Genomic DNA, 57,671 nt, shown 5'->3' on the forward strand with positions numbered 1-57,671 from the left:
AACATGCACGTCGGTGGAGGGTGGCGCAGGATTGTGATATACCTTCGGTGACACAGATATTTTAATCTGTGGGAAAAATAAAATATTGCCCGTAAATATTCGGGTTGGTTCTGTAAATATATCAACTTTCGGGCTTCATTTCAAAGCTGGCATTTTTAAATGTACCGATGGGCTCAGTGTGCCGACGGGGTCAGGCTTTTGTTATTGATGTTATCGACCAAGGCCTTTGCCAACGAAAAAAGCCTCGAGATAATTTTGTGGTGAGCCACATGAACCTTGATCCGCGCCAGGTGCCGTTTCATAGCTTCCAGGCGGTTTACAGGGCTGTGATGGCGGGCATGGCATTTCCTGGAGGGGAAAAATCCATTGCAACGGTGTGGAAAAAACGTGTGGAACAATGGCTTTCTTTGCCGGAAAACAGCCATAACACCTGCCTGGATCTCATACCCCGGCAGATGCCCCATCGCTTTAAAGCCATCCTTGCGGCCCTGTCATCTCCCAATGTGGCCCTTTCTGCCCGGGAGAGAAAGTTTAAAAAGCATGCCCGCCTTAAACCCCGGGAATTTCCCTGGATATTGAAAAATGCGCTTTTGGGCAAAGATATCCCTGCCTGGCGATTGTCTGCCATGTTCCAGTATCGTCAGGTTTCCTTTTATAAGGAACACTCCCTGGTGTGCAAAGAATCTTTTCAGTACCTTGACACGGTAAAGGCCCTGGCAGCCCTGTTTCGCAATCTGGGATTCAAGGGATGGGTGATTCTGTTTGATGAGGGGGAATCCATCTGCCAGACCCGGATCACCAGCCGCAGCAAAAGCTATGAACTGCTCCACAACATCTTTTGCCCGGAAAACGCCCTGGGTGGATTTTATCCGGTGTTTGCCTTTACCCATGAACTCAACGGGGAGTCAGGGCTTTTCACCCGGACAAAAAAATTGTTCCAGGATCAGATCAAACAAGGTGAAAAGCGGGTACTGCTGAAAAACGGTGTGGATGTGATACCGGGTAAAAAGCTCGATATCATTATCGCACTTTTCTGGGATCTGCCGGAAATCTGGTGCTGGAATGGACCATCCGGGAGCAGATGTCCCAAAAGGATCTGCAGATCACCTCCCACGAGACCGGGGTGGAATGTTCCCAGCAGTCTGATATGGAAGCAAATCTCATGGTGGATCTGGCCCATAGATTAATGCATATTTACGGGGTGTCTCCCCATGACATGGCCTTGATTTCACCCCACCGGGCCCAGAACAATGCCATTTTAAAACAACTGGGTGCAAGGGTGACCGCCCACCGGGAAGGCAGCGGTGCCATGCCCGGAAATGCCGTCCCTTGCCTTCCCTTGGTGGATACCGTGGAGCGGGTCCAGGGGGCAGAGCGGGATGTTATTCTTTTTGGTATGACCGCATCTGATCCCGACCATCTGGCCGGTGAATTTTTAAACAGCCCCCATCGACTCAACGTGGCCATGACCCGGGCCAGAACCAAATTGATTGTCATGGGCAGCCATGCCTTTTTTTCCATGATCCCTGATTCGGAAAGCCTGCTGATAAAAAACAGTTGTTTTAAAAATCTGAAGGCCCATTGTGAAGCCCGGGGGTGTGTTTTTCATTTTACCCGACAAATGGATGTGAATAATTGAGTTTTTTGAAATTTTATTACATGAAACATGGTGTATATCGCAATGACAGAGGGTGTTGAATGTTGCCTTTAAAGCCGTTGTAATTGTAAAAAGAAGTGGTAAGATTTCAGCATACATATGGGGCTGATGTTCATATCACAAAACATTTGAAAAAAGAGCGATCAGGACTTGACTTTTATTTTACTTTCTTTATAATAAATAAAATTGCGCTATTACATGGATGCGCATAGGTTTTCACAAAAAGTTATAATATATGACATAAAGTGTGTCATGACTGATACGTTGGAAACCGGTATTACTTTATATTTTTTTTCAGGAGATTGCCAATATGGCTAATGGTATTGTAAAATGGTTTAACGACTCTAAGGGTTTTGGTTTTATTGAACAAGAAAACGGAAAAGATGTATTTGTACATCACACCGGAATTAATGCAACGGGCTTCAAGTCTCTGAATGAAGGAGATCGAGTTTCCTTTGACATTGAAGAGGGACAGAAAGGTCCTGCTGCAACTAACGTAACAGTGTTGTAGTCAGCCGTTTTACTCAGTCTTTAAGTCATCTTGGTGGCTTGCTGAAATAAAATCCCCGGGTAGATTTCTGCCCGGGGATTTTTTGTTTTCAGAAAGATTCAAACATTAAATTCCATGGCCTGGGCGCTTATTTTACACATGCCCACGGCTTTGTTAGACTCTAACCGCTCCCATGATGTGACGGCTGGTGGAACATTCCTGGTTCAAGGGCATCACTTAAACTCCCGGGTCAGTTCTTCGGACAACATAATGGCTTCTGCCACAAATCGCATGGATTTTCGTGTGTCCATACTGCGTTTTCGTATCCATTTGTAAGCCTCTTCCCCGGTTTTTTTCTGTCGCATCATCAACACTTCCTTGGCGCGTTCCACCATTTTTCTGGTTTCAAGTTCTTCCTGGATCACCTGGGTCTTCACCATCAGTTCGGTATTTAAAATGGCAATGGCCGCCTGGTTGGCAACGGTGCGGATTAGATTGACCTCTGTGTCAGAAAACAGATGGGGGGTGGAGGTAAAGCAGTTCAAAGCCCCTATGATGCGATCATCCAGAACCTGCAGGGGAACCCCCACCATGGAAATCAGTCCCAGTTTGTCGGCCATCTCTTTTTCTTTAAACCGGGGGTCTTGAAGCACATTTTCAATGATAATGGGTGCCTTTCCGGTGAGTACAGCTCCCACCACCCCTTCATCCATGTCCAAAGAACGATCTTTAATGTAATCCCGGTCAAAGGCCTGGGTGGCCTTGAGGCGAATTTGCGGAGGGTGGCAGGTGTCATCCACCAGCCACAGGGAACAGATTTCAACACCGGTGACTTTGGCTGTGACCATTACAGTGAGTTTCAGGATATCTTCAAGATAAAGATCAGAGGTAATGGCACCGCTGATATCCATCAATGCTTTAATGTATTTGTCATAGGGTTGCGGTATGTCTTTTTCCATATGAAATCACCTGTGAAAATTAAGTTTAAACTCTGATTCCAATTGGTTGGAGTCAAATTCAGCTGGAAAGGGCAACCGGCATCCTTGATTCAACTTCAATGGTGGAATCACGGCCTGTCTGCCCATAACCCGACATTATGGCATTGTTTGGCATAAAAGTCAGTATTGATTTTTATGATCAACGCAATGTCATCCATAACCCCACCAGCATCACCACAATGCCGGAGCCCCGGATAAGCGTCAATGGGCGGATATCAGCCCCCAGCATGCCAAAATGGTCAATAAGGGCCGCTGCTGCAAACTGGGCCAATACAAGAATGGTCATGGCAGGAACCAGTCCCAGCCGTGGGGCGGTGTAGCCGATGCTTCCCACAATAATGAGTCCCATGAGGCCTGATAACATGCTGTACCATGGCACCGATGCACAGGCCGCAAGGTTGCCGCCACGGTAAAACAGCATGGCAGCACCAATGATAAGGCCTCCCAGTCCATAGGTGATAAAAACACTTTCCAATGTGCCCATTTGCCTGTCCATGATTCCCATGAGCTGGGCCTGCAGTGATACCATGATGCCGCCCAGGGCAGCGATGAGTAACAATGGAACATGATTTAACATCAGAGACTCCTGTGGATTTTAAAAAGACGATTCTATTTTTATTTTTTCATTGTGCTTCATGTGATTATTTTATTTCCCCGCAATAATCAAGACATTAAGGTAAAATTAGTTAGTGTTTTGAATCCTTTTACACTTTTTAGAACAATGTTGCCATTGGGCAGTGTGTTTTCAAATGGGGGTAAAGCAGTGTGCGGTCCAAGCTTAATTTCACCATTTTCGATTTTCAAAGATGCCGTACTGTAATTTATCAATGTGGATTTCAATTTTGACCATGCGCTGCCTGTAAGGTCATGGAATGGATGTGGAATATTTCAAGAGAAAATATTTTTTCCTTGACTTGGTGAATTGGAATTATTAAAGAAAAAAATAATTTGTTTTTATGAACTATGTTTATTGTGAATTTTTTTGTTTTTTATGCTGTCAGGGGGGATGCGCAATTTAAGATTGGCAGGCCACGGCATGGTCAAGGTATATGGTGGGAAACCGGGTAACCCGCATTTCGGTGTCCGCAGGGTTCCCGTTCTATTTTAAATGTCATATCAGTCGCAGGAGGTGTTATGCAGTTCAGGGATTATCAGGGGGTCCATCAGATGCTTTTAGAAACAGTGAATGAGCACGCTAACAAGGAGGCATATCGCTGGTTTGATGACAATGCGGTTCCTGACTCTGTCACCTGGAGCGAATTTTACCGACAGGTCAAGCAGGTGGCTAAAAGTCTCATGGCCCTGGGGGTAAAAAAGGACGACAAGGTTAATATTCTCAGTTACACAAGCTATCGCTGGGTATTGACCGATATGGCCAATATGAGTATCGGTGGTGTCACCGTGGGTATTTATCAATCCAACCTTCCCAAGGATTGTCAGTATATCATTGATCATAGTGATGCGGTTGTGGTGTTTGCAGAAGATGAGAAACAGGTGGCAAAACTTCTGGAAATCAAGGCAGAAATTCCAGAGATTCGGCAGGTGATCATGCTCAAGGGCGATATGCCCGGACACGACTGGATTATTTCCTATGAGACCTTTCTCGGGCTTGGGAAGAATATTTCCGATGAGGATTTTAATGATCGTACAGCCCGGGTGGATTCCGGTGATCTTGCAGGGATTGTTTATACTTCGGGAACCACCGGCCTTCCCAAGGGTGTGATGCTCACCCATGATAACATTACTTCAACGGCCCAGTCAGTATTTCACAGTGGCAATTTCCGTGGAGCGAGAGATAACTTTCTTTTTCTTCCCCTGGCCCATGTGTTTGCCAGGACCTGTAGTTATGGGGCTGTATTGGTTGGAAATCGCACCACATTTGCCCGGAGTATCAATACCTTGCTTGATGATTTTCAACTGGCATCTCCCCATTGGTTTGTCAGTGTTCCCCGGATATTTGAGAAAATTCACACCCGGGTGGTTTCGGATGTGGAAGCCAAGGGCGGCATCACGGAAAAAATATTCAACTGGTCCCTGGCCGTGGGAGAGGCGGTGGGTAAGTACAAACTGGCGCAACAGCCCATTCCCTCCATGCTTCAGTTTAAATATCGCATTGCCACAAAGCTTGTTTTTTCCAAAATTCATAACGCTCTGGGGGGGGAAATTCAATGGTGCATCAGCGGGGGGGCTCCCCTGAGTCCGGACATTGCACGTTTTTTCCATGCCACCGGGCTTTTGATCCTGGAGGGGCTTGGCATGACAGAAAACACAAGTTTTAGTAATTTGAATCGGTTTGATAAATATGATTTTGGTGTGGTGGGCCCTCCGGGTGAAGGGTTGTTTCATAAAATTGCCGATGACGGTGAAGTCCTTTTCAAGGGGAGAAATGTGATGAAGGGCTATTATAAAATGCCCGATGAGACCCGGGCAAACTTCACCGAAGACGGATGGCTCAGAAGTGGAGACATTGGAAAAATCCTGGAAGGCAATGTTCTGAAAATCACCGGCAGAAAAAAAGAGATTATCATCACCTCCGGTGGAAAGAATGTGGCGCCTTCTGCCATCGAAGGTCTCATGAGCACCTCTAAATACATTAATCAGGTTTGTGTTGTGGGGGATCAGCGCAAATTTCTCAGCGCCATTGTTACCCTGGATGAGGAGAATGTCACCGCCTATGCCCGGGAAAAGGGATTTTTCAATGAGTGCGCCACCACCAAAGACCTGCTTGCCCATGATGCAGTGATTCAACTCATTGATGGGGAAGTCGCCCGCAAAAACAAGGAACTCCCCTCCTTTGAAACATTAAAGAAAGTCACCATTGTGCCGGAATTCACCATTGAGAACAAGATGATGACCCCCACATTTAAGGTGAAAAAAAATGTGATCATGGATAATTATCAGGATCACATTGAAAATATGTATCACTAATTCCTGATTTTCGCCTTGCTCTCCATATTTCCTCACATCGCCAGGGATGAATATTCCCTGGCGCGTTATTATTTTTTCGGTCATAAATTTTCCAATTTGTCGCCACATAATGCTTTTTTTGGGGATTGAAATCTTCACATGCGGTATGTGAAATGAGAAGTTCGGCCCCATGGTCTATTACGTTTTATGAAAAGAATTCTTGATTTCTCCTGTTCATTGTTTTTTTGATTAAAACAACCGGTTTTCTGTTTTATTTTTCGTGAATGAAAATATATTTTCTTAAAAATTGAGGTATGCATAACTATTTCTAAATAATACCTTATCCATATATCCAGGGAGTCATTGCTGCTGCAGGTGTTAGATATCCCTTTAAAAAGAAGGTTGACAAACATAGATCATTGCATTAATCAGTTATGGCCATAATGAGTTCCGAACTGTTGCGCTTCTAACCACATGGAAGGGCAGAACCGTTCTCTTTTTGCTTTCCAAGGTTTCGATCAAATTGATCGTTGGAGGCGTTGTTGTGGGTAGAACCGGATTAAAATAAGGGCTGCCCATGACAGTTTTATGATATAATTCAGATTACAGGAGTATTTAATGACGACACAATCCAACACCATTGACAAGGGCATCACCATCACATCGGTGCTCTGTTGTGCTGCGTTTATCGTGGCCACCATGATTTCGCCGGAAGGCGTAAAAGGACTGTTTGACACCCTGTTTAAATTTTTCATTAATAACTTTGGATGGACCTACCTGTTATGCGTGGCAGCTTTTGTGCTGTTTTGTTTTGTCATGGCATTCAGTCGGTATGGTAATATTAAACTTGGAAAGGACGATGAAACACCAGAGTTTACCCTTATGGCCTGGTTTTCCATGCTGTTTGCCGCCGGCATGGGCATCGGCCTTGTGTTCTGGGGCGTTGCCGAACCCATTTATCATTTTGCAGGCCCTCCCTTTGCGGAACCTAAAACCCCCCAGGCCGCTGCCGATGCCATGAGAACGGTGTTTTTCCATTGGGGGCTTCATCCCTGGGCCTGTTATGCGGTGGTTGCCATGCTGCTGGCTTATTCCCATTTTCGTAAAGGAAACCCGGCATTGCTGAGTTACATTTTAAAACCCCTCATAGGCATTGACGGGGTTAAGGGAATTATTGGTAAATCCATTGATACCCTGGCCGTGGTGGTGACGCTTTTTGGTGTGGCCACCTCCCTTGGTCTGGGTGCCATGCAGGTGTCCACCGGTCTTAATAAACTTTACGGGATTCCCAACAGCACAACGGTTTCCATCATTATTATTGTGGTTGTGACGGTGCTTTATATTATTTCCGCTGTAACCGGTGTCAGCAAAGGCATTAAGATTCTTTCCAACATCAACATGGTTCTGGCCTTTGGATTAATGCTCCTTATGCTGTTCATCGGTCCCACCATTTATATTCTTCAAACCCTTTTGGAGTCCCTGGGAAATTATTTTCAAAACATTGTGTGGCTAAGTTTTTTCATGGATACCACCGGAGGTGTGGAAAAACATGCCGGATATGACTGGGTGGGTGCCTGGACAGTTTTTTATTGGGCCTGGTGGTTGACCTGGGCACCTTTTGTGGGGGCTTTTATTGCCCGTATTTCAAGGGGACGGACCATCCGTGAATTTGTATTGGGGGCACTTCTGGCACCCACACTGTTGTGTGCCATCTGGTTCAGTATTCTGGGGGGCTCGGCCATCAGTCTGGAACTTGCCAATGGTGCCGTGGGCATTGCCGATGCCACATTCAAGGATGTTACCACAGCCATTTTTGTGTTGTTTGATAACGTTCCCATGGGTGGTCTTATGTCATTGCTTTCCATGATTATTGTTTCCATCTTTTTTGTCACCTCTGCTGATTCCGCCACCTATGTGGTGGGAATGATGAGTTCCGGTGGCAGCCTTGATCCCAAGAACGGACTCAAAATTTTCTGGGGGCTTTTGTGTTCCACCATTGCAGCCATGCTGCTGGTTGCCGGGGGCTTAAAGGCCATTCAAACGGTTTCCTTTGTGGTTTCATTTCCTTTTATGATTCTCATGGTCGTGATGATCATCGCCTTTTTGCGAAATATCAGAGAAGAGCCGGGAATTTAAGCATTTTTAATGGGTCCGGTGTGCTGTGATGCCGCCGGGCTGACCGGCCTTGAACAGAAAAGATTTTTTTCACCCTGAGGGGTGGGAAAAATCTTTTTTTGTTTTTGGGACAGTTGATGCTGATGCACCAACGGTTTTTTTTGTGGCTTTACAAAATTACAGGGGACTGTTAGTGATGGATGGCGTTTTATTCTAATTTGGCAAAACACGGAGAAACATAATGGGTTTTTTCAGTTTCTTATCGGGAAAAACACCCGAAGCATTGATGGAAAATGGGGATCTTTTGTTTGACCGGGGGCAATTTGGTCTTGCAAAAATTGATTATGAAAAGGCCAGGGACCGTCATGGGAAAAAACCGGCCCGGGCCCGGGATTTTCTGGAAAATCTGGATTCAAAGGTTGCTCGCTGCTGTGACGCCCTGGCCCGACAGCATCTTAACAAGGGGCATGAACTCATGGAATCCGGGTGTCACCGGGAGGCCGGTGAGATTCTCTCCCTGGCCCTTGAACTCACCGCATCCCCGGGATTGGTTCAGGACATTGAGACAGCTTTAAATGTCTGCCGTTCCTCATCCCGGGAACCGGAGCATGGGGCTGTTGATGAAAAAAGAGCAGATCCTGACACTCAACCGGGTGTGGCGCAGTTGCCGGATGAAGAATTGGACAGCCAGGAAGCCCTTGAAACCTTTGAGGTGATACTCAGTACGCTTTCCCAGGATGAACAGGCTGCCTATGGAGAATATGGGGATGCTTTTGTTCAGGGGGTTGTTGCCTTGAATGCCGGGGATTTTCAAGGGGCGCTCACTGCATTGGAGCAGGCCGTTGAAGAGAACGCATCCACTGAAAATTACATAGCCCTGGAGCTTGGCACGGCTTTACTTAATTTGGGGGATCTTCACCGGGCCGAGGCGTTATTGATGGGATTTCTGGCGTGGTGCCCCGGTTCGGTGAGGGGGTACTATGTATTGTGTGAGGTGTTGTGGATGCAAAAGGCCTTTGACCGGGCCCACCGTGTTTTGGATGCCTGCCCGGACTCCATGACTCACTGGGTGCCCATGGTATTGCTCAAAGGAGAAACCTGGTGTCTGGAAGGGGAGTTAAAAAAAGCAGAAACCTTGTACCGGGAAGCCCTGGATCAAAATGGGATGGATGATTCAATTCTCAGGGCACTGGCGGCTGTTTATGAAACCCGGGGCTATCCGGACAAGGCCTTTCAGCTTTACTCCGGGCTCATGGCCTCCTGTAGCGGATGTGGCCGGGCACCGGACACAGAGCTGAAACAAAAATTTGCCCATGCAGGGGTTGCTTCCGGGATCATGACCCTTCAGATCATTGATATTTATCTTGATCTGGTGATGGAAGATCCAGATAACCGGGCATTGTATTATGAAAACGTAAGCGCTGTTTATGAACACCTTGGCAACAGTGAAGAGGCCCGGCGTTTCAAAGCTTTTGCCCTGGAATTGCAGGAAAAATAATAAATCGTATATCAACACCTTGGCCAAATTTAAAAGAGTCCATTGTCATCGCTTGATTTCAGGATAGCCGATATTTCCCATATGCTGTGGTGTTATACGCCACCGCATGTTTAATCCTGAATTGTGGCCTTGGCTGTTCAATAGGTTGCAAATCAGGTAAAATAAAAGCCATATGTTACCTTGACAGGGTGTTTAAATATATCTATGTGTGGATTTTAAAATGGGTTAAAAAAATTGGCAAAGGTTATTGTATATGCCAATATGAAAAATGATGATAATATTATAGATTAAGATCCGGGAGGAAATAAAATGACGGAAATGAAGATTTTTGCCGGTATTTGTGGGTTTACCACCGTGGTAAAGGCAGAAGATCAGGGAGGATATCAGGCCATGATTCACATTGAGAGTGAATGCCCCAATTGGAGAAAGGTGAACGGGGTGCTGGAAGGACAGAAGATTAATGTAATGACTGAACTGTTCAAGGATAAGAAAACCGGTACTTTAAATTCCCAGGTGCTGGATGTATCCTTAAAAACCATTCCCCATGTCTCCTGTCCGGTGATTTCCGGCGTGTTGAAAACATTGGAGGTGGGTGTGGGGCTTGCCCTGCCAAAGGATGCAACCCTTACGTTTAAAGAGTAAAACCTGAAAATTGCATTCAATTGAACCCTCCGGGAGCGCCCTATGGCCGGATCTGAAGCGTTCCCGGATATTTGTGACAGACTACTGTCGCTGCATGTCCGGCGCCCTGTATATCCGGGAAAATGACACTTGCAATTTTCAGGCAAAACGCGATGCTCAATTTTTTCCACATTTGAAAAGTAAAAGGAGACGACCATGAAAAATTTGACAAAAAGATTTTCGGTTGGTTTTGCAGTGCTCATCATTGCAGGTTTTCTGTTTCTTATCATTGGTTCAAATCCGGTGTCTGCCGGTAACACCTGGTTGAAAACCGGGACAGATCTTTTGAATTCGGTTTCAGGGGGCAGTGGGGAAAATGCCGGCGTTTCAAGCACTGGGGGACCCGGCGTGTCCCAGATCACCGATGCCTTTAAAGAGGCGTTGTCCATGGCATCCCAGGCAGTGGTGGATCAGGTGGGGGCAGCAGATGGATTTAATAAGGATGATGCCATCCATATTCCCCTGCCCGGAACACTGGAAAAAGTAAAATCCATCTTAGGTACGGTGGGGCTTTCCGGCATGGCCGATGACCTGGAACTAAAACTCAATCGTGCGGCAGAGGCCGCGGCACCCAAGGCAAAGGATCTGTTTCTTTCAGCCATCACGGACATGAGTTTTGAGGATGTCAAAACCATTTATGATGGACCCAAAGATTCTGCCACCCGGTATTTCAAGGAGAAAATGTCCCTGCCACTGTCCGATGAAATGCGGCCCATTGTTGATGATACCCTGGCCCAGGTGGGGGCTGTGAATGCCTATGATCAGCTCATGGGAAAATATAAAGACATTCCCTTTGTGCCCGATGTAAAGGCGGATCTTACCCAGCATGTTCTGGATAAAGGGCTTGAGGGGATATTTTACTACATGGCACAAAAGGAAGCGGCCATCCGGGAAAATCCGGTGGAGCAGACCACTGAATTGCTTAAATCTGTTTTTGGCCGGTGATCTTGACGGATCTGTAAAGAGGGGGTGTTTATTTTTTTTTGAAGCCCTGGAAAATCCATACCCCGGCCCAGCACATGACAACGGGGAAAATTCCCCCAAAAAGAAATATGAGTCGGTTTTCCCCATGCCAGGGTTGCAGTACCGCTGCCATGGCCAGGGGAAAAAGGATTGACATCACAATGGCCAGGCGCATTTTACCCGAAGGGGAGATGGGCCCGGCCTTTTTTTTACCGGCAGAAGGTCTGCCCCCCCCAAACAGGCGTGGCAGGAAAATGATGCAGGTGATAAGTAAGATAATTGTGAGAATTTCCTGGATACCGGCCAAGGGATATGTTCCTTTTTGATTATGTGTCTTTTTTGTGAATAGATCTGGCTGTGAACTCAGGCCCGTCCGTATTTTTCTTTGACCTGCATGCGGTCAATGGTGCCATTTTCCTTTTCCGGCATGGCATCAACAAATTCCACATAACCGGGTTTTTTGTACCGGGCAATGCGTTCCCCCACAAAGGCAATCAGGGCAGGGCCGTCAAGATTTGCCTCGGGTTTCTTGACACACACCGCTTTAACCCCCTCCCCAAATTTGGGATCAGGTACCCCGATGACACACACAGAAAGCACATCTGGATGGGTCAATATCACTTTTTCCACCTCAGCAGGGTAGACATTTTCTCCACCGGGTTTAATGAGCTCCTTTTCAGGTTTTCTGCCTTCAAACCACAGAAAGCCGTTTTTGTCAATTCTGCCCATGTCACCGGTGTGGTGCCAGCCGTTGCGTATGGTGGATCGATCAAGATTTCCGTCTTTTTTCCAGAATCCCTGGAACACTACAGGCCCCCGCACAGCGATTTCCCCGGGGGTATCCCGGGGCAGGGCGGTGTCATCATCGTCCAGTACGGCAATGTTGGAAACCGGGCATTGTTTACCGGCAGCGCCGGGCATGAGGGAATGGTCGGAAAGGGTAACAAAACCCGAGGTTTCACTCTGGCCGTAGAGTATCCAGAATTGTGCCCCTGTTTTTTGGGTGAATGTTGTTATATTATCCGGGGAATCAATGCCGGTGACATGGTTGATGGAGGTAAGGTCTCCTTGTTTCATGTTATCCAGCAGGGTGGAAAGAATGGGGGGGAAGCTTGCCACAAGGGAAACATTCTCTTTTGCGGCCAGGGCAATGGCTTCCGGTGCATTAAATTTTTCCATGATAATATTTTTACCCCCCATGTGCAGGGTGGCCAGAGCCAGATTCATGCCGGTGATGTGAAACAGGGGCACCATGTTAAGGTAGGCATCTTCCCGGGTCAGTCCCATGGTCAGACAGGTTTGAAGATTGCTTATGACCATATTTTCATGGGACAGGGCCGCTCCCCGGGGGTGGCCTTCCACGGCGGCGGTGTAGATCAGGCAGAATATATCGTCCCGTTCCGGAGGGGTCAAAGGGCTTGCTGATACCGGGGGCTGATTAAAATCTTCCCAGCCGGGCCCGTTTTTGTGGATTCCGGATATGGACACCGGGGTGCCGGTGAATTGTTCGGCATTTACAAGGGCGTCCAGCTGTGCTTTGCAGGCATCATCAAAAAAGAGCAGCTTTGCCCCTGAGTCCTCCAGAATATATGCGATTTCATCCTGGGAGAGTCGCCAGTTAATGGGGACCAGAATGGCACCCATGGCAGCGGCAGCACCTTTAAGCACAAGGTATTCCAGATGGTTCATGGCCAGGATGGCAATGCGGTCTTTGGGGGCAATACCATGGTTTAAAAGGCCCTGGGCCACGGTGTTCACCTGCTCCAGGAGCGCTTCAAAGGTCAGTGTCCGGTCTTGTTCGGTGACGGCAATGCCGGTGGCATATCGTCTGGCATTCATTTCAAAGATATCATAAACTGTAAAGGTCTGTACCGACATGTAAATTCCCCCTTTTGGCAATGAATGATGAGCAATTTAAATTTTGAAAGGGTTGATCATCAGCTGGGCCACTGTACGTGAGATAATGTTTTATTAACCCCAAGAGACTGTAATTGCAGATATTGGTTTTTGCCGCTAAAATTTTATCACAAAATGGCAGACATTATGACCAAGCCCGTTTTGAATATTAAGATCAAAATTAAGATCCGCCTGGGGTGCTTTATTTAAAATTTCCCGCAAATTCGGGGAGAGTCTCCGTCTTTGTTGTGACAGAACCGGATCAGAATAAGGTTCACCCATGGCAGCTAATGCATTTAAGAAGCTGTATCAGTTGAGGTATATAAATACAAGGGGGAAGAGAAATCAATGCAATGAATGTCTGGAAATAAGAAAAAAGGAAGGGGGGAAAAAAGAAAAAAAGTGGAGCGGGAAACGGGATTTGAACCCGCGACTTCGACCTTGGCAAGGTCGCACTCTACCACTGAGTTATTCCCGCTCAACGGAAAGAACTTTTATATAATAATCATTTGTTTGTCAAGAAATAAATTCTTTGGTGTGAAAATTTGTTTTTAAAATCAGTTTTAAATCAGCCGGGCACCACCAGGTGCATCTCTTCCCCCTGAAACGCCACCACATCCCCGGCAAAAATCTTTTTTCGTTTCCGGGTCTCCACCTTGCCGTTCAGTGTAACTAATCCTTGTGCAATCACATGCTTTGCTTCTCCGCCGCTCATGACAAGGTTTTCAAACTTAAGAATTTTATAAAGTTCCACCGGTTCCTGATTTATCACAACATCCCTTGGTTCCATTTTTTATATCTCCTCCATGGATTGCCCGTGCCCCATGGGCAGAACAATCTTGTATCGTTTTATTTGATTCCAGACACTTGTCCTGGAAATACCTAATAATTGAGCTGTTTTGGTTCTGTTACCTCCGGTTTTTTCAAGGGCATGGACAAGGCGCCGGCGTTTAATGTCGTCTATTCCTCCCCCTTCAAAGGCCGCAGGTGAAGATATGGAAGGAGCATTCCCGGGGGGGGCGATAATGTGAGCGGGCAGATGACTGGATTGAATCATCCCCTCCCGGCAGGTGACAAAGGCATACTCAAAGGCACTTTTCAGCTCCCGCACATTGCCGGGCCAGGCATAGGCCGCCAAACTGTCAAAGGCCCCGGGAGAAATGCCCTGCACCTCATTTCTGGCACTTTTCAAACGTATGCGCCGGAAAAAAAATTCTGCCAGCAGTGGGATATCCTCCCGTCTTTCCCTTAAAGGAGGCAGTTCAATGGGAATCACATTGATGCGATAATAAAAATCCTCCCTCAATTGTCCGGAATCCACCAGTTTTTTTAAATTCCGGTTGGTGGCGGAAATGATTCTGGCATGGATGGGCACCGGTCGATTATCCCCCACCTTTTCCACCACCCTTTCTTCCAGAACCCGCAGCAGCTTCACCTGAATGGCAGGGGAGAGATCACCAATCTCATCCAGAAAGATGTCCCCTGCACCGGCAGCTTCAAATTTACCCATGCGATCCCGGTGGGCCCCGGTAAAGGCGCCGCGCACATGGCCGAACAATTCACTCTCCAGGATGGATTCATTCAGGGCCGAACAGTTCACCTTAATATAAGGATCTTTTTTCCGCTCCCCCATTTCATGGATGGCACTGGCCACCATCTCCTTGCCTGTGCCGCTTTCACCATAAATAATCACCGGAGCATCGGACCTTGCTGCATTGGCTATGAGGTCAAAAACCCGCTGCATGCCGGAAGAGGTGCCGATCATGCCATGGAAGGTGTCCTTTAATTCAAGTTCCCGGCGGAACACTTCAATCTGGCGATCCCGCATGACAATCTGGGTGATGTCCGTGAGGGTTTCAACAGCCCCGGTGACCCGCCCGTCGGGTTCCTTTAGCACCGAGGCATTTTTTACCACATGCACATGCCTGCCATCCTTGGTCACAATTTTGCACTGTTTATGGTGCAACTCTCCTTCCCGGAATAAAATACACCAGCGCTGCTCTTCTCTTTGTCTGGAGACCCGGCAGACATTACAGTTTAAAACCGTACAGGGTTGTCCCACAATATCTTCCCGGGCATACCCGGTGATTTTTTCAAAGCCGCGATTAACAAACACAATAACTCCCTTTGTGTCCACAATCATCACCCCGTCCTGGATGGTTTTTACAACGGTTTTCCAATATTTGTTTAAGGCATGTTCACTCATTTATCGTTCCTGTGTTCACTAATTTAACAAAAATGTTCACCTCTTTAACAGAATTTGAAGAGATATGCCAACAAAAAGTGTGTATAAATAAATTTTATTTTTAAAACATTTTCCATGTAAGCCCCATTCCCATTGAAAATCACTCTTTTATGTTTAAGATAATTTTGAAAAACAACATAAATAACAAAAATAAAGGCACTAATATTGCTTGTGGCATCTAAGACGACAAAGGACGGAGTAAAGCCCAAGGTTGACAAAAAACATAGGATTATATATGAAGTTCTAACGAACATATTGTAATTATAGGAACTTTGCTGACATAATAAGATATCAGCAAGATGATGGATTAAGGAGAAGAAATGTCCAAAAAAGTACTGATTATTGGCGCTGTGGCGCTGGGTCCCAAGGTGGCCTGCAGATTACGACGTATTGATCCGGATGTTGAAATTACCATGATTGACAGGGATGAGCTCATCTCCTATGGCGGATGCGGGATACCCTATTATGTGGGTGGAGATGTGGCAGACATTGAAGGACTTCGCTCCACAATCGCCCATGCCATAAGGGATGCTGAATTTTTCAAGGCCACCAAGGGGGCAGAGGTGCTCACCGGTGTTGAGGCCGTTGCCATTAAACGGGCAGAAAAAAAGGTGGTGGTGCGTCATCTCAAAGAAGACAGAGAAGAGGAGATGCCCTATGACCAGCTGGTCATTGCCACCGGTGCCACCCCCATGCGTCCCCCCATCCCCGGGGCTGATCTTCCCCAGGTCCATGTGGTGTCCAATCTTCACCATGCCAAGGCCATCAAAGATGCCATCTCCAAAGGTGAGGTGGAAAATGCCGTGGTCATCGGCGCCGGTGCCATTGGCATTGAAATGGCAGAGGCTTTCACCGATCTGTGGGGCATTGACACCACCCTTATTGAAATGGCGGACCAGGTGCTTCCCCAGGCCCTGGGAAAAGACATGTCAAGAATTGCAGAGAAAAAACTCCGGGAACACGGGGTGGAACTTCTCTTGTCCCAGCGGGTCATGAAAATCAACGGAGATGCTGAAAACGGCGTGCAATCCGTGGAAACCCAGGAAAAAACCATTCCTTGCAGCATGGTGATCCTGGCAGCGGGGGTTCGTCCCAATTCACAGCTGGCCGCCGATGCCGGCCTTGCCCTGGGGCGATGTGGCGGTGTATTGGTGAACCGACGCATGCAGACCTCGGACCCCAATATCTTTTCCGGTGGAGACTGTGCTGAATTTCCCAATCTCATCAGCGGGCAGGAGATTCTCATGCCCCTTGGTTCCCTTGCCAACCGTCAGGGGCGTATCATTGCCACCAATTTAAATGGCGGTGCGGCCCAGTTTCCCGGTGCTGTGGGTGCCTTTTGCATTAAAATATTTGACATGGGCATGGCCAAGGCCGGTCTCACCACGGCCCAGGCCGCAGCGGCCGGTTTTGATCCCGTGGATGTGGTGGTGGCCCAGTCCGACCGGGCACACTTTTTTCCCGATGCCGACTTCATGTTCATGAAGCTCATTGCCGACAGAAAAAGCCGTAAAATCCTCGGCGTGGAGGCTGCAGGTCCCCAGGGGGATGCGGTTAAAGCCAGGGTGGATGCCGTGGCACCCTTGTTGAAGTTCGGGGTGGATGTGGATGAAATCGCCAATCTGGAAGTGAGTTATGCACCACCCTATGCGTCGGCCATGGACATTGTGAACAATGCGGGTAACGCCCTTGACAACACCTTGAACGGAAGTCTCAAATCCATTGACACCTGGGAATTTCTTGAAAAATTCAAAAATGAAAATGCCCGGGTGGTGGATGTCAGAAGCACAGTCCAGGCAGAACCTTTTGTGGAAAAATATGGGGATCAATGGCTGAATATTCCCCAGGATGAGTTCAGAAAAAGAGTCAACGAAATTCCCAAGGATGAACCAATCTACATGTTGTGCGGCACCGGCCCCCGCTCCTATGAGTGCCAGGTGATTCTGGCGGCCCACGGCATCACAAATTCCTTTAACATCCAGGGTGGTTATGGCATGATTCTGGCCATCCACGAACCCCTGGTGTGATTCAGGTCTGTTCTCATTTGCATGGTTTTGGCACGTTTTGAGGCCATATCCTTGATTTTGGGATTTTTCTTAAAAACGTGTCAACAACCTGTAATGTCATGACAAGGAGATCAGATCCTGCTTGACAATTATATTTTCATGGCCATCTTCATACCATTATACCACGGAGGTATTTGGGAAGATGGCCGTGATTTCAATTCATTGAACCCACACCCGGCCGGATGTGCATAAAGACATTCCTGCTTACCCCCTCCTTCCCCCTCCTGAAAATAACCCTTTAAGGAGATATTCCATGCTTTTCAGACTTTTTCTCTGTTTTACCCTGATTCCCATGATTGAGCTCTACCTATTAATACAGGTGGGCAGTGTCATTGGCGGCTTTAATACCATTGTTCTTGTGATCATCAGTGGGTTTCTGGGAGCCTGGCTGGCCAGATTGGAAGGACTGAACACCTTGATGCGGGTACGCGCCAACATGCAGCAGGGTATCATGCCCACAGAGGATCTCCTGGACGGGTTGATCATACTCATCGCCGGAATCGTACTTATCACCCCCGGTCTTATGACAGATGCCATGGGGCTTGCTTTGCTGTGGCCTGTGAGTCGCAATGCCTTTAAGCGATTTTTAAGAAAAAAATTTGATGAATTAACAGCCAACAACACCATTGACATTACCCATTTATAAGAAAATCCCGATAAAGGAGCCCCATGTTTTTTTCACTCATTGAAAAGAGAAGAAGCATTCGAAAATTTAAAGACATCCCCGTTGAAAAAGAAAACGTCAATAAACTCATTGAAGCGGCCCTGCGCCCCATGTCCGGCCGCAGTCGCAATCCCTGGCGATTCATTGTGGTGGATCAGCCGGATCTGATTCAAAAACTTGCCGGGGCCCGTCCCAGTGGCTCTACTTTTTTAAAGAATGCGCCCCTGGCCTTTGTGATTCTGGCTGATCCTGAAAAAACCGACGTATGGGTGGAGGATGCGGCCATTGCCACCACCTTTCTTCACCTTGCGGCAACGGATCTTGGACTTGGCAGCTGCTGGATTCAGGTACGCAGGCGGGACCATGACGAAACCACAACGGCCGAGGAATATATCCGCAGTCTTTTAAATATTCCGTCAAACTTCAAGGTGGAGTCCATGCTTGCCGTGGGCCATGCTGATGAAGAAAAGTCTCCCCATGCCAAAGAATCCCTTCAATTGGAAAAAGTCACCTTCAATACCTTCAGCTGACACCAACCCTTTGGGGATTTTCATTCAGCCAGGCTGTCATACGCTTGAGCCCCTCATGGGTGGAAACCAGGGGAACATATCCCAGGTCCTGCTTTGCCCGGGAGATGTCAAACCAGTGGGAAGTGGCAAGCTCCCGGGCTGCAAATCGAGTCATTGGCGGTTCTGTTTTAAAGGGAAATATCTTAAACAATACCTCCAGTATTGCTCCGGCCCAATACGCTGTACGGCCGGATACACTCCCCTGCACCGGCGGTAACCCCGCAGCTTTGAGAAAATGATCCACCATCTCCCACAAGGCAATGGGATCATCCTGGCTGATGAAATAGATGTTCCCTGACAGGGAGGCATTTTTTTTAAGGGCATCTCCGGCCAGTACATGGGCCTGGGCCGCATTGTCCACATAGATGGTATCCACCACATTGGTACCGCTCCCAATGCGGCGCAATTGTTTTGCCCGGGCCACAATCCCCGGCAATAGATGGTTGTCTCCGGGGCCCCAGATGAGATGGGGTCTTAAAATAATGGTGTCACACCCGGAAGCGGCCCTAACTTTTTTTTCCGCCATGGCCTTGGTTTCAGGATAAGGTGCATGAAACTGTTCAGGGTAGGGCACCGATTCATTTACCCCTTCCATGTCATTGCTGTCAAACACCACACTGGGGGAGCTGGTGTATATCAACCGCTGTACCCCCTTTTCCCGGCATGCGGCAAGAATATTTTCCGTACCCAGTACATTGGCCCGGTAAAATTCCTGAAAAGGTCCCCAGACACCGGCTTTGGCTGCCACGTGATACACCGCATCCATGCCCTCACAGGCTGTTTTAGCGGCCCCGGGATCTGCAATGTCCCCCTGGATTTGCCGGACTTTTAACGTTTCAAGTTCGGGATAAAACCCCCTTGAAAAACTTGTGACCTGATCCCCCCGGGCCACCAATGCCTTTACAATGGCTTTACCCAGAAAACCACCGCCACCGGTTACAAGAACATTTTCTGATTTGTATTGCATTCTATTATTTCTCCATTTTCGGCTGCCATGGCCGATGCCAAGCCCGAGCTCCTCAAATCAATATAAGTGCAGACATAAAAACAGAGAAAATCATCACAGGTATTTCCCGTCCCGAAGGTTCAAGGGCAAGTTCAGTTCGATCCTCTGTGTATCCCCGACAAGTCATGCCAAGGGCCAGGCCGTCGGCACTTTGAACCATGTTTTTCAATAAAGGAAGGGCCAGATGTTTCACCCGCTTCACGGGATTTTTTTCAAGATGCCCGCATCGGGATTTTTGGGCCATGGCCACCTGGCGGGACTTTTGCACCATCAGGGGCAGAAATCTTAAAAAAAGGCTCACCATGACCCCGGCCCGTTTTTCCGGAATAAAGGGAATGGGGGCAAGGAACCATTGCACCGCCACCTTGACATGGGAGGGGCGGGTGGTGACGGTGAAAAGAATGCCTGAAATCATCACCAGAAAAAATCGCCACACCACCATTGTACCCGCAAAGATACCTTCTTTGGTGATGGTGATCTCCATGAAGGTGACCATGGCCTCCCCACCGGTGGTCATGGTCCTTGATATAAAAATCAATACCAGCAGCACCAGAAAGTACTTGAGATTTTTTACCACCTCCCAGGGATGAATCCCGCTGTGAATCATCAACATAAAAAGAAGCAGTGAAATCCCTGAAAGGGCCGGAATTGTTGCCTTTAAAAGGGATAGACTCATAAGGGATATGCAGATGAGTTTGCAGCGGACATCCAGTTCATGGAGCAGGGATGATCCGGCATGGTGGGCAAAGGCATTGCCGTTATCCATGGATCACCTCCGGGATTTTGATCTTTTCAGGGGCGTTGCACCAGGGTGATCCCTTTTTTTTTGACTGGGTCTTTTGTTCCCGGAAGGTGTTTTTCATGGGGGTGGGATCTGTTTTTCCGGACAATGGGGCAACAGGTGGGGCATCACGGTCCCACGGCGCAATGGGCATGCCCAGACGCTGGGCACAGGGTTGCCGGATACCAAGCGGTTCCAGGTGGTTTAAAAGTACCTGTGGCATATCATCATGCACCAGGGTTCCCCGGGAGAGTAGCAGCATCCTTGTGGCATAAAAGATGATTTTCTCAAGATCATGGGTGGAGAGAATAATGGTGTGCCCGGCCCGGTGAAGGGAGACCACCGACGCAATAAGATCCCGGGTGCCGGGGTAATCCAGGTTGGAAAAGGGCTCATCAAACACCAGAATTTCCGGCTCCATGGCAAGCACTCCGGCAATGGCAAGTTTTCGTTTTTCTCCCCCGGACAGGGTGGACGGGTCCCTCTCCTTCAGGTGCAGAAGATTCATGGCAGTCAAGGCCCGGAGGCCCCGGTCATGGATCTCATCCGGGGAGAGCTTCAGGTTGCAGGGGCCAAAGATCACATCTTCCCACACGGTTTCCCCCACAATCTGGGTGTCTGCATCCTGAAAAATGAGTCCCACCTTGGTCAGGGCTGTCTGTTTTTGTTCTTTCAGGGGACTGCCATGGAGAGAGATGCTGCCTGTGGTGGGGGATTGCAGACCGTTGAGATGCCGGAAAAGAGTGGATTTCCCAGAGCCGTTTCTACCTGCCACAAGAATGAAGTCTCCTTTATTGACAGAAAAAGAGATATTGGAAAGACCGGGGGTGCCGTTGGCATATGTGTGGGAGAGGTTTTCCACCACCATGATGGGGTTTTGATTCATAAATAATCTCTTTACGCTCCTGTTTTATCCATGATCCGTCTCATCATCCCGGCAGCCCAGGTACCGGCGGCAATCTTAATGAGGTCTCCGATGATAAAGGGCAAAAGTCCCAGGGCCAGGGCTTTGTCCCAGGGCATGCCTGTGGCAAATTTCAGCCAGGGCACTCCGGCACCGTATACCAGAAGTGATCCCACGGCCATGGCCAGGGCATCGGTGAGGGGGCGGTGTCCCAGGCTTTTTGCCAGGGTTGCTGTGACGGCCACGGCGGGAATGTAGCCCAGAAGATAGCCGCCGGTGGGACCAAACAGCCACCCTAATCCCCCGGAGCCGCCGGAAAATACCGGAAAGCCGCAGGCCCCCATGAAAAGGTAGAGCAAAATGGCAGCAAGACCCCACCGGGGACCCAGTACCAGGGCAGCCATGAGTACAAACATGTTCTGCAGCACAATGGGCACCGGTCCCACCGGTATGGCAATAAAGGCTCCGGCAGCAATGAGTGCTGCAAAAAGGGCCGTGTATATGGTCATTTTAAGTGTGTTGGATGGGTTCATGGAAAAATCCTTTGTATACAGGTAAGGCATTTATAGTTGTGCTTGATGGAAACAATCTCCATAAATAACTTTTTTTTCTGTGCCATCACCCTGGCCAAGAATAAGGGCCCCGGTGTCGTCCACATCCAGGGCCACCCCGTGGCCGGTCTCCCCCCGGGTCTCAATGGTGACGGTTTTACCAATGGTGGCGGTGATGGTTTTCCATGGACCGATGACATCCTTTGTGGCGATGTCCTGCATCTGCATTTCAAATTTATCCAGAAATGCCATTAAAATATCCCGGCGGGAAACGGTTTTGCCCAGCAGCATTTTAATGGAAACGGCTTTTTTTTCTTGGGGGGGGGGATCATTATTCACATTGAGCCCCATGCCGATGTTCACAAAGGAGATCATATCCCCCTGGGTTTCCATTTCCGAGAGCAGGCCTGCCACTTTTTTTTCCCCTGCCAGGAGATCATTGGGCCATTTTACCCGGATGTCGGTGCCATACAGCCCATTCAATGTGGTGGCCATGGAAAAAGAAGCTGCAAAATTAACTTTAAAAGCCAGGGGCGGGGGGAGATCCGGTCTTAAGATGAGGCTCATCCACAATCCCCCGGGGCTGGAAAACCAGTTACGGTTCAATCGGCCCCTTCCCCGGGTCTGGTTGTCTGCAACCACCACGCTGAGGTGGGGGGCACCGGATCTGGCAAGTTCCCTTGCCTCATCCATGGTGCTGGTGACCTGGGAATAAAAATGGATGTGATCTTCCCTTCCCGGAAAACAAAAGGGGTTCAGCAGGTTTTCCGGGTCAGCCAGTCTGTATCCTTTGGGGGTGGATTCAATGCTGTATCCTGCGTCCTTAAGTTGCTGCAAGTGTTTCCATACCCCCACCCGGGAGATGCCAAGGATCCGGCTTAGCTCAACCCCGGAAACAATGCGGTGGGGGTGTTCCCATAATTGTTTTAAAATTTTATTTTTCATAAGATCCCTTTTGCTGAGGTTGTGCTTTAGGTGCTGCTGTGGGGATGAATTTGTAAAGTGGTTAACTTTTTTTATTGGTATGGTTAACATGAAATACTCATGGCGGTCAAGTAAATTTCAAATCTTGATAAATGCTTCTCAGTTAGATTTTTGTTTTTTGATTTGCTATATAACCGCCACGGGCGGATCGTATTTTGATCCGGTTCTGCCCACAACGAAAATTGAAATACGCCTTATATTTTCGGAGTATTTCATATAAACATTTTTTTCACTTCAGACAGGATGCTTAAAAAAGATATCTTTTGGCAGTCCAAAAATGTTTTTGTTCAATGTTTAAAATAAGGAGTCAGGATCATGGGAGAGGTAATTGGGAAAATTTTGCCCACTGTAACAGAATTTAAAGCCTTTTGGAAAAAACAGGGGCCTTTCAGATATGCGCTGACAAGCAGGGAGTTTCCCCCCACTCTTCTGGCGCCTGAAGAGTGGTTGTTTTCAGATGAAATTATTCCCCTTTTAAAGGCGTTGATGAAGTGGGATGAGCGCAAAATGAAAATTGTTGCAGCGCCTTTTAGCCGAAAAAAACAGAACGTACTTAAGCCGGAAACCCTCACTCCCTGGAAAATTAACAATTTTCCCGAAGAGTGGGAAACCGCTGTGTGTGATGCGTTTACACCGGTGGGGCATTTAACCCAGGCCGTGGTTCCGGAATCTGACACTGTGGATGTTAAAACAGTGGAGGCCGCTTTTTTTAAATGTCTTGAAGGAGAAATCAATGACATCGGGTATGTCTTGCTGGGGCCGGAACCTTCCCTTGGAAGTCCTGCAAGTGCCTTTGTTGATGATTATGTGAAGGAATGGGAATCCGATGATCTGCCCTGTTAGGCCAGTGTGCTTGCACAGGCTTTAACTCCATCGTTATAGGTTGTTATAACCGCCACGGGCGGACCGTATTCCGATTCGGCTCTGCCCACAACGAAGCTTGAAATACACTCCTGATTTGCCGAGTATTTCATATAAAAATTTTCTGAAATCATTCTTGGGGCTTGGTCATAAAATCGGCCATTTTATTGTAAAATTTTACTGGTAACAATTAAGCCCAGTCATTACGGTATCTTGAAATGAATAAAATTTTATTCTCCGTATAGTGGCTCAGCTTATAACCAAGCCCCATTCTTGTTAATAAGGTGAGTTCTTGGGGTTTCAGTTTGATGAATTCAGTTGATTAGCTGGGGCCTGAACAAGGCGTACAGTGGGCTGATGACTGACGAGGCTCTAAGGGGAAATGCATAAAAAAAACCGGAATGGCTGGGCCATTCCGGTTTTTTAATGTGATTTTGTATTTCATCGGCCCGGCGGCAGACGGCGGTTATTCTTTATTAACGCACATGGTTTTTTTCGCATTTTTCAGGGATGCTTTGATAAATTCCCTGAAAAGGGGATGGGGATTGGCCGGTTTTGATTTAAACTCAGGATGAAACTGGCATCCCAGAAACCAGGGATGGTCTTTTAGTTCCACGATTTCCACCAGCTCACCGTCCGGGGAAGTTCCGCTGATCACAAGGCCTGCATCTTCAAGCTGTTTTCTGTAGGTATTGTTAAATTCATACCGGTGGCGGTGGCGTTCTGAAATTTCCTGGGCTCTGTAGGCCTGTAGAGCAAAGGAGTCCGGTGCCAGCACGCAGGGGTAGGCTCCCAGACGCATGGTGCCGCCCTTGTCTGATGTGTCGTCCCGTTTTTCCACCTGCCGGGTCTGCTCGTCATACCATTCAGTCATGAGATAAATCACAGGAAAGGGGGTGTGTTCATCAAACTCTGAACCATGGGCATCTTCCATGCACGCCACGTGGCGGGCATACTCAATGACGGCCATGTGCATGCCAAGGCAAATGCCGAAAAAGGGCACTTTTTCTTCTCTGGCGTATTGAACTGCCAGAATTTTTCCCTCAATTCCCCTGGCACCGAATCCACCGGGAACCAGAATACCATGGGCGTTTTTCAGTTTTTCTTTGACATTCTCCCGGGTCAGGGTGCTGGAATCCACAAATTCAAGGTTCACACTGGCATCATTGACGATACCCCCGTGGGTGAGGGCCTCGTTAAGGCTCTTGTAGGACTCGGTGAGATCCACGTATTTGCCCACAATGGCAATGGTGACAGAATCCCTGGGGGTTTTCATTTTTTCCACAATTTCCCGCCAGTCATCCAGCCGGGGGGCCCGGGCCCAGATATTGAGTTTCTGGAGAATTTTATCCCCCAGCCCTTCTTTATTATAAACAAGGGGTACTTCGTAGATGTTATCCACATCCTTGGCCGTGAACACGGCATCTTTGTCAATGTTGCAGAACAGGGCGATTTTTTTCTTGATTTCCGGGGCCAGGTATCGATCGGTGCGGCACAACAGGATATCCGGCTGTATGCCGATGCTTCTGAGTTCCTTGACACTGTGCTGGGTGGGTTTGGTTTTTAATTCACCTGCCGTGCCAATATAGGGAACCAGGGTCAAGTGTATGAAAATAACATTGTTACTGCCCACATCCCCTCTGTATTGCCGAATGGCCTCCAAAAAGGGAAGGGATTCAATGTCTCCAATGGTACCGCCGATTTCAACAATGACCACATCTGCATCCCCTGACACCAGGCTGATGCTTTTTTTGATCTCATCGGTGATGTGGGGAATCACCTGAACCGTGCCACCGAGATATTCACCCCTTCGTTCCTTACTGATCACGGAATGGTAGATTTTACCGGTGGTGAAATTGTTGTTTTTTCCCAGTTTGGCATTGGTGAACCGTTCATAATGGCCAAGGTCCAGGTCGGTTTCCGTGCCGTCATCGGTGACAAACACTTCCCCGTGCTGGAAAGGGTTCATTGTTCCCGGATCCACATTAATATAGGGATCAAGTTTTTGTATGGTCACGGAAAGACCGCGGCTTTCAAGCAGCAAACCGATTGCAGCCGAGGCAAGCCCTTTACCAAGGGAGGACAATACGCCTCCGGTTACAAAGATATATTTGGTTGTTTCTGCCATTGACTCCTCGCATCTGTTCATGGTTTGTTTTTTAAATATGAAAAGGCAGCCTCCAGGTTTACCCCGGCAGAGCCCCCCCGAGGGGCAATAGGAACCGGCCAATCGAGCTGTCTACAGTTCCGGCCGGGCCCATTGCCCCTCGGGGGGGCGGCATAATACCATTCTCTATATTCCTTGTGTCTGCCAGGACATGCCCACTTTATATGAAACACGTCCAAACTCAGGGGCGTATTTCAGGTTTTATTGTGGGCAGAGTGAGATCAGTACAAGGTCTGCCCGTGGCGGTTATATGAAAATGTCTTCCGGGAAAAGGGCACCCATTCCCAGATCTTCTTCAATGCGCATGAGCTGATTGTACTTGGCAATGCGATCACTTCTGGACATGGAACCGGTTTTAATCTGACCGGCATTCACCCCCACGGCAAGGTCAGCAATGAAGCTGTCTTCTGTTTCACCGGATCGATGGGAGATCACCGTGGTGTAACCAGATTCCTTGGCCATTTGGATGGTGTCCAGGGTTTCTGTGAGGGTACCGATTTGGTTCAATTTCACCAGAATGGAATTGCCCACCTGATCTTCAATACCTTTGCGGAAAATATCCGGATTGGTGACAAAGACATCATCCCCCACGATTTGAAGCGTGTTCCCCAGTCGCTGGGTCATCATCTGCCAGTTTTCCCAGTCCTGTTCAGCCAGGCCGTCCTCAATGGAGCACAGGGGATATTTTTCCGTGAGGGCTTGGTAATAATCCACCAGGGCTTCGGCGGAAAGGGTTTTGCCTTCGGATTCAAAATGGTATTGTCCGTTTCTGTAAAATTCACTGGCGGCAGCATCCAGGGCAATGCCAATGTCCCGTCCCGGTCGATATCCGGCAGCATCAATGGCGTTGACAATGTACTCCAAGGCCTCTTCATTGGATTTCAGATTGGGGGCAAATCCCCCTTCATCGCCCACAGCCGTGTTCAGTCCTGCTCCGGACAGATTTTTTTTCAGGCAGTGAAAAATCTCTGAGCCCATGCGCACGGCTTCCACAATGGAACCGGCACCGTAGGGCACAATCATGAATTCCTGGATATCCAGATTATTGGGGGCGTGGGCACCGCCGTTGATGACATTCATCATGGGCACCGGTAGAATCCGGGCACTGATTCCCCCCAGATGGCGGTACAGGGGGATTTCTGCCGCGTTGGCAGCGGCCCTTGCCGCTGCAAGGGAAACCCCCAGCATGGCATTGGCCCCCAGGGTGGATTTGTTTTCTGTGCCGTCAATGTCAATCATGGTTCGATCAAGTCCGGATTGATCCATGGCATCAAATCCAATGATTTCAGGGGCAATGACTTCATTCACATTGGTCACAGCGGTCATGACCCCTTTGCCTCCAAAGCGGTCAGCCGCATTATCTCTCAATTCCAGGGCTTCCCTTGTTCCTGTGGACGCTCCCGACGGCACTGCTGCACGGCCGGTGGCACCGCAGGCCAAAGCCACATCCACTTCCACTGTTGGATTTCCCCGGGAATCAATGATTTCCCTTGATTTAACTCCGATAATTTCTGTCATTTTCTCACCTATATGTAATTTTTTATGAAAAAGCAGGTAGTTAAGTTTCGGGTGTCTGTTACCCGTTGTGTTTTTTATATGAAATACTCCGCAGATCAGAGGCGTATTTCAAGCTTTGTTGTGGACAGGACCGGATCATAATATGGTCTGCCCGTGGCCGTTATTGAAATCTTCATAAAACTGGCGTATCATTACAATTTATAAGAGGGTCTGTCAAGAAATGGGTAAATATTCGGTCATCACTCCATTTTTACCCATCTGGACCTGTTTATTTATGATATTCGTATGCTGCACAGTAGATATGGGGCACTGCCCAGACATTTGCATTGCCGGACCGAATATTTACGCGGCACAGTACCAGTTAAGCAAATGTGGGGCTCTGCTGAGGGGCTTTAATATGGTTGTTTTACATAACCGGATATTTATCGTTGAAAACGGGGAAAAATATGAAAATACTTGTCACCGGCGGGGCCGGATATATCGGCAGCCACACCTGTGTTGAACTGCTTTTAAATAATTTTGAAGTGGTGGTGGTGGACGATTTGTCCAACAGCTCCGAAGAATCTTTGAACCGGGTCCGGGAAATTACCGGAAAAAAAATTGATTTTTATCCGGTGAACCTTCTGGACAGGGCAAAGCTTAATGGAATATTTCAGGATCATGATATTGATGCTGTGATTCATTTTGCAGGGTTCAAGGCTGTGGGGGAGTCCGTTGACATGCCGCTGGCGTATTATACCAATAACCTCACCGGCACCTTGACCCTGCTTGATGTGATGCGGAATCATAAAACAAGACATTTTGTTTTCAGCTCTTCTGCAACGGTTTATGGTGATCCCGCATCCTTGCCCATCACAGAAAATTTTCCATTGTCTGTCACCAACCCCTATGGTCGCACAAAGCTCATGATTGAAGAGATTCTTCAAGATCTGTATGTTTCAGATGATTCCTGGAACATTGCCCTGTTGCGTTATTTTAATCCGGTGGGTGCCCATGAAAGCGGTAAAATCGGTGAAGATCCCCGGGGGATTCCCAATAATCTGGTCCCTTATATTGCCCAGGTGGCTGTGGGCCGACGGCCTTTTTTAAATGTTTTTGGGGATGATTACGATACTGTGGACGGCACCGGGGTGAGGGATTTTATCCATGTGTCAGATCTTGCCCGGGGGCACATAAAAGCCCTGGAGAAGTTGTTTTCCGGGCCCGGTGTGGTGATCTATAATCTGGGCACCGGTACCGGTACATCGGTGCTGGAGCTGGTCAAAGGGTTTGAAGCTGCCTGCGGGAAAGAGATTCCCTTTTGTGTGGTTCCCCGCCGGGCCGGGGATATTGCGGCCTGCTATGCCGATGCAGCCCTGGCAGAAAAAGAGTTGGGGTGGAAAGCTGTGAAAAGTGTTGCCGACATGTGCCGGGACACCTGGAGGTGGCAGCAGAACAACCCCCATGGATATGATGATACAGCAAATTTACCCTGATCGGGGATTCCATGGGTACCGGGGGCAGTGAGAGTTAAGCACTTGCGCAAAATGATTTTCTGATATAAGGTGCCCCACGAGGAATGATGATCTGAAAATTTATTAACCCCGGAGAAAAAATTATCATGACTGTAAATCATTTTTCAGATGTTTTTACCCCAGAAATCCTGAGAAATCTCTTTCCGGAAGACAGGGCAGATGCTTTTTTTGAAGCTCTTTACGGCGATGCCGAAGACGGAGCCTATGATATTCGTCTTGCATTTAACAAGGCAGAAGACAACACCCTCTATTTTGATTTTCTCCTGGAGCAGCGTCCGGGTAAGTGCCTTGCCTGTAACGTAACCCATGGATTGCCCATGGTGTTTGAACGCCATCCCATTATTAATCTCAATGGCCTTGCCAGGGAGATTGAAGGTGTTCTGCAAATGGAGTGCACCGGATGGAAGGTGGGCACCACCAGGGAAAAAAACCGTCAAATCCATAAACTTCCAGTACAGTTCAGCCTCTCCCCCCGGAAATAATTCCACCACCACATCGGGGTGTTTTTAAACACCCCGATATTTTTCTTTTATTCTGAGAAAATAGTCGGTCAGCACCCCATCATCTTTACCTGTTTTGGCCTGCCCACCCGTGGCAATCGTCTGCTACGCAGTCCCAAACAGGCAAATATGGGGCACTGCCCAAACATTTACATTACCAAATCGAATATTTACTATTCTGATTGATGATGTTCCATGTAATCGGCAATTTTTTCTGCTGAATCCCCGAACAGATCCTCCATGGGAATGAGATTTAACAAAGTATCATCCCATTTTATTTTGTCAGATTCCAGTACGGTGTCTTTTATACGGATAAATTTACCCCCCAGGGCCTTGATGCGTTTAATCAGGGGAACTTCTCTCATATCTTTAAAGGAGACATTTAAAGAGAGGAGAAACTCAATGGCGCTGGTGCCGGGCAAGGAGGATATCACCGGTATGACCAGTATGCTTTTGCCATCTTTTCTGCCTTTACCGATGTAGACATTCCCCTCACGGACAATGATGTTTTTGGTGCCTTTGAGCCGGTGGTCTGTTTCTGCCCTGGAAACTTCCGATGTAAGAGTGCCGGTTTTACGGATCACCTCAATGCGGGTGTCAGGGGTTTCTTCCCCCAGAAGGGTGAGGCCGGATATCCGGTACAGCAGTGCGCCGTTGATTTTTGAAATCACCTCCTGGAGATTTCTAATAACCATTACATTTCTGTTGGTCAGCTGGGAGAGTTGAATGTCATGGGTTGTCAACTCCTCAAATATCAATCCTTCAAATGTCTGGGCAATGCGGGTGGTTCCCACTGTGACGGTTTTGGCCTGGTGCTTGATGGCATCCACCGGTCTTGCCAGGGTGTTGACAGCGGTGTCCATGGTTTTAAAAAATTGCTCCAGCATGTTGGCTGGGGTTCCTTTTCTGGCAAAATCAATTTCAAAGTCCCCCACCGGCAGCCTGCCGGAAAGATATTTACAAAGAAGCGTAATATTGGAAGTAACGTCAATGCCCAGGGTTCCAGGAAATCTGTTCTCCCGTCGTCTTTGAGAAAACTCATTGTAAAATTTTGCAATTTTTTCCCGGAACCGTTTTTCCAGGATCACCTCGTAGGTGTCGTGCCCCAGGGTTTGATAGTCGTCAATGAGATCTTTGATTTCCCGCTGGTGGGTATAAAAGAAACGGGAACCGTCATTGATGGATAACGCGGCATAGTATCCCCAGATATGACCCACCAGTGTGGTGAGCACCGGAGCCAGATGCTCCCTTGTGGCAGGGATTTGAAACAGGTCATGGGCATAGGGTATAAATCGGTCCTCTCCCTCATCGGCAATGATCACAGTGGTGGCCTTGTGGGCATGGAAGATGGCGGTATCCTTTATGATGTCCCCCAGTACACTTTCCCGGGTGCCAGCGGCACACACAATGATGAGCGGTTCTGATGAGAGATCAATGTGCTTTTTGTCTTCCACATAATCAGACGAGATGGTTTTGTAGCACAGCTCACTGAGTTTTATGCGGATTTCATCTGCTGCGGTTTTGTTGGCACCGCTGCCCACTGTGGCCCAGTATTGTTTGGCAATGGAAACGCGCTGGGCAGACTTTTTGATGTCAGTCTTCATGGCCAGGATTTTTTTCATTTTTCCGGGCAGTTGATTTAACTCATTGATCTCATCTGTGACCTGTTCCGGGTCAACGGCTTTGAGCATGGCTGCCATGTGAAGCCCCAGCAGTGCCCCGGCTGTGAGCTGGGCGTAAAAGGCCTTGGTGGAGGCAACGGACATTTCAATATCTCTGCCGCTGCTGGTGTAAAGAACCCCGTCGGTTTTAAAGGTCAAATCAGAATCCCGCCGGTTCACAATGGCAAGTGTGGCAGCTCCCCGGGCCTTGACCATGTCAACGGTGCGGTTGGTGTCTGTTGTGGTCCCTGACTGGCTGATGGCCACCACCAGATAGGATGCCATGGCATTTTTGTCGTCCGGGGTGCCGGGGATGGCAAATCCGGAAAGCTCCGACGCTTTCATGGCACGGATATCAAGGCCTTTCACAGTCAAAAATGTTTTTAAAATATCGGCACATCCCTGGGCGGCAATGCCTGCGGTCCCCTGGCCGATGAAGTATATTTTTGTAATGGTGCCCTTTGTAAGGGCTGTTTTGATGTTTTCCGGCACCACGGTGTCATCCAGTGCGGTGTTGTAAAATCCTGTTTCAGGGTCGGTTTTCCATCGGTTTTGAAGGGTTCTTTCCACAGACAAAGGGGCTTCGGAAATCTCTTTTAGAAAATAGTGGGGAAAGTGCTGGCGATCAATGTCCCGGGAGGTGATTTCACTGGTCAGGATCTGTTTTTCTGTGATGGTGATGGGGGTGCTGTCATAGGCCAGGGAGGATATGCCGGAAAGCCCGCCGTGACTGTTCTGGTCCAGGATGACAATCTGTCCCTTTTTTTCTCCGTTGAGTTTGATGTAATCCTGGGTCTCTTCCACCAGACCGTAGAGCTCCGATGCGGTTATGTAATGGTCCCGGGCAAGTCCCACAAAAAGGGCCTGGCCGCTGCCCTTCTGGGCCAGGAACAGTTTGCCCGGGGCACGGTCCGTGTGCATGGAGATGGCATGGGACCCTTTAAAATCATTCACTGCCAGGCGAAAGGCTTCTTCAATGGGATTGCCCTTGTTAAGATAATGTTCAATGTGCAGGGGAATGATCTTGGTATCTGTGGTGATCTCCTCTGGAAGGGGAGCATACCGGGATTCATAGGCGGACTTTAAGGCAAGGTAGTTGTCAATGTCACCGTTGAGGCTCACATGGATAACGCCCGGTTTTTCCCGGAGCGGGTCTGTGGTCTGGTTGTCAACAGGATGGCAGTTGGGTTGACCGATGCTTCCCACCGAGGCCCAGCGGGTGTGGGCAGATATGCTGAAAGAAGCGGTGGGGCAGGAAAGAAATCGTTGGAGAATCAGATCATTTTTTATCTGGGTTCGAAGGTAGGTGACGTTGTCGCCAAGGGCACCGATGACAGCGGCAAATTTATACACAAAGGCCATGCAGACCTGGGAGTCCCCACCCTTTTCCGGGAAATTGTGAATGGTGATGCAGTTGTTTGTCAGAACGGTTTTTCCGGTGCGCTGTTTTAATTGTTCCCCCAGACCGGCGGTGTCAAGCTCCCGGCAGAAGGTGTCAAATGTTTGCCGGGGAAGGGTGGCCAAAAGGGATATTCCGGCAGAATCCCTTCCCCTGACCTCCAGGCGGTCAATGCTGTTGAGAATGGCATTGATGGTTTTAAACCGTACCAGCTCCTCCCGGGGGCACTTGCCGGAGGGGGCGTGGCGCATATTTTCTATTTTTAAGAGATTTTTTAAAATTTCTTCCTGGATACACCAGTGGGCATCCTGACAGGCGTCCATGCGTTTCCGGGCCGTTTCAAATTCCCGGGCATCCAGAAGGGCCATGCGCTGGAAAAGTTGCTCTTTTTCCGCAGTGATGAGGGCATCGAGGCGGGTGCTGATCTCAGAAAGCTGCTGCTGTTTTTCCGGTGTGTTGAAAATATCTGAAAAAGGAGCATTTTCCTTTAATGCCCTTGCCGTTTCTACAACATCGTCCATGTGCCCGCTACCCCCCAGATAGCAACTGAGTACAGATCTGTTCTGGTCAAGGCAGATAGAAAGCAGGTTGGCCTCCATGGTGTTCAGTTTGTTTTCCAGGGTATTGAGATCCATGGCTGTGGATTTTTTTTTGCCCTGGAATGCCACCAGGGCCGCAATGCCGCAGGAAAACGCATTGGTATATTGGGGAAATACGACAAGTGTATTTTCCGCTGCCCTGTGGGGGCAGGTGGCAAATTCAACGTGAACACTTAACATTTTTCGGGTGTGGCTGTTGAGTTTATTGAGAAGGGATTTGATCATGGTCTGTATCCTTTTTAAGAAAAAGATAAAATGATGCTTAATTTTCAGTTTGTCAGATCTTGATGCCCTGCCGGACAGGTGTGCCTGTGGCAGTTATTTGGAGCTGGATGCCGGAAAACGGCTGAAATACGCCTTAAAAATTTTTCTGGCAAAGGTGCCAGCCCGGGTGCCGATGTATTCACCGTGGCCCACAAGGATGGAGACTGCTATTTGATGTTTTTCCTTGTTTTTTGCAAATCCTGTGAACCAGTCCAGTTTAACTGTGTGATCTTTGTTGTAAAGGGAGCCTGTTTTTCCTCCCATGGTTAACCGGGCAAGGACCTTATCTTTGCGATATTTTCGAAACGCTTTTTTTGCCGTTCCTGTGGTAATGGTGTGGGTCATCATTTTCACCACAGTGGCTGCTGTTTTTGGGGAGATGGCCCGGGGGCCCTGGCTGTGATTTTTTTTGTAAAGGATTTTTCCCCGGTCATTGGTGACGGTTTCCACAAGATAGGGGGTGGGGATATTGCCGTGGTTGAGCAGGGTGGCTGTGATCATGGCCCCGAACAGGGGGGAAATGGTGGTGGTTTTATTGAATCCGCTTGCCACCTCTGCCCATTGATAGGGGGTGTCCGTTACCTTAATAGAACCTGAAAGCCCCTTGAAATCAGCATCCAGGGGCAGGTTAAACCCGAATAAACCGGCATATTTTTTTAATTGATCCGCCTTTAGCTCGTGGCTTCCCAGCTTTCCGAACACGGGGTTGACGGACTGGGAAAAAGCTTTTTCCAGGGTGGTGCGGGAGGTGTATTTGTTTTTAACTTTTTTTAACTGACGTTTGTACAGGGTGTACTTTCCACCGTTAAAGAAAAGGGGGGTGTCCGGCCCCATGAGATTTTGTTCCAGCACCGCTGCTGCGGTGATGATTTTAAAAATACTGGCTGCGGGGTATTCCTTGAAAATGGCGGGGTTCATTCCGGGAGAAGCTGCATCAAATCCGGCCATGGCAAGCAGTTGTCCGGTATCCGGGACCATGACCACCAGGGCAATGATTTCCGGTTTTGCCCGGGTTAATGTTTTTAAATGGCTGATTTCATTGAGCAAAAATTGCTGCAAATAAGGGTTGAGACCTGTTTCAAGTGTCAGGGAATCCCCCTCCTTTAAGACAGTGACATGCCCGGAGGCAGGGTTGTCCAAAAGCGATGGCGGTAAAAGAGAGATCACCTGTTCCCGGGTGAGCGGTGTTTCTGTCTTTTCTTGACCGGCATCTTCCAGGGATGGGGAGGGTGTAAAAAAAACGACAAATTCCGTTAATTTTCCACGGATTTCCGGAAAAAAATTCACCATTGCCCATGCGGCAACTGCCATGACAACAACGGCCAGAGCCATGGCGCAAAAAGGGAACAACCGCTTTTTTTTGAAACGGTTGTCCCGGGGTTGAAATTTTTGCCATGGATTTGAGGGATCAGAAGGGTACAAATCAGACTCCCGGTTATTTTACAGGAAGTCCGGGGGTAACAGATTGGTCAAATCCCGCCAGAAAAAGTTGTTTTTTGCCGTTGGCCGCCACAATCATTCCCTGGGAAAGTTCCCCCATGAGTTTGGCAGGTTTTAAATTGGCCACCACCACCACCTGTTTGCCGATGAGGGTCTCCGGTTCATAACTTTTGGCAATTCCGGCAATGATTTGCCGGGCTTCCTGACCCAGGTTCACTTGAAGTTTCAGCAGCTTATTTGATTTTTCAATTTTTTCTGCAGCCACAATGGTTCCCGTGCGAAGATCCAGGCGGGAAAATTCCTCAAAGGTGATTTCCGGCTTCAGATTTTTTAACCCCTTTGGGGGTTTGTTTGCCACTGGGGCTTTTTTTTCCGGTTTTTCAACGTCCACCCGGGGAAAGAGCATGGGGGGCTTTTGGGTGGGCATCCCCGGTTTCATGAAAGGCCATTTTTTGAGTTCATCCATGGTGTAAAAATCATTGGCATCTGTTTTTTCAAGACCCAGAACCGCCAGCATTGTGCCGGCTGTTTCGGGCATGACAGGGTGGATGAGGCAGGCAATGAGGCGAAGGCTCTCCACCATATTGGTGATGACAACGGCAAGCTCATCTGCGGCTGCTTCATCTTTGGCCAGGGTCCAGGGGGCCGTGGTGTCAATGTATTTATTTAACGTGCTGATAAATTCCCATACTGCTGTGAGGGCTTTATGAAATTCAGTGTTGTCCATGGCCTTTATGTAGGCTTCAATGGCTTGGTTCGCCGCTGTTTTCAGGGAAAGTTCTTTTTGGGCCTCCAGGGTGGAATCGGTTTTCGGTATCACCCCTTTGAAGTAACGGTGGAGCATGGAGAGGACCCGGGAAAAGAGATTTCCAAGGTCATTGGCAAGATCTGAATTGATGCGCTGGACAATGGCATCTTCGGTGAAATTGGCATCCAGGCCAAACACCATTTCTCTCATGAGAAAATATCGAAAGGGGTCCACGCCATAGGTGTCGGTGACCTCCACTGGATCGGTGACATTTCCGATACTTTTGGACATTTTGCTGCCACTGACGTTCCAGAATCCATGGACGTTGAGGCTCTGGTAGCGCTCAATGCCAGCGGCCTTTAGCATGGTGGGCCAGTATATTCCATGGGGTTTGATGATATCTTTTGCCACAAAGTGCCGGGTGTGGGGCCAGAATTGCGAATATAGATCTCCGCCGGGATATCCCAGTGCTGAAATATAGTTGGTCAGGGCATCAAACCACACATAGGTGACATAGTTGTCATCAAAGGGAAGGTCTATGCCCCAGGTGAGGCGGGATTTGGGCCGGGAGATACAAAGATCCTCCAGGGGTTCCTTTAAAAAGGAGAGCACTTCATTGCGGTAGCGTTCCGGACGGATAAAGTCGGGATTGGTTTTAATGTGATCAATGAGCCAGTCCTGGTATTTTGACATGGCAAAAAAGTAGTTGGACTCTTTGATTTTGCTGGGCTCTGTGCCGTGGTCCGGGCATTTACCGTCCACAAGCTCCCGCTCCTGGTAAAATCGTTCACACCCATAGCAGTAAATCCCCTCATATTCACTGAAATAGATATCTCCACTGTCATGGATTTTTGTTAAAAGGGATTGAACCACCTTGATGTGTTCCGGGTGTGTGGTGCGGATAAAATGGTCATTGCTGATATTAAGCCGGGGCCACAGTCCCTGGAAAAGGCCACTGATATTATCCACAAAGGCCTTGGGGGTGATGTTTTGCTGTTCGGCTGCCTGCACAATCTTGTCCCCGTGCTCGTCTGTGCCGGTGAGAAAGTAGGTGGGATGTCCACACATGCGGCTGTAGCGTGCTGCCACATCTGTTGTGATGGTTGTGTAGGCATGTCCCAGGTGGGGTTTGGCATTGACATAATATATGGGGGTGGTGAAAAAACGGGGGGTATCAGTTTTCATTTTATCTTTAGTTTCCTTGCATATGCATGCATTTTTCCATGAAAATTTAATGTCCAGATGTCTTAAGAGAGCCCGCAGATATCGGGACGGCATTTCCAAGCGTTGTTGCGGGTAAAACCCGGAATATCAGACTTTGCCCATGATTGTTATCAATTGTGGGGTTTTCCCTTGTGAATCTTTAAGATCTTTTCTGCGCTGATTTCAGATTCTGAACCGTCCTCAAGGCGGATGGAAACCTTTCCCTTGAGCACATTCTGGCGGATGATCTTTCCCTTGCCTGCATCGGTTTCCACCAGTCGACCCGGTCTGGGGAGCTTCTTTTTAAGGTGTTTATAGGTGGCATTTTCAAAGGTAAGGCAGCACATGAGCCTGCCGCACAGGCCGGATATTTTGGTGGGATTCAGGGAGAGCCCCTGCTCTTTGGCCATTTTAATGGAAACCGGTTCAAAGTTGTTCATAAAGGATGAGCAGCATATTTCCCGGCCGCATCGACCAATGCCCCCGCATTGTTTGGATTGATTCCGGATGCCCACCTGGCGCATTTCTATGCGGATGCGGTACTCTTTGACCAGTCGTTTGACAAGTTCCCGGAAGTCCACCCGTCCGTCAGCGGTGTAAAAAAATGTAAGTTTTGTGGTGTCAAAGGTGCTTTCCACGGAAAAAAGGTTCATTTTCAGGGAAAGGGATTTAATGCACCCTTGGCAAAAATCAAAGGCCTGTTGCTCAAGATCTTGGTTTTCCTCTCTTTTTTTGTAATCTGCTTTGGTGGCAATGCGGAAAACCTTTTTAAGAGGCTTGTTTTTGTCCGATGCTTTAAGGGGGGCAGGGGGGACGGTGACCACCCCGAACCCCAGTCCTTGTTCGGTTTCAACAATTACCTTGTCACCCGCATTGAGGACAAACACGCCGCTGTCAAAATCATATATTTTACCGGCAGGTTTGAATCGGATGCCTGCGACTTTGGTCATGGTAACCTCCTGATTAAATAGTATATCCCGTGGGAACGGATGAGAGTTCCAGAAAAAAAGACTCCAGCACCAGCCGGGGGGTGGCATTGGATTTGATGCGTTTTTCCGCCCTGTTGAGGGCCTTGATCCATTGGGCCGCCCTTGTCCCGGGTAAGCTGTCTGAAATTTTCTGGAGTTGCGTGAAAAAGTCTTTGTTCACCACCTGTTCCGGGTCATGGGCCATCACCATTATATCCCGGAGCCAGGTATTGATAAGGGTCAGGGGCATTTCCAGCTCTCCGGTGTCCCGGGTGAGGCGCTCTGCCAGAAAAAGGGCCGGGCCCGCCTGGGTGATACCCCTGACACCATTTTGTATTAATTGGGAAATGGCTGCGATAAGCCACTGTCTCCTGCGTATCCAGTCCGTGGTGCAGGCGGCATCCAGATTTAAAAATTGCCGGGTCATCTCCATGTTGCCGTCGGCGGTGGCTGCGGCAATGGCAGTGTATTCCGGGGCTGCGTCCGTGGTTTTCTGGAGTTCCCGGATCATCACTGCCATGGGAGTTGCCTGGAATCTTAAATGCCTGCAACGGGATATGATGGTGGGCAAAAGGCCGCTTAAATCCCGGGCAGTTAAAATAAAAAAAGTGCCCGGCGGGGGCTCTTCCAGGATTTTTAATAATGCATTGCCCGCTTCCGGGTTCATGGTGTGGGCATCCACCACAAGAATCATGCGCTGGGCAGATTCATGGGGAGGGGAGGATATTATGGTGTATATATCCCGGATTTGAGCAATTTTTATTTTTTCTTTTTCCGGGGTGATAACAATGACATCCGGATGCATGCCGGCAACTCTTTTTTTGCATGAAACACAATGCATGCATGGTGCCAGGGGCTCCTTTTTTTCAGCTGAAGCATCTTTATTGCCCGGAGCCCTGCAGTTCAGGGACATGGCAAAAAGGTGGGCCGCCTCTTTTTTTCCGGTGTTGCAATTTCCTGTGAACAGCAGGGCATTGGGCAGTCTTCCACTGTGGAGGATGGCCTCCAGACCGGTGATGACATGGGGCTGCTTTTCCCGGAGGATTGCGGCCCGGGATGGGGGTGACAACGGAGGCATGGGTTAAAAGTCTACACGCTCTTTAAGCTCTTTTCCACACTTGAAAAAAGGAAGTTTTTTGGGGGGGATGGTGACTTTTTCACCGGTTTTGGGATTTCTACCGGTGTAACTTTCATAATCTTTGATAAAAAAACTGCATAATCCTCGAATTTCGACCCGATCACCCTGTACCAGGGCCTGGGTTAATGAATCAAAGAAAGTCTGGACCACGTCTGCGGCCTCGGCCTTTGTAAGTCCTGTTTTCTGCTTCAGGGTGGAAATCAGTTCAAGTTTGTTCATAGGTCCTCTTTACGGCTGACAGGGAAAATTCTTTGGCCACGGGCCAACCCTGCTTTTGTTTTTTGGGGGGGTCAGCGATTTAACCATGGAAACACCATTCCATGGAGGTGCCTGATCCGGTTTGTTCGCGGTGGTGATAACTTAAACCCGAAAGTTTAAAGCAAAGACACTTAATAAACAAATTACAGCAATAAGTCAAGGGGGTTATGGCATCATGTGGGGCGTTTTTTCAATGTCTGCCTCGTCAATCTCCACCCCGGCAAACTGCCCCAATGCCTCTATTTTGATGATGACCCGGCCCTTTCCTTTATATTGAATAAATTCCCCTGTGGCACCGGTCATGGGACCATTCACCACCAGAACAGGGTCTCCCTTGGCAAGTCCTGCACCCGGGCCTGTGATAATGTCCAGCCCTGATCCGGTGATGATTTTTAAGGACTCAATGTGATCATCGGGAATGGGCACCGGACCGTCTTTGTATCCAAGAAGGCGAACGGCTCCCATGGTTTTAAGGACCATTAGCTGTTCCCGGGGGGTGGGAGAGATGTTGACAAATACATACCCCGGGAAGAGGGGCACATGGAGCATTTTGTTTCGGTCTTTTCTCTGGCTTTTCACCTTGATCTTAGGAAGAAAAACGTGGATGGATTTCTGGTGGATCTTGTCATGGACTACGTTTTCAAAACGGCTTCGGGTGAGAAGCGCATACCATTGCTGGGTCAGTTTCATAAGTCGCTTTCATTTTTCAGGTTTGGATTGTTTTCATATTTTGAGATCAGAGTCCGGTTCGTCCGTGCCTTATGGGCTCAACTTTCGGGCTTCATTTCAAAGCCAGCATTTTTAAATGTACCGATGGGCTCAGTGTGCCGACGGGGTCAGGCTTTTGTTATTGATGTTATCGACCAAGGCCTTTGCTAACGAAAAAAGCCTCGATAATGTCAATAACGAAAGCCTGACCCACCACGAAATGCGAACACCAAAAGTTGAGTTATGGGTTGCCAAATTCTCCAAGACCCTTTAAATTAATAAGGAAACCCATGGCGCTGTCATCGCTGGTCTTGGTGTAGGAGAGCTTCATGGACCAGCAGTCTCGATCTAATTCAATGCCGGTGGTTGTCTCAATGGTTTCATCTTCGTAAAGATTTTTTTCATATTCCAAAAATCCCCGCAGCCGCGGTGTCAAACCCACATTGACACCGGTGTAAATGGATTCGGTTTCTTCTTCATTTTCATCCGGGTCTTCCCGGGAGTATCGATATTGGAGGCGTATGCGGTTTTGTTTGTCATCTTTTACGGTGATGGCGCTGTTGTGGGAAAAAATACCCGTGCCGTAGGGGGACCATTCCATGTCACTGTTAAGATAAACATGGGGCATTGGGGAGAGTTCAAGATCCAGCAGAATGTTGGAAAAATTCTTTTGGGTGTCTTCATCCCGGCCGGATAAATAATAGGTCTGGGACATTTTCAGCCAGGCAAGTTCCCGGTAGGCAAAGGCCGGTGTGTTTGAGTCGGATGGGTTAATCTGTCTTTTTGAGGTCAGTCTCTGGGTCAACTGCCAGGTCAGGGTGTTTTCTTTGTCAATGAGATCAATATCATCAAACTGGGGAATATCAGTCTGATCCACGTGGGGGATAAAGCTGTAGGCCAGGGCCGGGGTGATTTGGTGTCTTATCTTCTGATTGGCGGCATTGTCAATGGAAAAAATACGGGTGAAAACGGTGGAAAGATCCAAATTGATATCAAACAGTTCCCGGTGGCTGTATCCGTTTCGGGTTTCATTGATGTCTGCGGCATCATGGGTGTACCATGCGGTGTGACGTCCCCCCAGGGAGGGAGTCAGCCGGAATCCATTTATGTGAAAGGGATAATAAATTCTGGGGTAGAGGTCCATGCGCTGGCCGGTTATCAAGGTGTTTGTGGTGTCTTGCCGGAAAAAAGATGTGTAGCTGGAGTTCAGGTCAAAATAGAAGGGGGATTGTCCAAGTTTTTGCCGCATGCCCCGGAAGGTGATGGAGGGCAGTGATTGCAAGGTGGTGTCGTCGGTATTCTGGCGGCGGGCAGTGACATTGTCATACCACAGTACATCCATGTTAAGATTATAACGATCCCAGGCCCGCTTGATGTTCAGCTGATTTTTCCGGGTGGTGTCATCATAGTCATCCAGATCCCTGCCAAAGGTGGATTCAAAGGCTTTGTCAGTGGCTGTGAGGCCTGTGTATCCTTTTTTGAACTCATGGAGATAGTCGCCGTCACTGACATAATCCACATCAAGCCGGGCCTGCCAGTGGGGGAAAATTTCCCGGTCATTTTTCATGCGGAACCAATATCTGTTGCGGTTGGTCCGTTGGGGGGTGCTGTCATAGGCATAGTGGCTTGTGGCATCTGTGCCGTCATCAATTTTATCATCTTTTAAATAATCAAAAAAAAGGGTGCCTTTATTATTGTTGTCCTGCATATACCGATACTCTGCTCCCAGCTTTATCCCCCGATCCGACATGTAATCCACATAAAACGTGGCATCAGAACTTCGGTTCAGGGCCAGAAACAGGGGTTGCTCGTATTCAATTCCCTTGCGGTCCGAGTGGGTGATGTTGGGGGAAAGAAGGCCGGTCTGACGTTTGTTTTTAACGGGAAAGGCCATGAACGGAGTGTAAAGTGCCGGAAGGTTGCCGGCCCACAGGGTGGCGTGTTTTACCATGCCGTATCCTTCAATGGTCACATGGATGTCCCGGCCTGTGATTTTCCAGTCAGGATTTTCCCCGGCGCAAGAGGTTAGAGATGCCTTGTCCGCACTATAGGTGTTTTTGCCGGTTTTTTTGATGTGATCCCCGGAAATATAGAAATTATTTTCTTCCACAAAGATAATGCCGTTCATAATGGTGCCGGTTTCTGTTTCAAGGTTCAGGTGCATGGCATCACAATGAATGGTGTCCTTTCCTGACATGAGGGTCACATGGCCTGTGGCCCGGGCATCTTTGGTCAGATTGTTATATAAAATATGGTCGGCTGTAATACGGGCCGTCTCCCCGGTGAGCACCACCTCCCCTTGGGCTGTGTAAAGATTCCGGGACGGGTCATAGGTGGCTTTTTCGGCAGAGATGTGCCATGAGTTGCCCGGTGCCCTAAGGGGGAGTGCCTGGATTTGACATGGGAGAACTCCCATGAGCACAAGACAACATACAATGAGACAGTACGATTTTGGGGCCAGTGGCAGGTGTGGTAAAGTCAATGGTTTTTTGCTCTTTTGGGGGTGGGTAAAATTGCACTTCCATTCAAAATACTGTATAAAGCCATTTTAGTAATAAAAAGTCAAGGGCGTGGGGTTTTGTTACCGCCAATGGCCGATAACTTTGTTGTGGATACACTCCTTTCAAAGGTGTGTAAGCTGGTTTTGGAAATAATACAATGGAGTGTCGAAAATAAATGTTTGTTTTTTTATGTTGCAGAACCGTCATCGGGATCTTCAATGACCCGGGAAGAAGTGTCTATGTTTATCACACTTGAGGGGATTGAGGGCTCAGGAAAAACCACCCAGATCACCGCAATAAAAAAATATCTTGAAGCCGCAGGGCATGGGGTGGTTGTCACCCGGGAGCCCGGGGCCACCGCCATTGGACAGCGTATCCGTTCCATTGTACTGGACCCGGAAAACCATGACATCTCCCCCCTTTGTGAGCTGCTGCTCTATGGCGCAGACCGAGCCCAGCACCTGGCCCAGGTGGTGGTGCCAGCCCTTGATGCCGGTAAGATTGTTTTATGTGACCGGTTTGCCGATGCCACCCGGGTGTACCAGGGCGTTGCCCGGGGGCTTGACATGGCCCTGATTGATGCCATCCATGGGATGGTGGTGGGGCCTTTGACACCGGATTTAACCATTTTATTTGACCTGGAACCTGAAACGGGACTATCAAGAACTTTTAAAGCCCTGGAAAATGGCCAGCGGGAGAGTCAGGAGTCTCGTTTTGAAAAAGAAGCCCTGGCCTTTCATGCCGCGGTGAGGTCTGGCTATCTTGCCCTTGCCCAAAAGGAAAAACAGCGGTTTTTTGTTGTGGATGCCTCCCTGCAGCCTGACGAGGTTTTCATTCAAATCAAGCAGGGGCTTGCCACCTGCTTAGGGATACATATATGAGCTATTCAATACTCAATTCCATTGGAAATACACCACTTGTGGAGATCACCCGTCTCAATGAAGTGCCCGGGGTTACCTTGCTTGCCAAGCTGGAATATCTCAATCCGGGGGGCTCCATAAAGGACAGGGCCGCCCTTTCCATGATTGAAAGCGGAGAAAAAACCGGGGAGCTGACCCGGGATAAAATTGTTGTGGAGGCCACCAGCGGCAACACTGGCATTGGCCTTGCCATGATCTGTTCTGTTAAGGGCTATAAGCTGTTACTGACCATGTCAGAGTCGGCCAGTGAAGAGCGCAAGATGATTTTGCGGGCCAGGGGAGCACAGATACTGCTCACCCCGGGCACCAAGGGATCTGACGGTGCCATTGAAGAGGTGTACCGCCTGGCCCGGGAAAATCCGGACCGTTACTTTATGACGGATCAATACAATAATAAAGCCAACTGGCAGGCCCATTACCGCACCACAGCGCATGAGATATGGGAGCAGACCCAGGGTAAAGTCAGTTCTGTGGTGGCCACCCTTGGCACCGGCGGTACCCTCATGGGGCTCTCCCGGGGGCTTAAGGAGTTTAACCCTGCCATTCGCATCATTGGGGCAGAGCCGTTTCTGGGCCATGGTATCCAGGGATTGAAAAATATGAAGGAGTCCTACCGGCCCCATATTTTTGATAAAAAACGCCTGGATGAAAAGATTAACATTGCCGATGATGAGGCCTTTGAAACAGCCCGGCAGCTGGCCCGGAAAGAGGGGCTTTTTGTGGGCATGAGCAGCGGGGCCGCCATGGCTGTTGCCCTTAAAGAAGCCAGAAAAATTAAGAGCGGCGTCATTGTGGTGATTCTGCCGGACAGCGGGGAACGCTATCTTTCCACATCATTGTTCACGGTGAAGGATCATATTTCCTTGAATTTGTACAACTCCCTGACCCGTTCCCAGGCCCTGTTCAAGCCCCTGAACCAGGGTAAGGCCGGGATTTATACCTGTGGTCCCACCGTTCATAAACGTCTGGAGCCGGGGCAGTTTCGGCGATATGTGGCAACGGATCTGCTGTGTCGGTATCTGGAATATAAAAAAATTGCCGTGAACCATGTGGTGAACATCACGGATCTGGACGATAAAACCATACAGGGAGCTGAGGCGGCAGAGGAGGATCTTTCCCGGTACACCCGGCATTACATTGATCTATTTAAGAAAGATTTAACTGCCCTTGGGGTTCGACCGGCCCAGGCCATGCCCCTTGTGAGTGAGCAGGTGGACAGCATGGTGCAGCTGGCCACCACCCTTGCAGATAAGGGGTTTGCCTATGAAAAACTCAATTCCCTTTATTTTGATATCTCAAGCCTGCCCGGTTATGGTACTTTTTCCGGTGTGGATCTTGACAAAATTCGCCTGGGGGCCACGGTTGATCTGGATGATTATGAAAAGGACAATCCCAGAGATTTTACGCTGTTAAAACGCATTGGTTTGTCTGAACTTAAAAAGGGCATCTGCGTCAATACCCGCTGGGGCAATGTCCGCCCTTCGCTTCACCTGCAATGTGCGGCCATCTCCATGTCCTATCTTGGGGAGCGGTTTGATATTCACACCGGTTCCCGGGAACTTGTGTTTCCCCACCATGAAAATGAGATGGCCATTGCCAGGGCCGCCACCGGTTCTGCCCTGGTGGAGACATGGATGCACTGTGAATCGGTGCAGTACGACGGGTCCCTGGGGGGGGAGGATGCTTCTGATTTTACCCTGGAGGATTTGGTGAATCAGGGCTGGTCTTACCGGGTGATTCGATTCTGGCTGCTGTCCATCCATTATCGAAAGGTACTGGTTTTGTCGGCATCTGCCCTGGATGCGGCCCGGTCTTCCCTGGACAAGCTGGATCGCTGTGTCAAAGGGCTTCTTCGGGTGACCGACGGAACTCCCTTTGCCGAACTTGACCAGCTTCTTTACGACATTCGGCATGGTTTCAGTACGGCCATGGACGATGATTTTAAGATTTCCCAGGTACTGGCCATGCTCTTTAAAAGTGTTAAAACCCTGAACCGTCTCATGGATATGAAGGCCATTGATCCCCAGGGTGCCGGGGCTGTTATTGCGGCATTTAAAGAGGTGGACCAGGTGCTCAATGTGATGGATTTTACCCCGGCGGACCATCCTTCTGAAACGGTGAAAAATTTGATGGAAAAAAGGGAACTGGCCCGCACCAACCAGGAATGGGAAGAGGCGGACCGCCTGAGGGATGAGCTGGTGGCCATGGGTGTTGAGTTACACGATAAAAAGGTGGATTAATATGAAGTTATTTTACTTTCCCTTGACCCGTGTGTCCCGGCAGGACCGGGATATTTTGGGGCTTTTTTTCCAGAAGCTTTTTTATATTTCATCTGACACATGGCATGGGGCACCGGGCGGCCCGTGCCGGAAAGAAACGTTGTCCCCTTATGGAAAAAAAGAGTCTCCGGAAGAAACACCGGATCAAGAGAATACCCTTGAGCTCATGCCGCTGGGTTTTCCCCAAGCAATGCGGGAGCAGGTGATGGGCAGCCTTGGGGATTATCAACAGTGGGCCCGTCATTCCGGTGCCGGTCCCGGCCAGTTGAAGTCTTTGCTGCGTAAAACCCCCTATTTTACCAGTGACACCCATGTGGGGGCCATTCGTTCCCAGATAAAAAAAGGAGGGCACCCGGAAACATTCCGGGAAGATCCATCCCAGGATCTGGTAAAGGCCCTTGTGTTCCTTTGCCTGGCCGGGGAACATGATGAACAAAAGGCATCCATTGATGCGGCATTGTCCAGTGTGGATGAAAAAAAACATCGTCTTTTTTCCACACTGGCAGGGGATGTACCAATGGCTTCTTCTGAAAAAATTCCGGGAAAGGATGCTGTTAACCTTGATTTCTCGGTTTCCGGGACGTCTGGGGACCCCGGGGCTGTGATGACCCAATCACGACTCTCTTCCTGGTTTCGGGTATTCCAGGAGGTGTGTCCACCGGTTTGTGATGATGACCCCTGTGTGTTCATCACCGCCAGTCCGGGGGGGCTTGCTTTTTTTGAGCAGATTTGTCCGGGGCGGCTGGTGCTTGATTCAGAAGATATCTCCGGGGCTCCAGGGGGAGCTGTCATGGGCAGCCACGATTTCAAAGAACAGATCATGGCCCGGATGACGGCGGTTTTTTCTGATTTGCAAGGCACGTGTCCGGTGCAGGCACCCGGGGATGAAACCGCCCACCGGGAAAAAAGATCATCAAGGGGGTTCAGACTTTATTTTTTTAAAGGATCTGCCCTGAAATCGTTTTTTTGTCCCCATGGAGAGAAAGGGCGATCTTTACTGCCCCTTCCATGGATTGAGCGGGGGATTTTTGTGGGTTTCGTGGGGGATTGGAAATAAAATCCTTGATTTGCTTTTTTATCTGTTGTAAATGCGCAATCTATAAGGTATCTAAAATAGGTCGTAAAGATCTAAGAAATAGATCATGTATTAATAATCCAATTTAGGAGGTTTTTTTAAGATGGCTTTTACCCCAGTCGTAGACGAAAGCAAATGTGTAGGTTGTGAAGAGTGTGTGGATGTATGCCCTGTGGAAGTATTTGAAATGGAAGACGGTAAATCCGTTCCTGTTAATGCCGAAGAGTGCATGGGCTGCGAGAGCTGCGTTGAAGTGTGTGAAGAAGATGCAATTGTAATTGAAGAAGATTAATTCTTTTTTTACTGCTTGATTTATAAAACCCCCGGAAGCGAGTCTTTCTCGTCTTTGGGGGTTTTTTTATAGGCAGGAGATGCCCGTTATATTCCTTTTTATCTGTTGCAAATATTCGCTACTGTGTGGTATCCCTTTAAACCATTATGAAACAATATCGCATTGACGGTCTTGATTTACAGGACCACCGGAAACTCAAATCGTACTTGGATACCCATCTTGGTGCCCCCATGCTGGGTAATATTTATTGGCTTGAGCTGGATTCTCACCTGCTCACCCCCATCCAGAAGGACCATGAAAAGTGTTCCCCCCACTGTTTTGCCCTGGAGCTGGAAGAAAGCTTCCTGTCCTGCGAATTTCTCGTCAGAATTAAGAAAAATATAAGATGTGACTGTATGGGGTATGCCACCCCGGAGCAGCGGGAATGGTTGATCACCACCGTGGATGCCATTTTGGAGACGCTTTCCATCACAGCCTGATGGAAGGGGTGAACACCTCTTTCAGGAGAAAACACAAATGTTGAAAGTTATACCGTTGGGCGGACTGGGTGAAATTGGTCTGAACATGATGGTGGTGGAATACGATGATACCATTATCATTATTGATGCGGGGCTCATGTTCCCCGAGGATTATATGCTGGGCGTGGATATTGTTATTCCCGAAATGGAGTATGTCCGGGAAAATAGAGATAAGGTCAAGGGGATTATCCTGACCCATGCCCATGAGGATCACATCGGTGCAGTGGCGTACCTGTTAAGGGATAGGCTCATACCTGTGTATGGTACAGCCTTTACCCTCAGTGTGGTGAAAAATAAGTTCAGGGATTTTGACTCCCTGGGCAATGCAGAGCTCAATCAGGTATTCCCCGGTGGAAGCATCACACTTGGTCCCTTTGACATTGAGTTTATCCGGGTGAGTCACAGCACCGTGGACGGGGTCGGGCTGGCCATCAATACCCCGGAGGGGATGATTGTCCACACAGGGGATTTCAGAATAAATCATTGCATGGAAGAGTGTAATGTCACTGATATTTCAAGATTTTCCCGCCTGGGAGATGAAGGGGTGCTGGCATTGTTCTCTGACTCCACCAATGTGGAACGCGAAGGCTACACCGATTCAGACCAGAAGGTGAGCGAGTCCATCAATAAGATTGTGGCAGAAAGTGAGGGGCGGGTGATTGTGGCCCTGTTTGCCTCCAATGTATTTCGAATTCAACAGATTATCAATATTGCCCTGCAACACCATCGAAAGATTGTATTTAACGGCCGAAGTATAGAGCAGACTGTGGCAGTGGCCCGGGAGCTTGGCTATCTTAAATACCCCGATAACATGTGCCTGGATGTTAAAAAGATCAACTCCTGCAAAGATACCGATGTGGTGATCATCACCACCGGAAGCCAGGGGGAGCCCATGTCTGCCCTTTCCCGCATGGCAACGGGATTTCACAAGCAGGTGAACATCAAAAAAGGGGACAGCGTGATTCTCTCCTCCAAATCCATTCCCGGCAATGAAAAAGCCATTTCCAATATTATCAACAATCTCTACCGCCGGGGGGCCCAGGTGGTATACGACAAAGTGGCCCAGGTGCATGTGTCCGGCCATGCCTGCCAGGAAGAGTTAAAGTTGATGATTAAATTGACCAAACCGCGCTATTTTATTCCCATCCATGGGGAGTATCGTCACCTGGTCACCCATGCCCGTCTGGCAGAAGGTTTGGGCCTTCCCCGGTCCAATGTTCTTCTGGCGGAAAATGGAAAGGTGATCTCCTTTGACAGCACCGGGGGCAGAATTGCCGGAACCGTGAACACAGGTCGGGTGCTCATTGACGGCAAGGGCATTGGGGATGTGGGCCGCAGTGTTTTAAAGGAGCGGCGAAATCTGTCTGAAGACGGTCTGGTGGTGGTGTCCATGATCATTGATGAAGAGACGGGAATTGTACTGTATGGTCCGGAGCTCATCTCCAAGGGGTTTGTGTTTGGCGCAGAGACCGGTTATCTGGTGGATGATGCCCAGTGCGTGATATTGGAAATTGTGGAGGAGGTGGAGGCAGGCTCTGATTCCCGGGTGGAAATTTTAAGAACCCGGCTTCAAAAGGCCCTGAAACAATATTTCTTTTTCACCATCCGACGGCGTCCCGTGATTTTGCCCATTATTATTGAGGTGTGATCCAGGCGGTTGCCTATGGCTGTTTGTGTCAAAGAACATACCGGCCTGCTTGTCTTTTTGTATTTCTCCAAACCTTTCCATGCATAGAAACACTATGACTATGCATGGAGCAACCCGCTGTGAATACGAATAAAAGTTCTGCACATTTCGGTATGATCTTATTCACCGATATCCTGTTTTTGATTTTTTCACGGTTTTTTGAAATAAAGGGCTGTACTTTTTCCCATGAAAGGGTTGAGAAGTTGTTCTGCCAGCCGTGTAATGGTTGGCTTTTCCATGAGATCCCACACCAGCAGACGGTGGTATGCATTGACCGGGGTTGAATCTGTGCGATTGATGCCCACCAGGCATTTGAGCCACCAGTAAAGGGTGTGAAGGGCATGGGCATGGTGTTTTCCCATGGAAATCATGCCCAGGGCGTTTATTTTTTTCTCCAGTCGGGTGCAATGATAAATGCGAATATGTCCACCGGGGGTGCTGCTGTATTGGGGGGACAGGTGCCAGCATATTTTTTCCGGCCAGCGTCTGGGAACGGTGATAACCAATTTCCCCCCGGGTTTTAATACCCGGACAAGTTCCCGGAGTGCGGTTTGTTCCTTTTTGATGTGCTCCATCACTTCTGAGCAGATCACCAGGTTGAAACTATTGTTTTTAAAGGGCAATTTGCCAATGTCCGACCGGGCCAGGGTCCAGTGCCCACCCGGGCCGGGGACCAGCCGGTGGTGAAGCGTTAATTTTTCTCCTGCTGTTACAAGGTCCCGGTGGCTCATGTCCGACCCCACACAAAGGGTGCCGGGAAATTCAGATGCCTTGGCAGTGTGTCTTCCCTCTCCACACCCCATGTCCAGTATCTTATCCCCGGATTTCGGGGCCAGTCGCTTAAAATCAACGGTAATCACGGATCACGTCCCTGTAAGTTTCAACGGTTTTTACGGCGGTTTTTTCCCATGTGAATTCTGTCATGATGCGCCGGTATCCTGCCCGGGCCAGTTTTTCCCGCTGCTGTTTATCCTCCAGGAGTTCCAGGATGGCCAGGGCCAGTGCATCGGCGTTCCCGGGGGGGACAAGTTTTGCGGCATCGCCGGCCACCTCGGGCAATGCCCCTCCGGTGGTGCAGATAACAGGAAGTCCACACGCCATGGCCTCCCCCACGGGCAGGCCGAATCCTTCGTAAAGGGAGGGTACCACGGCAAGACCGGCCTTTGTATATTCAAGGAGAAACTCCCCATGATCAAGCCTGCCGGTGAAGCGCACATGACGCTTGAGATCAAGGGTGTGGATCAATTTTTCAATGATACCGTTCTTTTTGGGGGTTCCCACCACCACCAGCTCCACAGGTCTGATATCTGCCACCTGTTTTACGGCATGGATGAGGTAATAAAGTCCCTTCAGGGGGGTGTCTGCACTGTTGGTGACAATGATGCGGTGGGGCACAGGTTTTACTGTGTCCACAGGGTGAAACAGCTCCGTGTCAATGCCAATGGGAATGGTGGAAAAATTGTCTTTGGGTATATTAAATTCCAGGGCAATGTCATCCCGGGAGGAGCGGGACACTGTGATAATCCGGGGAAGACGCCGGGCCACAAATTTTTGCATGCCAATGAAGGAATACCACCGAAGTTGCTGCACTTTTTTGTAAAAAGAGCGGGTGGATTGAACAGCAATGCGCCGGTCCACGGTCATGGGGTGATGGATGGTGGCGGTGACGGGCATTTTCCGGGAAAGATCCAGAATACCATAGGCCAGGCACTGGTTGTCATGGATAATGTCGTATCTGTCCATGCGTCCCTTGAGATATCTTTTGGTCCGCATGCCAAAGGTCAGGGGCTCTGGGTATCCCATGGTGGAAACCCCCAGCCATTCCATTAAATTAATGGGGTCTTTGAGTTCGTCCGGTTTTGGGGTTCTGAAAAGGTCGTCTGGATTGTAAAGATCCAGGGTGTCAAGTTTGGTCAGGAGGGGGCCCGGTGTCAGTTGAGGGTCCGGGGGGCCAGCAATTACCTCCACCCGGTGTCCAAGGTCGGACAATGCACGGCCAAGATTTCTGATATAAACGCCCTGGCCCCCGCAATGGGGATTACTGCGATAACTGACAATGGCAATGGAAAGTGGGGATTGCATGATGTTTGATGGTGCGCCCGGCTGGAATCGAACCAGCGATCTTCAGCTTCGGAGGCTGACGCCTTATCCACTGGGCTACGAGCGCATATCCTTTCTTATAATCCTCTTTTTATGAAAAATCAATTTTTTATTTGATATATTTTTTTAAAATACAGGATCTGGCTTCGCCCACCACATAAAGGGAGCCTGCAATGCAGACAGTGCCGGTTGAAGGGGCTGTTTCTATGGCGTGAACAGCCGCTTCCCCCACATCATCAATGATGGTTGTTTCCACCCGGGTGAACTCTTTTGAAGCCCTTTGAAGAACGGCAGGATCAAGGTTGCGATTGATTTTTGGCCGGGTGAATATGATGCGGTCCGCTGTGGGAACAAGAAATTGCAGCATTTTTTCATAGGGTTTGTCATCCAGAATACCCAGCACCAGGGTGAGGTGGGAGGGTTTTCCCTCTTCCCTTAAAAAACGGCCCAGGTTTTCTGCAGAGTGAAGATTATGTGCACCGTCCAGAATCACATGGGGTTCATTGAGTATATACTCCAGGCGACCGGGCCATCGGGTGGCCAGCAGTCCCTTTCGTATGGTTTCAGGGGTGATGACCGGGGGCCGGGGATTGGTGGGGCCGGATTTGGATAGAAGTTCGCAGGCTGCCAGGGCCAGAGCTGCGTTCTGGATCTGGTGGGCACCGGGAAGGGGTGTCTCAAGGTCTTTGAGGGTAAGACCGATTCCCTGATAATCAAAGGGTGCGGATGGACTGTGGATGATGGCCTTTGTGGAAAAGGATTCTCCCATGGTGTAAAGGGGGGCGTCTTTTTTTTGGGCGGTATCCTTTATGACAGCAAGAGCCCGGGGTTGGGAAACTCCGGTGATCACCGGGACTTCCTGTTTGATGATTCCAGCCTTTTCAGCGGCAATTTCTTCCAGGGTGTTTCCCAGATAATCGGTGTGCTCAATGGAGAGATTGGTGATGAGGCAAAGGGCCGGGTTTAATATGTTGGTGGCATCCAGTCTGCCCCCCATGCCTGTTTCAATGACAGCCCACTGGACTTTTTTTTGGGCAAATAGATAAAAGGCCATGGTGGTGGTCAGTTCGAAATAGGTGGCTTTTCGCTCTCCGGTGTCCACAGCCTTGACAGCCATGTAGGCATCAACGATTTCATCATCAGATACCTGGACCCCGTTTATGATAAAACGTTCATTGAATTTAATCAGATGGGGAGAGGTGTAAAGCCCGGTGGTAACGCCGGCGGTCTGCAATATGCTGGCAACGGTGGATGCTATGGAGCCCTTGCCGTTGGTGCCGGCGATGTGTACGGCATTAAAAGTTTTTTCTGGAGATCCCAGTCGTTCCAGGATGCCTGCCACGGTATCCAGCTCCAGCTTTATGCCAAACCGTCCCAATGCAAACAACTCTTCCAGACACTGCTCGTATGATAATTTTTCCATGCTTCCCCCGGGGGCGTTTAGTGGCCATCAGGATAAAAACCCGGCTGAAGCGGCCGGTTGAATCCGGCTTTCAGTCGGGTTTTTATAAACCTGAGCAAGATGTATGAGTCTATGTCACTATTTTCTTCGAGAAGCGGCTATTCTTTGTCTTCTCATGGCTTCTCTCATCTTGCGTCGTCTGTACTGACTCGGCTTTTCAAAGTTTTTTTTCATTTTCAGACGTTTAAAAAGACCATCGTTCTGGATTTTTTTCTTCAGAATTTTCATGGCTCTTTCAACGTCATTGTCAATGACCTTGACTGTGATATCCTTCAACTGCATCGCCCCTTTCTTGCCCATCATAAATGTCGATGGTTTATTTTTTTATAACCCTTAATCTATAGCACTGTTAAACGGTATGATCAAGTAAAAAATAAAATAACCCTGCAATTCCGGTCCTGACTTGAAAAGTCCACGGCCATGGGCCGTGTTGTGGGGCAAGATCAGAATTGCAGTGTAAAAGGTGCAGTAAAATTAAAGAAGAATTACAGTTTTGAAATCAGTTCTTCTGTGACAGATTTCAGATCCTTCTCTCCCTGGAGGGTGAAGTATTTGACACTGTCATCCTTGGCTGCCAGATCACGGAAATGGTAGGCAGATGCCAATGTGCCGTCCACATCGTTGTAGTAAATGGAGTGTCTTTTGTCTATGGCTGCTTCGTCTTGATCGTCTGCCCGTTTGATCAGATTTCCGCCGCACACCCGGCATTTGTCTCCGTCGGGTTTAATGGCATCAATGAAGATGTTGTTGGGGTGGTTGTTGTCTGTTTCACACAGTCTGCGACCCATGATGCGGTCTTTGGCAATTTGTCGGTCCAGGAGCATTTCAATGACATAGTCCAGTTTCATGCCGGCTTCTTTAAGGGATGCATCCAGTTTTTCTGCCTGCACCTTGTTGCGGGGGAAACCGTCCAGGAGCCATCCGTTTTTGCAGTCATCTTGTTTTAGTCGATCAAGCACCATGGGGATGGTGATTTCATCGGGGACCAGGTCGCCTTTGTCAATGTAGGCCTTGGCCTGTTTGCCAAGCTCGGTACCGCCCTTGATGTTTTCCCGGAAGATGGCACCGGATTCGATGTGGGCGATGTTGTATTTGTCCTTGAGAATTGAGCCCTGGGTACCTTTGCCACTGCCGTTGGGTCCAAAAAAAATGATGTTCATGGAATGCTCCTTTTGGGATTGATGGTTAATGGTACTATTAAATAAAGGGGATGACGCCCCGATTCGTCGATTTTGTTATGTTAAAAACTGCACCCCTTAAGTATAAAAGTGATTGATGAATGTCAAGCTTTGGGGTATTGAAAAAAGAAATTTTAAAGTCGCATTAAAGGATCTGCCCGGTGGGCGGGTTTTTTATTTTTATCCCTTGGGACGCTTTTGCTTGACATTGGATTAAAAGGGGTTTACATCATGTAGCGATACGGTTCATAATATTTTCGCATGCGGTCTTTTACATAAACTGTGCGCCTGTAAAATGTATGGACTTTTTGCACCAAATGCTTCCTGCCGTCAGCATCACTATTTCGTGTCAGTTGGACAGCGAGTATCAACACGCTTTGACATGGTTCTCTCAGTGGCTTTTGTCTGTTACACTGCAAGCGTGTCTGAAAAAAAATATAGACGTCATTTATTTTCTGGAAACAGATTGCTTCAGCAGCATATCACCCATGCCAATTAAACCATTTCGATTTATACACCCATCTGATTTTACCTGCCCCTGTTTTTCAGGCTTTTCCGGATACACTCTTGGTCTGTCAAAAAAACTGGATACTGTTATTGATGTGATGGCAGGGATAAAGCTTTGTTGTTTATATGAAATGCTCCGCCAATCGGGGGGGGCGTATTTCAACACTTTGCTGTGGGCAGAGCCGGATCAGGATACGGTCCGCCCGTGGCGGTTATAGTGTAAAATTGCATCAAAACAATAATTGTCTTTGATTTTGGGGTGTTTGTCATAATTTATTTTAATAAGTATTGTGCCGGAGGGTGCGTTCAGGATGGCGTGTTGCTTTTTTATCAAGGTTGGGTCTGGTCCGGGAGAATATTCAGGGGGAGAAGTATGATAAAACAATTTTACGGGGTATGTTTCCATGAATCTTGAAGAGTTAAAGCGGATGAAGATGAGTGAGCTGACCAAGCTTGCCAAAAAGTACAATATCACAGGGGTGGGCGGTGTAAAAAAACAGGAGCTTATTTTTGCGCTTCTCCAGGCAGCCATTGAGGAAAGTGGCCAAATTTATGGAGAGGGTACCCTTGAGATTCTTCCCGACGGTTTTGGCTTTTTAAGGGCGCCCGATTACAATTACCTGCCCGGCCCTGACGATATTTATGTTTCTCCTTCCCAGATACGACGGTTTAATCTCAGGACCGGCGATACCATTTCCGGTCAGGTGCGCCAGCCCAAGGATTCAGAACGTTACTTTGCCTTGCTCAAAGTGGAAGCGGTGAATTTTGAAAATCCCGAACTTGCCGCTGAAACCATTTTGTTTGATAATTTGACCCCTCTTTATCCGGATCGAAAAATGAACCTTGCGTGTCAGCCGGATAACTATCCCACCCGCATCATTGATCTGATGTCACCCATCGGTTTTGGTCAGCGTGGCCTGATTGTGTCCCCCCCCAGATCCGGTAAAACCATGCTCTTGAAAAATATTGCCAACAGTATGATTGCAGCCCATGAGCACATTGTGCCCATGATTCTGCTCATTGATGAGCGGCCCGAAGAGGTGACGGATATGGCCCGGTCTGTGGATGCAGAGGTGATCAGCTCCACCTTTGATGAGCCTGCCGAGCGTCATGTTCAGGTGGCGGAAATGGTTATTGAAAAGGCCAAGCGCATTGTGGAACAGGGTCATGATGTGGTTATTCTGCTTGACAGTATCACAAGGCTTGCCAGGGCCTACAACTCTGTGATGCCCCCGTCGGGGAAGATTTTGTCCGGCGGGGTGGACTCCAATGCTCTGGATCGTCCCAAGCGCTTTTTCGGGGCTGCCAGAAATATTGAAGAGGGGGGGAGTTTGACCATCATTGCAACGGCCCTCATTGACACGGGCAGTCGCATGGATGAAGTTATTTTTGAAGAGTTCAAGGGAACAGGTAACATGGAACTGGTGCTGGACCGCAAGCTGGCGGACCGGCGGATTTTTCCGGCCATTAATATCAATAAGTCCGGTACCCGCAAGGAAGAATTGCTTTTGGATGCCGCCACTCTGAACCGGGTGTGGATACTGCGAAAATTACTTTCCAGTTTAAATTCTGTGGACAGTATGACTTTTTTACTTGAAAAAATGGAAGGAACAGAGGATAATAAAGAATTTCTTGATTCAATGAACTCGTAAAATACGGGAAAAGCATAAATATAACCGCCATGGACGGACCTTGTTTTGGCTTGGTTTGTCCACAACAAAGTAAGAAGATCCGTCAGGTTGACGGGTGTTTTTTATAAAAAATATTTAAGGAGTGGTAAAGATGAAGAAAGATATACATCCGGAATATAAGAAAACAACGGCTTCCTGCGCCTGCGGCAATGTCCTGGAGGTGGGGTCCACCAAGGAGAACATCAGGGTGGAAATATGTGCCGCCTGTCATCCTTTTTTCACCGGCAAACAAAAGCTTGTGGATACAGCGGGACGTATTGACCGTTTCCGGAAAAAATATGCGGGCTTTGATGCCGTGGCTGCATCAAAAAAATAGTTTTGTTAAATTAAATTAAAGTGGGAAATCAGGGCTTTGCCTGATTTCCCCTTTCGAGTTTAAGGGCCATGATAAATAAATTACAGGGTATTGAAGAGCATTTTATAAAATTGGAGCAGCTCCTGAGTGATCCTGATGTGATCGGGGATCAGGTTCGGTATCAAAAATGCCTTAAGGAGCATGGGGAGTTGACCCGGGTGGTCACGGCTTTTCGTGAATATAAGGGGGTTCGTGAAGAGCTTTCCGATGCCCGTGAGATGCTCAAGGATGAGGACCTGGAAATTCAGGAGATGGCCAGGGAAGAGGTTGCGTCTCTTACCCAGGCGGTTGAGGCCCTTGAAAAAGAGATAAAAATTTTGTTGATTCCCAAGGACCCCCGGGATGATAAAAATGTAATTCTGGAAATACGTGCAGGCACCGGTGGAGAAGAGGCCGGGCTTTTTGCTGCGGATCTTTTTCGCATGTATTCCCGGTTTTCCGAGTCCAGAAATTGGACCGTTGAAATTATTGACAGCAGCATGGCCCATGCAGGCGGTTTCAAAGAAGTGGTGTGCATGGTCCGGGGAAAGGGCGCTTACAGCAGCTTTAAATTTGAAAGCGGCATTCATCGGGTGCAGCGGGTTCCGGAAACCGAAGCCCAGGGCCGGGTTCATACCTCTGCGGTCACTGTGGCTGTGTTGCCCGAAGCCCAGGATGTGGAACTGGATCTCAATCCCAGTGATGTAAAAGTGGATGTGTTCAGGGCCTCGGGGCCCGGGGGGCAGTCTGTTAATACCACGGATTCTGCGGTGCGTCTGACCCATCTTCCCACGGGCATTATTGCCACCTGTCAGGATGAAAAGTCCCAGATTAAAAATAAGATCCAGGCCATGAAGGTGCTCAAGGCGCGTATTCTGGATGCCATGGTGCGGGAGCAGGAAGAAAAAAGAGCTGCCGAACGTAAAGGGCAGGTGGGCACCGGTGATCGAAGCGGTCGGATTCGCACCTACAACTATCCCCAGGGCCGCATGACTGATCATCGCATCGGGCTTACCCTGTATCGGCTGGATCAGATCATGGCCGGGGATATCCAGGAGATCATTGACGAGCTTACCACCCATCACCAGGCCGAGTTGATGAAGGAGTCTCAGTAAATTTCATGGCACCAAAGGGCCAGCAGGTGTGGACACTGCTTGATACTGTGGCGTGGACGGCAACTTACTTTAAGAACAAGGGGCTGGACAG

General features: G+C 48.7%; 51 protein-coding genes and 2 tRNA genes (1 of these 53 only partly in view). 24 read left to right on the forward strand and 29 right to left on the reverse strand.

What is annotated here, in order from left to right; translation table 11 throughout:
* The first annotated feature begins 269 nt into the window (after positions 1-269).
* The 3 genes from B9A32_RS09755 to B9A32_RS09765 all read left to right on the forward strand — a co-directional run bounded on the left by B9A32_RS09755 (position 270) and on the right by B9A32_RS09765 (position 2,168).
* Positions 270-1,187 carry a BREX system ATP-binding domain-containing protein gene (locus B9A32_RS09755; RefSeq protein WP_232367112.1) on the forward strand — a complete coding sequence of 306 codons (918 nt, stop codon included), beginning with the start codon at positions 270-272 and terminating at the stop codon, positions 1,185-1,187.
* Positions 1,148-1,639 (forward strand): AAA domain-containing protein, encoded by a 492-nt coding sequence (locus B9A32_RS09760; protein ID WP_232367113.1) that lies wholly within the window; start codon positions 1,148-1,150, stop codon positions 1,637-1,639. The genes B9A32_RS09755 and B9A32_RS09760 overlap by 40 nt, the downstream gene beginning before the upstream one ends.
* Positions 1,640-1,967: 328 nt before the next feature.
* A complete protein-coding gene (locus tag B9A32_RS09765) occupies positions 1,968-2,168 on the forward strand; it encodes a cold-shock protein (protein WP_084068859.1) in 201 nt (66 codons plus the stop codon).
* A gap of 212 nt (positions 2,169-2,380) precedes the next feature.
* On the opposite strand, the gene B9A32_RS09770 is transcribed toward B9A32_RS09765, so the two are convergent.
* Positions 2,381-3,106: a GAF and ANTAR domain-containing protein gene (locus B9A32_RS09770; RefSeq protein ID WP_084068861.1), complete on the reverse strand. Its 726-nt coding sequence runs from the start codon at positions 3,104-3,106 to the stop codon at positions 2,381-2,383.
* Between the two features lie 178 nt (positions 3,107-3,284).
* The gene (locus B9A32_RS09775; RefSeq protein WP_084068862.1) at positions 3,285-3,722 is read right to left on the reverse strand and encodes a DMT family transporter; all 438 of its coding nucleotides are present in this window, start codon (positions 3,720-3,722) and stop codon (positions 3,285-3,287) included.
* Between the two features lie 557 nt (positions 3,723-4,279).
* Between B9A32_RS09775 and B9A32_RS09780 the strand changes: the two genes are divergently transcribed.
* From B9A32_RS09780 to B9A32_RS09800, 5 genes are all read left to right on the forward strand, one after another.
* Positions 4,280-6,073 (forward strand): AMP-dependent synthetase/ligase, encoded by a 1,794-nt coding sequence (locus B9A32_RS09780; protein WP_084068865.1) that lies wholly within the window; start codon positions 4,280-4,282, stop codon positions 6,071-6,073.
* 597 nt (positions 6,074-6,670) lie between these two features.
* Entirely contained in the window at positions 6,671-8,188 is a 1,518-nt protein-coding gene (locus B9A32_RS09785) for a glycine betaine uptake BCCT transporter (protein WP_084068868.1), read from the forward strand.
* Between the two features lie 220 nt (positions 8,189-8,408).
* Entirely contained in the window at positions 8,409-9,665 is a 1,257-nt protein-coding gene (locus B9A32_RS09790) for a tetratricopeptide repeat protein (protein WP_084068870.1), read from the forward strand.
* A gap of 309 nt (positions 9,666-9,974) precedes the next feature.
* Positions 9,975-10,307, forward strand: coding sequence for a DUF6951 family protein (locus tag B9A32_RS09795; protein WP_084068879.1), 333 nt, complete (start codon positions 9,975-9,977; stop codon positions 10,305-10,307).
* A 195-nt stretch (positions 10,308-10,502) separates the two neighbouring features.
* Positions 10,503-11,291, forward strand: a complete 789-nt coding sequence (locus tag B9A32_RS09800) for a DUF4197 domain-containing protein (RefSeq protein WP_084068882.1) — start codon at positions 10,503-10,505, stop codon at positions 11,289-11,291.
* Between the two features lie 28 nt (positions 11,292-11,319).
* Here the strand turns inward: B9A32_RS09800 and B9A32_RS09805 are convergent, their stop codons facing one another.
* The 5 genes from B9A32_RS09805 to B9A32_RS09825 all read right to left on the reverse strand — a co-directional run bounded on the left by B9A32_RS09805 (position 11,320) and on the right by B9A32_RS09825 (position 15,411).
* Positions 11,320-11,616 (reverse strand): hypothetical protein, encoded by a 297-nt coding sequence (locus B9A32_RS09805; protein ID WP_084068884.1) that lies wholly within the window; start codon positions 11,614-11,616, stop codon positions 11,320-11,322.
* A 56-nt stretch (positions 11,617-11,672) separates the two neighbouring features.
* A complete protein-coding gene (locus B9A32_RS09810; RefSeq protein WP_232367114.1) occupies positions 11,673-13,187 on the reverse strand; it encodes an AMP-binding protein in 1,515 nt (504 codons plus the stop codon).
* A 421-nt stretch (positions 13,188-13,608) separates the two neighbouring features.
* Positions 13,609-13,683: transfer RNA gene (locus tag B9A32_RS09815), tRNA-Gly, on the reverse strand.
* A 90-nt stretch (positions 13,684-13,773) separates the two neighbouring features.
* Positions 13,774-13,995, reverse strand: a complete 222-nt coding sequence (locus B9A32_RS09820; protein WP_084068887.1) for an RNA-binding S4 domain-containing protein — start codon at positions 13,993-13,995, stop codon at positions 13,774-13,776.
* A gap of 3 nt (positions 13,996-13,998) precedes the next feature.
* Positions 13,999-15,411 carry a sigma-54 interaction domain-containing protein gene (locus B9A32_RS09825; RefSeq protein WP_084068889.1) on the reverse strand — a complete coding sequence of 471 codons (1,413 nt, stop codon included), beginning with the start codon at positions 15,409-15,411 and terminating at the stop codon, positions 13,999-14,001.
* A 359-nt stretch (positions 15,412-15,770) separates the two neighbouring features.
* Between B9A32_RS09825 and B9A32_RS09830 the strand changes: the two genes are divergently transcribed.
* From B9A32_RS09830 to B9A32_RS09840, 3 genes are all read left to right on the forward strand, one after another.
* Positions 15,771-17,477 (forward strand): FAD-dependent oxidoreductase, encoded by a 1,707-nt coding sequence (locus B9A32_RS09830; protein ID WP_084068892.1) that lies wholly within the window; start codon positions 15,771-15,773, stop codon positions 17,475-17,477.
* Between the two features lie 292 nt (positions 17,478-17,769).
* A complete protein-coding gene (locus B9A32_RS09835; protein ID WP_084068894.1) occupies positions 17,770-18,162 on the forward strand; it encodes an FxsA family protein in 393 nt (130 codons plus the stop codon).
* A gap of 23 nt (positions 18,163-18,185) precedes the next feature.
* The gene (locus tag B9A32_RS09840) at positions 18,186-18,710 is read left to right on the forward strand and encodes a nitroreductase family protein (protein ID WP_084068897.1); all 525 of its coding nucleotides are present in this window, start codon (positions 18,186-18,188) and stop codon (positions 18,708-18,710) included.
* Here B9A32_RS09840 and B9A32_RS09845 read toward each other — a convergent pair.
* Genes B9A32_RS09845 through B9A32_RS09865 form a run of 5 tightly spaced genes read right to left on the reverse strand, consistent with a single transcriptional unit; the run spans position 18,703 to position 22,936 of the window.
* The gene (locus tag B9A32_RS09845) at positions 18,703-19,716 is read right to left on the reverse strand and encodes an NAD-dependent epimerase/dehydratase family protein (RefSeq protein ID WP_084068899.1); all 1,014 of its coding nucleotides are present in this window, start codon (positions 19,714-19,716) and stop codon (positions 18,703-18,705) included. The genes B9A32_RS09840 and B9A32_RS09845 overlap by 8 nt on opposite strands.
* A 52-nt stretch (positions 19,717-19,768) precedes the next feature.
* Positions 19,769-20,521: an energy-coupling factor transporter transmembrane component T family protein gene (locus B9A32_RS09850; RefSeq protein WP_084068902.1), complete on the reverse strand. Its 753-nt coding sequence runs from the start codon at positions 20,519-20,521 to the stop codon at positions 19,769-19,771.
* Complete coding sequence (locus B9A32_RS09855) at positions 20,514-21,422, reverse strand: energy-coupling factor ABC transporter ATP-binding protein (protein WP_084068904.1); 909 nt, start codon at positions 21,420-21,422, stop codon at positions 20,514-20,516. Before B9A32_RS09855 ends, B9A32_RS09850 begins: the two co-directional genes overlap by 8 nt.
* An 11-nt stretch (positions 21,423-21,433) precedes the next feature.
* Positions 21,434-21,973, reverse strand: coding sequence for a biotin transporter BioY (locus tag B9A32_RS09860; RefSeq protein ID WP_084069125.1), 540 nt, complete (start codon positions 21,971-21,973; stop codon positions 21,434-21,436).
* 30 nt (positions 21,974-22,003) lie between these two features.
* Positions 22,004-22,936 (reverse strand): biotin--[acetyl-CoA-carboxylase] ligase, encoded by a 933-nt coding sequence (locus B9A32_RS09865; protein WP_084068905.1) that lies wholly within the window; start codon positions 22,934-22,936, stop codon positions 22,004-22,006.
* A gap of 354 nt (positions 22,937-23,290) precedes the next feature.
* Here B9A32_RS09865 and B9A32_RS09870 point away from each other — a divergent pair, with 354 nt between their 5' ends.
* Positions 23,291-23,818 (forward strand): hypothetical protein, encoded by a 528-nt coding sequence (locus B9A32_RS09870; RefSeq protein ID WP_084068906.1) that lies wholly within the window; start codon positions 23,291-23,293, stop codon positions 23,816-23,818.
* Here the strand turns inward: B9A32_RS09870 and B9A32_RS22350 are convergent.
* The 3 genes from B9A32_RS22350 to eno form a co-directional block, all read right to left on the reverse strand.
* Entirely contained in the window at positions 23,815-23,949 is a 135-nt protein-coding gene (locus B9A32_RS22350; RefSeq protein WP_269749014.1) for a hypothetical protein, read from the reverse strand. The two genes, B9A32_RS09870 and B9A32_RS22350, sit on opposite strands and share 4 nt — an antisense overlap.
* A gap of 353 nt (positions 23,950-24,302) precedes the next feature.
* On the reverse strand, positions 24,303-25,964 hold the full coding sequence (locus B9A32_RS09875; protein WP_084069128.1) for a CTP synthase: 1,662 nt from the start codon (positions 25,962-25,964) through the stop codon (positions 24,303-24,305).
* 285 nt (positions 25,965-26,249) lie between these two features.
* Positions 26,250-27,521, reverse strand: coding sequence for a phosphopyruvate hydratase (gene eno / locus B9A32_RS09880; protein ID WP_084068907.1), 1,272 nt, complete (start codon positions 27,519-27,521; stop codon positions 26,250-26,252).
* 446 nt (positions 27,522-27,967) lie between these two features.
* Between eno and galE the strand changes: the two genes are divergently transcribed.
* Both galE and B9A32_RS09890 read left to right on the forward strand, forming a co-directional pair.
* Positions 27,968-28,996 carry a UDP-glucose 4-epimerase GalE gene (gene galE, locus B9A32_RS09885; RefSeq protein ID WP_084068908.1) on the forward strand — a complete coding sequence of 343 codons (1,029 nt, stop codon included), beginning with the start codon at positions 27,968-27,970 and terminating at the stop codon, positions 28,994-28,996.
* A 125-nt stretch (positions 28,997-29,121) separates the two neighbouring features.
* Positions 29,122-29,517: a pancreas/duodenum homeobox protein 1 gene (locus B9A32_RS09890; protein WP_084068911.1), complete on the forward strand. Its 396-nt coding sequence runs from the start codon at positions 29,122-29,124 to the stop codon at positions 29,515-29,517.
* Positions 29,518-29,708: 191 nt separating this feature from the next.
* Here B9A32_RS09890 and B9A32_RS09895 read toward each other — a convergent pair whose 3' ends face one another.
* The 8 genes from B9A32_RS09895 to B9A32_RS09930 all read right to left on the reverse strand — a co-directional run bounded on the left by B9A32_RS09895 (position 29,709) and on the right by B9A32_RS09930 (position 42,337).
* Complete coding sequence (locus tag B9A32_RS09895; protein WP_084068913.1) at positions 29,709-33,419, reverse strand: SIS domain-containing protein; 3,711 nt, start codon at positions 33,417-33,419, stop codon at positions 29,709-29,711.
* Between the two features lie 93 nt (positions 33,420-33,512).
* Positions 33,513-34,880: a penicillin-binding transpeptidase domain-containing protein gene (locus B9A32_RS09900; protein WP_084068916.1), complete on the reverse strand. Its 1,368-nt coding sequence runs from the start codon at positions 34,878-34,880 to the stop codon at positions 33,513-33,515.
* A gap of 13 nt (positions 34,881-34,893) precedes the next feature.
* Positions 34,894-36,924, reverse strand: a complete 2,031-nt coding sequence (gene metG / locus B9A32_RS09905) for a methionine--tRNA ligase (protein WP_139795784.1) — start codon at positions 36,922-36,924, stop codon at positions 34,894-34,896.
* A 56-nt stretch (positions 36,925-36,980) separates the two neighbouring features.
* A complete protein-coding gene (locus B9A32_RS09910; protein WP_084068921.1) occupies positions 36,981-37,799 on the reverse strand; it encodes a PSP1 domain-containing protein in 819 nt (272 codons plus the stop codon).
* A 13-nt stretch (positions 37,800-37,812) separates the two neighbouring features.
* On the reverse strand, positions 37,813-38,895 hold the full coding sequence (locus B9A32_RS09915) for a DNA polymerase III subunit (protein WP_084068924.1): 1,083 nt from the start codon (positions 38,893-38,895) through the stop codon (positions 37,813-37,815).
* Positions 38,896-38,898: 3 nt separating this feature from the next.
* On the reverse strand, positions 38,899-39,174 hold the full coding sequence (locus tag B9A32_RS09920; protein WP_084068927.1) for an HU family DNA-binding protein: 276 nt from the start codon (positions 39,172-39,174) through the stop codon (positions 38,899-38,901).
* Positions 39,175-39,378: 204 nt separating this feature from the next.
* On the reverse strand, positions 39,379-39,903 hold the full coding sequence (locus B9A32_RS09925; protein WP_084068930.1) for a UpxY family transcription antiterminator: 525 nt from the start codon (positions 39,901-39,903) through the stop codon (positions 39,379-39,381).
* Positions 39,904-40,162: 259 nt separating this feature from the next.
* A complete protein-coding gene (locus tag B9A32_RS09930; protein ID WP_084068932.1) occupies positions 40,163-42,337 on the reverse strand; it encodes an LPS-assembly protein LptD in 2,175 nt (724 codons plus the stop codon).
* 264 nt (positions 42,338-42,601) lie between these two features.
* Here B9A32_RS09930 and tmk point away from each other — a divergent pair, with 264 nt between their 5' ends.
* From tmk to B9A32_RS09960, 6 genes are all read left to right on the forward strand, one after another.
* Positions 42,602-43,303, forward strand: a complete 702-nt coding sequence (gene tmk, locus B9A32_RS09935; protein WP_232367115.1) for a dTMP kinase — start codon at positions 42,602-42,604, stop codon at positions 43,301-43,303.
* Positions 43,300-45,582, forward strand: coding sequence for a cysteine synthase (locus tag B9A32_RS09940; RefSeq protein ID WP_084068935.1), 2,283 nt, complete (start codon positions 43,300-43,302; stop codon positions 45,580-45,582). The genes tmk and B9A32_RS09940 overlap by 4 nt, the downstream gene beginning before the upstream one ends.
* 1 nt (position 45,583) lies before the next feature.
* Positions 45,584-46,678, forward strand: a complete 1,095-nt coding sequence (locus tag B9A32_RS09945) for a hypothetical protein (protein WP_084068936.1) — start codon at positions 45,584-45,586, stop codon at positions 46,676-46,678.
* A gap of 121 nt (positions 46,679-46,799) precedes the next feature.
* Positions 46,800-46,988 (forward strand): 4Fe-4S binding protein, encoded by a 189-nt coding sequence (locus B9A32_RS09950; RefSeq protein WP_084068939.1) that lies wholly within the window; start codon positions 46,800-46,802, stop codon positions 46,986-46,988.
* Between the two features lie 146 nt (positions 46,989-47,134).
* Positions 47,135-47,467, forward strand: a complete 333-nt coding sequence (locus tag B9A32_RS09955; protein ID WP_084068941.1) for a hypothetical protein — start codon at positions 47,135-47,137, stop codon at positions 47,465-47,467.
* A 37-nt stretch (positions 47,468-47,504) separates the two neighbouring features.
* Positions 47,505-49,154 (forward strand): ribonuclease J, encoded by a 1,650-nt coding sequence (locus B9A32_RS09960; protein WP_084068944.1) that lies wholly within the window; start codon positions 47,505-47,507, stop codon positions 49,152-49,154.
* 188 nt (positions 49,155-49,342) lie between these two features.
* Here B9A32_RS09960 and B9A32_RS09965 read toward each other — a convergent pair whose 3' ends face one another.
* From B9A32_RS09965 to B9A32_RS09990, 6 genes are all read right to left on the reverse strand, one after another.
* Positions 49,343-50,053, reverse strand: a complete 711-nt coding sequence (locus tag B9A32_RS09965) for a class I SAM-dependent methyltransferase (protein ID WP_084068946.1) — start codon at positions 50,051-50,053, stop codon at positions 49,343-49,345.
* Entirely contained in the window at positions 50,040-51,275 is a 1,236-nt protein-coding gene (locus B9A32_RS09970) for a glycosyltransferase family 4 protein (protein ID WP_084068949.1), read from the reverse strand. The genes B9A32_RS09965 and B9A32_RS09970 overlap by 14 nt, the downstream gene beginning before the upstream one ends.
* Before the next feature lie 9 nt (positions 51,276-51,284).
* Positions 51,285-51,360 (reverse strand) — tRNA-Arg (locus B9A32_RS09975).
* A gap of 42 nt (positions 51,361-51,402) precedes the next feature.
* A complete protein-coding gene (locus B9A32_RS09980) occupies positions 51,403-52,716 on the reverse strand; it encodes a bifunctional folylpolyglutamate synthase/dihydrofolate synthase (protein WP_084068952.1) in 1,314 nt (437 codons plus the stop codon).
* A 117-nt stretch (positions 52,717-52,833) separates the two neighbouring features.
* Positions 52,834-53,037, reverse strand: a complete 204-nt coding sequence (rpsU, locus tag B9A32_RS09985; protein ID WP_332308504.1) for a 30S ribosomal protein S21 — start codon at positions 53,035-53,037, stop codon at positions 52,834-52,836.
* Positions 53,038-53,240: 203 nt separating this feature from the next.
* The gene (locus B9A32_RS09990; RefSeq protein ID WP_084068955.1) at positions 53,241-53,915 is read right to left on the reverse strand and encodes an adenylate kinase; all 675 of its coding nucleotides are present in this window, start codon (positions 53,913-53,915) and stop codon (positions 53,241-53,243) included.
* A gap of 929 nt (positions 53,916-54,844) precedes the next feature.
* Here B9A32_RS09990 and rho point away from each other — a divergent pair.
* The 4 genes from rho to prmC form a co-directional block, all read left to right on the forward strand.
* The gene (gene rho, locus B9A32_RS10005; RefSeq protein WP_084068962.1) at positions 54,845-56,092 is read left to right on the forward strand and encodes a transcription termination factor Rho; all 1,248 of its coding nucleotides are present in this window, start codon (positions 54,845-54,847) and stop codon (positions 56,090-56,092) included.
* A 130-nt stretch (positions 56,093-56,222) separates the two neighbouring features.
* On the forward strand, positions 56,223-56,447 hold the full coding sequence (rpmE, locus tag B9A32_RS10010; protein WP_084068965.1) for a 50S ribosomal protein L31: 225 nt from the start codon (positions 56,223-56,225) through the stop codon (positions 56,445-56,447).
* A gap of 68 nt (positions 56,448-56,515) precedes the next feature.
* Complete coding sequence (gene prfA / locus B9A32_RS10015; RefSeq protein WP_084068968.1) at positions 56,516-57,580, forward strand: peptide chain release factor 1; 1,065 nt, start codon at positions 56,516-56,518, stop codon at positions 57,578-57,580.
* A gap of 5 nt (positions 57,581-57,585) precedes the next feature.
* Positions 57,586-57,671: the 5' portion of a peptide chain release factor N(5)-glutamine methyltransferase gene (gene prmC, locus B9A32_RS10020; RefSeq protein ID WP_084068970.1), read on the forward strand. The gene runs 823 nt beyond the window's last position; the window shows 86 of its 909 coding nt (coding positions 1-86); the start codon lies at positions 57,586-57,588; its stop codon lies off the right edge, out of view.

This window comes from Desulfocicer vacuolatum DSM 3385 (assembly GCF_900176365.1).
Classification (GTDB): Bacteria; Desulfobacterota; Desulfobacteria; order Desulfobacterales; family Desulfobacteraceae; genus Desulfocicer; species Desulfocicer vacuolatum.

What these genes read in the sequence shown, in the direction of transcription:
- B9A32_RS09755 (WP_232367112.1), top strand. Translation starts at nt 270, where the DNA reads ATGAACCTTGATCCGCGCCAGGTGCCGTTTCATAGCTTCCAGGCGGTT.
- B9A32_RS09760 (WP_232367113.1), top strand. Translation starts at nt 1,148, where the DNA reads ATGGAAGCAAATCTCATGGTGGATCTGGCCCATAGATTAATGCATATT.
- B9A32_RS09765 (WP_084068859.1), top strand. Translation starts at nt 1,968, where the DNA reads ATGGCTAATGGTATTGTAAAATGGTTTAACGACTCTAAGGGTTTTGGT.
- B9A32_RS09770 (WP_084068861.1), bottom strand. Translation starts at nt 3,106, where the DNA reads ATGGAAAAAGACATACCGCAACCCTATGACAAATACATTAAAGCATTG.
- B9A32_RS09775 (WP_084068862.1), bottom strand. Translation starts at nt 3,722, where the DNA reads ATGTTAAATCATGTTCCATTGTTACTCATCGCTGCCCTGGGCGGCATC.
- B9A32_RS09780 (WP_084068865.1), top strand. Translation starts at nt 4,280, where the DNA reads ATGCAGTTCAGGGATTATCAGGGGGTCCATCAGATGCTTTTAGAAACA.
- B9A32_RS09785 (WP_084068868.1), top strand. Translation starts at nt 6,671, where the DNA reads ATGACGACACAATCCAACACCATTGACAAGGGCATCACCATCACATCG.
- B9A32_RS09790 (WP_084068870.1), top strand. Translation starts at nt 8,409, where the DNA reads ATGGGTTTTTTCAGTTTCTTATCGGGAAAAACACCCGAAGCATTGATG.
- B9A32_RS09795 (WP_084068879.1), top strand. Translation starts at nt 9,975, where the DNA reads ATGACGGAAATGAAGATTTTTGCCGGTATTTGTGGGTTTACCACCGTG.
- B9A32_RS09800 (WP_084068882.1), top strand. Translation starts at nt 10,503, where the DNA reads ATGAAAAATTTGACAAAAAGATTTTCGGTTGGTTTTGCAGTGCTCATC.
- B9A32_RS09810 (WP_232367114.1), bottom strand. Translation starts at nt 13,187, where the DNA reads ATGTCGGTACAGACCTTTACAGTTTATGATATCTTTGAAATGAATGCC.
- B9A32_RS09820 (WP_084068887.1), bottom strand. Translation starts at nt 13,995, where the DNA reads ATGGAACCAAGGGATGTTGTGATAAATCAGGAACCGGTGGAACTTTAT.
- B9A32_RS09825 (WP_084068889.1), bottom strand. Translation starts at nt 15,411, where the DNA reads ATGAGTGAACATGCCTTAAACAAATATTGGAAAACCGTTGTAAAAACC.
- B9A32_RS09830 (WP_084068892.1), top strand. Translation starts at nt 15,771, where the DNA reads ATGTCCAAAAAAGTACTGATTATTGGCGCTGTGGCGCTGGGTCCCAAG.
- B9A32_RS09835 (WP_084068894.1), top strand. Translation starts at nt 17,770, where the DNA reads ATGCTTTTCAGACTTTTTCTCTGTTTTACCCTGATTCCCATGATTGAG.
- B9A32_RS09840 (WP_084068897.1), top strand. Translation starts at nt 18,186, where the DNA reads ATGTTTTTTTCACTCATTGAAAAGAGAAGAAGCATTCGAAAATTTAAA.
- B9A32_RS09845 (WP_084068899.1), bottom strand. Translation starts at nt 19,716, where the DNA reads ATGCAATACAAATCAGAAAATGTTCTTGTAACCGGTGGCGGTGGTTTT.
- B9A32_RS09850 (WP_084068902.1), bottom strand. Translation starts at nt 20,521, where the DNA reads ATGGATAACGGCAATGCCTTTGCCCACCATGCCGGATCATCCCTGCTC.
- B9A32_RS09855 (WP_084068904.1), bottom strand. Translation starts at nt 21,422, where the DNA reads ATGAATCAAAACCCCATCATGGTGGTGGAAAACCTCTCCCACACATAT.
- B9A32_RS09860 (WP_084069125.1), bottom strand. Translation starts at nt 21,973, where the DNA reads ATGAACCCATCCAACACACTTAAAATGACCATATACACGGCCCTTTTT.
- B9A32_RS09865 (WP_084068905.1), bottom strand. Translation starts at nt 22,936, where the DNA reads ATGAAAAATAAAATTTTAAAACAATTATGGGAACACCCCCACCGCATT.
- B9A32_RS09870 (WP_084068906.1), top strand. Translation starts at nt 23,291, where the DNA reads ATGGGAGAGGTAATTGGGAAAATTTTGCCCACTGTAACAGAATTTAAA.
- B9A32_RS22350 (WP_269749014.1), bottom strand. Translation starts at nt 23,949, where the DNA reads ATGAAATACTCGGCAAATCAGGAGTGTATTTCAAGCTTCGTTGTGGGC.
- B9A32_RS09875 (WP_084069128.1), bottom strand. Translation starts at nt 25,964, where the DNA reads ATGGCAGAAACAACCAAATATATCTTTGTAACCGGAGGCGTATTGTCC.
- eno (WP_084068907.1), bottom strand. Translation starts at nt 27,521, where the DNA reads ATGACAGAAATTATCGGAGTTAAATCAAGGGAAATCATTGATTCCCGG.
- galE (WP_084068908.1), top strand. Translation starts at nt 27,968, where the DNA reads ATGAAAATACTTGTCACCGGCGGGGCCGGATATATCGGCAGCCACACC.
- B9A32_RS09890 (WP_084068911.1), top strand. Translation starts at nt 29,122, where the DNA reads ATGACTGTAAATCATTTTTCAGATGTTTTTACCCCAGAAATCCTGAGA.
- B9A32_RS09895 (WP_084068913.1), bottom strand. Translation starts at nt 33,419, where the DNA reads ATGATCAAATCCCTTCTCAATAAACTCAACAGCCACACCCGAAAAATG.
- metG (WP_139795784.1), bottom strand. Translation starts at nt 36,924, where the DNA reads ATGCCGTCCCGATATCTGCGGGCTCTCTTAAGACATCTGGACATTAAA.
- B9A32_RS09910 (WP_084068921.1), bottom strand. Translation starts at nt 37,799, where the DNA reads ATGACCAAAGTCGCAGGCATCCGATTCAAACCTGCCGGTAAAATATAT.
- B9A32_RS09915 (WP_084068924.1), bottom strand. Translation starts at nt 38,895, where the DNA reads ATGCCTCCGTTGTCACCCCCATCCCGGGCCGCAATCCTCCGGGAAAAG.
- B9A32_RS09920 (WP_084068927.1), bottom strand. Translation starts at nt 39,174, where the DNA reads ATGAACAAACTTGAACTGATTTCCACCCTGAAGCAGAAAACAGGACTT.
- B9A32_RS09925 (WP_084068930.1), bottom strand. Translation starts at nt 39,903, where the DNA reads ATGAAACTGACCCAGCAATGGTATGCGCTTCTCACCCGAAGCCGTTTT.
- B9A32_RS09930 (WP_084068932.1), bottom strand. Translation starts at nt 42,337, where the DNA reads ATGGGAGTTCTCCCATGTCAAATCCAGGCACTCCCCCTTAGGGCACCG.
- B9A32_RS09940 (WP_084068935.1), top strand. Translation starts at nt 43,300, where the DNA reads ATGAGCTATTCAATACTCAATTCCATTGGAAATACACCACTTGTGGAG.
- B9A32_RS09945 (WP_084068936.1), top strand. Translation starts at nt 45,584, where the DNA reads ATGAAGTTATTTTACTTTCCCTTGACCCGTGTGTCCCGGCAGGACCGG.
- B9A32_RS09950 (WP_084068939.1), top strand. Translation starts at nt 46,800, where the DNA reads ATGGCTTTTACCCCAGTCGTAGACGAAAGCAAATGTGTAGGTTGTGAA.
- B9A32_RS09955 (WP_084068941.1), top strand. Translation starts at nt 47,135, where the DNA reads ATGAAACAATATCGCATTGACGGTCTTGATTTACAGGACCACCGGAAA.
- B9A32_RS09960 (WP_084068944.1), top strand. Translation starts at nt 47,505, where the DNA reads ATGTTGAAAGTTATACCGTTGGGCGGACTGGGTGAAATTGGTCTGAAC.
- B9A32_RS09970 (WP_084068949.1), bottom strand. Translation starts at nt 51,275, where the DNA reads ATGCAATCCCCACTTTCCATTGCCATTGTCAGTTATCGCAGTAATCCC.
- B9A32_RS09980 (WP_084068952.1), bottom strand. Translation starts at nt 52,716, where the DNA reads ATGGAAAAATTATCATACGAGCAGTGTCTGGAAGAGTTGTTTGCATTG.
- rpsU (WP_332308504.1), bottom strand. Translation starts at nt 53,037, where the DNA reads ATGCAGTTGAAGGATATCACAGTCAAGGTCATTGACAATGACGTTGAA.
- B9A32_RS09990 (WP_084068955.1), bottom strand. Translation starts at nt 53,915, where the DNA reads ATGAACATCATTTTTTTTGGACCCAACGGCAGTGGCAAAGGTACCCAG.
- rho (WP_084068962.1), top strand. Translation starts at nt 54,845, where the DNA reads ATGAATCTTGAAGAGTTAAAGCGGATGAAGATGAGTGAGCTGACCAAG.
- rpmE (WP_084068965.1), top strand. Translation starts at nt 56,223, where the DNA reads ATGAAGAAAGATATACATCCGGAATATAAGAAAACAACGGCTTCCTGC.
- prfA (WP_084068968.1), top strand. Translation starts at nt 56,516, where the DNA reads ATGATAAATAAATTACAGGGTATTGAAGAGCATTTTATAAAATTGGAG.